The sequence below is a fragment of the Faecalibacterium prausnitzii genome (genome assembly GCF_019967995.1).
GTDB classification, from domain to species: Bacteria; Bacillota; Clostridia; order Oscillospirales; family Ruminococcaceae; genus Faecalibacterium; species Faecalibacterium prausnitzii_E.
Window position 1 is genome coordinate 2,284,248 of record NZ_CP065377.1, and the last position, 57,385, is coordinate 2,341,632.

Consider the following 57,385-nt stretch of genomic DNA (forward strand, 5'->3'; position numbering starts at 1 on the left):
CCTGCGCCGCCGCGCTGGATGCCGGGGCCATCACCCGGCATTCCAGTTTCTACTGCGGCGAGTCCATCTCGGTGGCCGGGACGCGGTTCCACTGCGCCAACCACAAGCGCCACGGGGCCCAGACCGTGACCCAGGCGCTCGAAAACTCCTGCAACCAGAGCTTCATCCAGATCGGTGCCCGGCTGGGCAGGGAGGCTTTCTGCAACTACTTCGCCGCCTTCGGCCTCCGGGAGCCCACCGGCATCGACCTGCCCGCAGAGCCAAAGAAGAGCCTGTACTACACCGCCGACCGGATGGGCCCGGTGGAGCTGGCCTCCTGTGCCTTCGGGCAGAGCAGCAAGATCTCCTACCTCGAAATGGCAGCGGCCGTCTGCGCCGTAGTCAACGGCGGGAAGCTGATGCGGCCCTACGTGGTCTCCGACATCCTCGCGCCGGATGGGAGCCTCATTGAGCACATCGGCCCCGCCTGCACCCGGCAGGTGCTCAAAGCCGAGACCAGCGCCGTCATGCGGGAGATGATGGAGGCCGTCGTTCTCTACGGCGGCGGACGGAACGCACAGATCGCGGGCTACCGGGTGGGCGGCAAGAGCGGCACCAGCCAGAAGCTGGACAGCGCCGACGAAAAAGCCCGCATCGCCAGCTTTGTGGCCGTGGCCCCCATCGACGACCCGCAGTTCCTCTGCCTCGTCTGCCTTGATGAACCCCACAGCTGGACCACCGCCGGCGGCAGCCTCTCGGCCCCCGTCTGCGCCGAGGTGCTGGAACAGACTCTCGTTTACAAGGGCATCCCCCGCGCCGCCGTACCGGATGCAGCTGCCTCCGAGCCCACCGCCGCCGACCTCCCCGCCGACGGCGACAGCTTCGATGGTGCCTAACAAAAAAGACCGCCGAAGCGGTCTGAAGGTTCGTGGTTAATTTTGCTGCGGCTGCTCGCGGAACCGGATCTCACCGGTGGCCGCATCCATGGACTCGACGATGGCGAGGCTCTCCAGCTGGATGCCCTTGCTGCGGATCAGCTCGCCGCCCTGCTGGAAGCCCTTCTCGACGGCGATGCCAATGCCCTCGACGGTGGCCCCGGCCTCATTGGCCAGTTCCAGCAGGCCCATCAGGGCGCAGCCGTTGGCCAGGAAATCGTCGATGATGAGGACATGGTCTTCCGGGGTGAGGAACTTTTTGGAGACGATGACGTTATAGATCTTTTTGTGGGTGAAGGACTGGATCCGGGTCTCGTAATTGTTGTAGTCCAGATTGATGCTCATGGACTTTTTGGCAAAGACCACCGGCACATTGAACTCGCTGGCAACCACTGCTGCAATGCCGATGCCGCTGGCTTCAATGGTCAGCACTTTGTTGATGGGCTTGCCTGCAAACAGGCGCTTCCACTCTTTTGCCATCTCGCGGAACAGCGGGATGTCCATCTGGTGGTTGATGAAGCTGTCCACCTTCAGCACGTTGCCCTCGCGCACGATGCCGTCCTTGCGAATCCGATCTTCCAGCAGTTTCATTTCAGTCTCTTCCTCCAAGCTTTTGATACAGCATTTCGATTTCACCTAGTATACCGGATTCCACTACCGGATTTCAAGGTCTTTTGGGCAATTTCTCTCTTGTTTTCTCCAAAAATTCGAGTATACTGAAGGTAATCCTCGGAATACGAGGCCGAGGAGCTGCGGAGGTTGTGGAGAGCCTCCCGCACTGTGGGATACGAAGGACAAGAAGGAGCAATACCATATGAAAACAGGATTGGTCTTGGAAGGCGGCGCGATGCGGGGTATGTTCACCGCAGGCGTTCTGGATGTGCTGATGGAACATGACATCACGGCAGACGGTGCCATCGGCGTGTCGGCCGGTGCCGTGTTCGGCTGCAATTACAAGTCGCATCAGATCGGCCGCGCCATCCGCTACAACACCCAGTACTGCAACGACCGGCGCTATGCCAGCTTCAAGAATCTGCTGCGCACCGGCAATCTGTACAGCGAACAGTTCTGCTATCACGATGTCCCCGAAAAGCTGGACCCGTTTGACGAAACGACCTTTGCGGCCTCGCCCATGGATTTTTTCGTCGTCTGCACGGACGTGAAGACCGGCGAACCCATTTACCACAAATGCCGCACGGGTGACGCCGAGGATGTCCGCTGGATGGAGGCATCGGCTTCCATGCCGCTGGCCGCCAGGATCGTCCAGATCGGCCACTACGGCCTGCTGGACGGCGGCGTCGCCGACTCCATCCCCATCCGCTTTTTTGAGTCCATCGGCTACAAGCGCAATCTCATCATCCTGACCCAGCCCAAGGGCTTCGTCAAGAAGAAGAACCCCCTGCTGCCCGCCATCCGGGCGCGGTATCTGCGCTATCCGGCCTTTGTGGAGGCCGTGGCCGACCGCCACGAGCGCTACAACGAGACGCTGAGCTACATTTCCATGCTGGAACAGGCCGGTGCCGATTACGTCATCCGCCCGCCCATCCCGCTGGAGATCGGCGCCATGGAGCGTGACCCCGATCAGCTCCGCCGCGTCTACGAGACCGGCCGCGCCGTGGCACAGATCCAGATCGACAAGATCAAAGCCTTCCTCGACGCCGCCAAGGCGGAACCGGAAGCCTGACAGACAGCAAGCCCCGCCCTGCATCGCACACATTTCCCGTGCGGCGCAGGGCGGGGCTTTGTTCGTGATCGGCGGGCATTGTGGTCAAACGACCCTGGCAAATGACCTTTCACCCAGGCATCTGTCACATGGTAAAGTCGGAAAAGATGTTTACTATGGACAATCCCATTGGTTCTGGTTCAATCCTCTCCTATCCAAAGGAACGCCTATCGAAGTAACCATTGACCCCCAAAAACCAGAAAGAAGCATTGTTGCCTCCTGGGAAATTTAAGAAAAACGGTGACGTTCCGCATTGCGGAAAGTCACCGTTTTCTCTTATGCTGTGCAGTGATCGTTCACTACACGGATGGATAAGAAGGAGAACTTAAATTTCATACCATCTGATTTCATTGGCATCCAGATGCAGGTCAAAGCTGTTGCCATCCGTCGTATAAACTGTGGTATCCTGCGGCTCGTACGTGTTGTTCACCACGCAGTACTTGCCGTTTTTGACGTAGGCGTGCACCTCCACGTTGTAGTTGGAGCTGAACCATGTATGCAGTTCCTCCTCGCTGTGGGCACTCCACAGGATAGCGCGGTAAAGGGTGCGGCTGTTGGCAAAACTGTAAGGCACACCGCTGATGTACACGGCACGACCCTTGCCGAAATCATGCGCCGCCATCTGCACTTCCTTATTCCGCTGCACCAGCACTTCCGTGCCTTCCAGGGCATAAATGTTCTTCTTTCCCTCACCGAAGTCGATGGTCTGGTCAGCATCCTGCAAGATGAAATGATTCGGATGCTCTTCCCAGTTGTACTTGTCGTAGTTGAGGGTGAAGCCGTTTTCTTCCTCTACGCCCAGCACGCTGGCAAGCTGGAGAATGTGGCCCTGATACGGGTGACCGGACGGTTCTCCAACGCCAATGAAGCCGCCGCCGTTCCAGACGAACCGGCGAATGGCGGCGGAGATCTCCGGGTCTTCCCACCAGATACCGCCAGTGTGGGCGGTGTCGGCATCGCCTACATTGATGATGACATCCACCGTTTCCAGCAGCTTCGGATCATTCTTGATATCCTCAAAGCTGATAAATTTCACATCAAACGGTGCGCCGGACAGCATTTCGATCACGCCCGAATAGCTGTAATTCTGCTTGTAGTAGAGGGCATGATGCACCATGTGACAGCCCCATGCCCGCATTTTACCCCAGCAGTTCAGCACAGCCACCCGTTTGACACAGTAAGGCGTAGTGCCCTTGATATTCTCATACAGTTCGCGGAACTCGTTGCAGACGCTCTCCACGTAGTCCACGAACTCCGGGAACTGCAATGCCAGCTTCAGATAGCCGCCATAGCCGATGCGGTCGATGGGCTTGCGCAGGATAGCGCGGCGGGCTGTGACCCAGTTCTCCTTGGCTTCCCGCACCGGGTCGCCGCCCTCGTGGAAGGTGTCGGGGAAGAAGTACGGCAGGAAACGGCCCTCGGTGTACTTCACGCCCTCAATGTCAGAGATCAGGCGCAGCGTGGAGCCGTTGCCCACGCTGCCCACCACGGCATCCAGCCCGATGGTCTTGAACTCCGGCATGAAAGGCTCGGTGCCGATCCAGTGATCGCCCAGGAACATCATGGCCTCGCACCCGCACGCGTGGGTGATGTCCACCATCTCTTTGGCCAGCTTTGCGACTTCCCGCCGCTGGAACGCCTGAAAATCACGGTATTCCCTGCTGGGTACGCGATACTGGTTGTTGTAGTAGCCCTGGTCGATGATATACTCCGGGCGGAACTTGTAACCCACTTCCTGCTCAAACTGATTGAGGATATAGGGGCTGACGGAAGCAGAATAGCCATACCAGTCCACGAATTTTTCCCGCTTGAGTTCATCGAAGATCAGGGTGAACTGATGGAAGAACGTGGTATAGCGGATGACGTTCACATACGGATGCTCTGCAATGAATTTCCGCAGACGCTCCATGGAATATTTGTGGGTTTTCGGCTGGCGCACATCAAACGTGATCTGATGCTCGAAATTCGTCCAGCCGTTGGTGGTGGCATTGTACATATGCACCGGGTCCCAGATGAGATAGGCAAGGAAGCTCACGGTATACTCATGGAACGGCACCGCCTGCACGGTCACGCTGCCATCCGCATAGCTCCATTGTTCTGGCGGCACAGGCTGACCCGTGGAGCGATCCATGACCTCCCACCAGCGGGTGATGTCATCGTGATCGTTCACTTTCATCAGCTCCGGGCTGATGCCTTTCATCAGAGGGATGGTCACGGTGTCGCCGGGGGCGGTGTAAAAGCCGGTCATGATGTAGCACTGCTGCACCTCGTCCGGGTTTGCTTTGGCCCATGCGTTATCCTTGCGCGTGGTATAATAGGTGGAATAGATCTTTGCATCGGCGTTTTTCAGTTCCTGCGGGAAATCCGTACCATCGCAGTCACGGATGGCATCCGCGCCCCACTTTTTCAGAATCTCCAGCGTTTCGGGCACCACATCCAGGTCAGTCGGAATGGTAACGCGCCCGGTCTTGCACTTATCTTCCATAGTTTTCCTCTCTTATCCTCAATCCTGATAGGTTGCGTTGTAAATGGCCAGTACCGCCAGCAGCAGTGCCACGCCCACAAGCATGATGCCAAGCCCTGCCAGCTGTCCAGTCATTTTCCAGCCTGCCACCACCAATGCAACGGACAGCACAAACAGCACGATCATCAGCACGATGCGCAGGGCAGGATGCGTTTTCCAGAATGTTTTCATGTTTTGTCACCTTATCCTTTCAAGCCGCCCACCGTCATGCCCTGCGTCAGCTGCTTCTGCACACAGATGTACAAAATCAGAGTGGGCAGCATCACCAGCACAAGACCTGCGTACATGGTGCCGTACTGCGCAGCACTCTGCTGAGCCTGCATCAGATTCAGCAGACCCACCGGCAAAGTACGGGGTGCGTTGGTGGAACTCATCAGGGTCATGGAGATGATGTACTCATTCCAGAAAGACAGGAAGTTGAACAGAATAATGGTGATGATAGACGGCTTCGCCATTGGGAAAATGATACGGGTCATTGTAGAGAAATAGCTGGCACCGTCGATGTAGGCTGCTTCTTCAAAGTCGTGGGGCAAAGTGGCAAAATAGCCCGACAGCAGATAGATGGTAAAGGGCAGCGCCGTAGCTGCATACACGACCGCCAGAACGAACAGGTTGTTCAGCAAAAAGCCGCTGCCGATATGGTTTTTCAGCCACACATCACCATCACGCAGCATCAGGAAGATGGGAACTACGATATAGTTGACATTGATGAACAGACCTGCCATAAACAGCGTGTTCAACAGCTTGCACCCCTTGAACCGGAAACGGGACAGGCAGTAAGCTGCCGGCAGCGCAATCACCAGCAGCAGCACCAGAGCCAGTGCTGTGACCAGAACGGAGTTGAGCATATATTCGCCCATTTTGGCTCCATTCCACGCATTGACGAAGTTCTGCCAGTAGAATCCGGCAGGCAGTGCCCACGGATTTCCGTAGAACTCCGAGTTCTGCTTGATGGATGCCATAAACACCCATGCCACCGGCACAATGATCGTCACAGCCAGCAGGATCAGCACAAAATAGATAAAAAATTTGTACAGCCCCTCCGCCGAACGGGAGGATTTTTCTTCCGTTTTCTTCATAGTTTTCCTCCTTAAAATTCCAGCGGTTCACGGCTGGTAGCACGATTGACACAGGCAGACAAGGCGAACGAGAACAGGAAGATAACCACACCGATTGCCATGCTGTAACCGTACAGACCTGCATCTTTCTGGCTGTACATATAGTTCAGAGCCACATCCGAGGCACCGTTCGGCCCGCCGCTGGTCATCGCCTTGACGAACAGGAACGCCATATTGATGGTGGAAATGATAAAGAAGGTCAGGGTGGTACGGATGTTCGTCCAGACCAGCGGAATCGTGATCTGGAAGAACTGGGTCAGACGGCCCGCTCCGTCCAGATTGGCACTCTCGTACAAGCTGGCAGGCACCGAGGACATGGAAGCCATATACATCACCATATAGTAGCCCACAGCCTGCCAGACCATTGCAATGATGATGGACGGAATGACCAGCTTTTCGCCTTTCCAGAGGATAGGGTCAGTCATATCCCGGAACAGCCCGATGATGCTGTTCAGCATGCCGTTTTCCGGCTTATAGATGGCAGAGAAGATACCGGAGATGACGACCACAGACAGGATGTTGGGGATGTAGAAAATGATGCGGAAAAAGTTCTGGCCCTTGATTTTTTCGCGGGTCAGGATGGCTGCAAACACCAGCGCAAACGCAAAGGTGATGATGGTAACGACCACCACCAGCAGGATCATGTTCTGCATGGAGCGGATGAACTGGGTGTCCTTCAGCAGATGCTGAAAGTTTTTCAGCCCGACAAAGGTTTCGTTTGGCGAGTAGGCTCCACGCTCATACAGGCTCATGCGGAACACATTGAGGGTCGGCAAGATCATAAAAATAAAAAACAGGATGGTGGCCGGTGCCACACAGAGGAACACGAACCGTTTGCGGCTTTTGTCAGATTTCATAGACAAACCGTTCCTTTCTACTGGAATCCAGAAACCCAAAAAAGCGGAGGCGGTCAAAACCGCCTCCGCTGGGCAGGGCCTTGGAAGCTGTTTTCGGATGCAGCTTCGTTCTTACTCGATGATGTTGGCGCGCATCTGGTCGCTGGCGGACTTGATGCCGTCGATCCACTGCTGCTCGGTCATGCTGCCGGACACCAGAGAGTTGACGGGGTCAAAGAACACGGTGCGGACTTCTACACCGGGGATAGCGGTGAAGGAAGCAAAGTTGCCCATAGCTGCCTTTGCGCCGTTGTCGTAGATGGAGTAGAACATCTTGTTGTCGCCTTCCAGACTGTCGGCGATGCCCAGCACAGGCTGGATCGCGCCGCTTTCGGCAAACAGCTTGCAGGCTTCGTCGCTGTACAGGTAAGCCACGAACTGCTTGGCGGCATCCTGATGCTCGGCACCGGCGGGGATCCATGCCTGCTCGAACCAGGTGTAGCTGTAGCTGTCGCCGCCGGCCTTGACAGCGGGCAGAGCGGTCATGCCCCACTCAAAGCCGTCTGCACGGGGAGCCTCGGCCATCTCGCCCACGATCCAGGTGCCGTTGGGCATGAACAGGGCCTTGTTGTCCAGCACCAGCTGCTGGTTCTGGGTAAAGTCCTGATCGTTGGCCTGTGCGGGGGTGATGGGGTTGGTGTAGGAAGCCAGCTTGGTCACGATGTCAAAGCAGGTCTGCGCTTCGGGGGTGTCCCAGATGCCTTCTTCATAATGGGTCGCCTTGTTGAAGAAGTCGGGGCCGCCTGCTGCATACATCAGCGCATAGAAGAACGCATCAAAGTAGCCGGTGGTGGGGTAAGTGAACAGGTAGGTGCCCTCAGCGGCAGCCTTGTCGCCCAGTGCCCACATCTCGTCCCAGGTCTTGGGCACATCCCAGCCTTTTTCTTTCAGGAACCCGGCGTTGTAGAACAGGCCGCAGGGGCTGTAGAACATGGGAGCCAGATAGGTTTTGCCGTCGCCGTAGGGGTTGGTCAGGGAGGTGTCGGTAAAGCCACCGGCGATCTTCTCACTGACTTTCTTGCTCTCGCCGGGAACCGTCATGCTCAGCACATCGGTGATGTCAGCGATCAGATTGCCCTTGATGAACTGCTCGGTCAGAGCAGCTTCACGGCCGGTGGCCAGATGGACCACGTCGGGGTAGTCGCCGCCCTGCATGGAGGGGCCGATAACGTCCTCCAGCTTTTTGTCGGTGGTCAGGTCCACCTTGATGCCGGTCTGGGCGGTAAAGGCCTCGGTGACCTTTTTCCACATCTCAGCGCCATAGCCGGTCTCGATGGCAGCAACCTTGATGGTGACGTCCGCAGCCACTGCGGAAGAAGCAGCGGCAGAAGATGCCGTGCTGGACGCGGTGGAGCTGGCAGCACCACCACAGGCAGCCAGGCTCAGTGCAGCGGCACCCACGCCAGCCGCTTTCAGGAAATTGCGACGAGAAATGCGTTTCATAATGTATCCTCCATCATAAAGATTCCGTTCAAAACCACAACCGGGACAAACAGGTTTTGTCCGAGGGGGTCGTGTGATTTATTGATTTCAATATAGAGGTTTTCACCCTTTGCAACAAGATGTTTGTTGTTTCGTTTTTTATAAATCTTGCTTTTTAGAATTTTCTTTCAGCAAAAGCACTAAATTCGTCCCGTCTGTTTTGGTACATTCTTCCCGTTTGTAACCGGTTTGACATATTTTTATTCTTTAACGGCATCAAAAATATTTATCCTGTCCAAAATCAGGGCTTGCATTTTTTCTTCTTTGCCCCTATAATGAGAAAAACGCACGATTCAACGCATCGGTTTTTGCGATTATATTTTTAGCTTCTTGTTTTTATTTTTATGTTTATTGCGTTTCGCTGTAAAGGAGCCTGTTATGAGCACCGAACGCTTTGATATCCGTCATGCTCCCGCTCCCCGTGAGTCCTTTCGCTTGCTGTACATCAGCAAAAGCAAATTCGGCGGCGACTGGAACAGCACGGCTCACACCCATTCCTGCACGGAGCTGTTCTACTGCCTGAGCGGAGAAGGACAGTTCTACCTGAGCGGGCAGCTGTCCCCGGTCAAGCCGGATGATATGGTCATCGTCAATCCACAGGTGGAGCACACAGAATTGAGTCTGAACGCTTCACCGCTTGAATATATCGTTCTGGGTGTGGCTGGCATTGAGATCTTATTCGGCAAGGCTGATTCTTCTTATGCTATCTTCAACTGCCGTGAAAACCGGGAACGGATGGTCACTCTGCTGCATATGCTGCTTGCCGAAGCCGACCGCAGTCTGGATGGCTGCGAAACCGTCTGTCAGGACTTGCTGGAGGTGCTGCTGATCTGGCTGGTACGTTGCACAACGCTCTCTTTGCAGGTGGAAGAAACGCCACGGTCTGACAACCGGGAGTGCGTAGAGATCAAGCGATATCTGGACAGCAACTTCCGGGAGGACATCTCGCTTGACCGTCTGGCAGAGATCGCACACATCAATAAGTATTATCTGGCCCACACCTTTCAAAAGGAGTACGGCATCTCTCCCATCACCTATCTGAATTGCCGCCGCATTGAGGAAAGCAAATATATGCTGGGCAATACAGGTTACAGCTTGGCTCAGATCAGCGAACTGATGGGCTTTTCGTCCCCCAGTTATTTTTCCCAGTGCTTCCGCAAAGCGGAGGGGCTGACTCCCAACGAATACCGCCGTCAGGTACGGCAGGGACAACGCCCTGCCCCGGCAAAACGGCATGAAAGATAAAAAGAAACGAGGAACTTCAAATGAAACCTGTCACCGAACCCATTCTCTGCGCCGCTGCATCCGCCTTTGATTTTGGTGGGCCGATGGTCTGCGATCCACACCACTATGGTGAGGGCCACATCAATGACACCTTTGTGGTCTGGCGGGCAGATCATACCAAACGCTTTATCTTACAGCGCATCAACACCGATACCTTCACCGATCCCGCAGGACTGATGGAAAACATCTGTGGCGTGACCCAGCATTTACGGACAAAGATTCAGGCAGAGGGCGGCGACCCTGGCCGGGAATGCCTGAATGTCATTCCCACTCTGTCCGGCGCAGCGTACTCTATTGATTCTGAAGGCAATGCCTGGAGAGCCTATGATTTTGTAGAGAATACCGTCTGTCTGCAACAGGTCGGCTGTGAGGCAGACTTCCGCACTGTGGCAGAAACACTGGGCAAGTTCCAGAACCAGCTGGCCGATTATCCTGCTTCTACCCTCCACGAAACCATTGCGCGTTTTCACGATACGCCCAACCGTTACGCAAACTTTGAAAAAGCCCTTGCCGCCGATGCACTGGGTCGAGCCAAAACCATTGCGCCGGAGATTGCATTTATCCATGCACGGGAAAAGGACTGCCACGTTCTGCTGGATCAGCTGGCCGCTGGTGAGATCCCGCTGCGTGTCACCCATAATGATACCAAAATCAACAATGTTCTGCTCGATGAAGCCACTGGCAAAGGCATCTGTGTCATTGACCTCGACACCGTGATGCCGGGGCTTTCGGCTTATGATTTCGGTGATTCCATCCGCACCGGTGCCAACGACTGCGCCGAGGATGAACCCGACCAGAGCAAAGTCCACTTTGACCTGCATCTGTACGAAGTGTTCGCCAAAGGGTATCTCTCCACTGCCGGGGCATCCATGAGCATGGCAGAAAAAAAGAGCCTTGCATGGGGTGCAAGGCTCATGACGCTGGAATGCGGCATCCGCTTTCTGACTGACTATCTGGAGGGCGACCATTATTTCCATATTGCTCGCCCGGATCACAACCTCGACCGCGCCCGCACCCAGTTCACGCTGGTGCGGCAGATGGAAGAGGTTTTCGATCAGATGCTGGAAATCGTCTGCCCGAACAATCACTGATTTCGCAATCTCCTCCATTCGGATACAGCAAGAAGCATGGACGTTCTCCTTTTCGGGGGGCGTCCATGCTTCTTTTTACAGCTTATCCCTACACACCCATCAAATCGTCCTTTGAGGACGCTGGTAGCGTCGAGGACATGATGCTCTGCAGCAAATTACCGTGCCATAACCTCACACTTTCCGTGGGCGAGCCGGACAACGCCGCTGCGCTTCGCAAACGCGGTCCCACCCCAAACCCTGCTAAGATTGTTTACGGCAAACTGGAAGTTGTCTGTTATAAAATATCAGCAACAAATTCCTCTATCAAACGATTCACCTGTTCGGGTTTGTCTGTATTGGAATTGTGTCCTGCTCCTTCTATCCACATCAAAGGAATTTTCGTATTGCGATGCCATACTTTGTTGTACCGTATACACGAACCAGCGTGATCTTTTGTGCCGCATATCAATAAAGCCGGGCACTTGATCTCATACGGCAGATCCTTCTCCATAGCCGCTGCCAAAATACGATAACCATGTCCGGCAATTTGTGCATAGCGCTTCTGGTTTCCGTCATAGGTTAACATCATTTCACGCATGAGGTTTCTACCGTAATCAGACGTAGCAACACCTTCCGACCCCGATTTCAGGAGCCATTTCCACGGGTAATGAGCATATACCGGCTCCATCCGTTTCAAAAGCCAAATTTCAACTGCCGTCACATAGCTTCGTTGCAGCGGTGCAGAGTCAATGGAGACAAATCCTGTCATTTTGTCTGGGTAAAGCTGCGCATAAGCCTGTCCCACATATCCACCCATAGACTGCCCGACAATAACAGGCTTTGTAAGTCCTTCTTGGTTTAAGATACCGTTCAGCCATTTTGCCTTATCGAACAGATCAAAATCAAATCGAAACGGCCATGAGGAACCATGTGCCGGCGCATCCCAGACGATAGCATTATACCTGTTCTCAAAATACTGAATCTGCTTATCAAACAATCGATGATCCGCAGTCAATCCCGGCAGAAAAACAAGCGTAATTGCATCCGGGTTTGACGCATTCACCCAATAGTGAATCGTTCCGCAACGGGTCTGATATGTCCGTTCCTCCATTGAGCTTCCCTCCCATAACTTCCGATTTAGATGCTTCCTCGGTCTAGCCGGGTACTCGTAACCAATCCTGACCGGCAGTTACCGTGTTGGTTCTCAAAAACTGTTTTACGAACACCCAGCATCAGGGCGCACCCTGTTTTTGTTTTTCCCTTAATCTTCTAACCCATGGCTCCCAGTTGCGTTTTTCAAATATTCCTCTGGATCACCGTTCAGAATCAAATCTGCATAGCCTAGCGGGTCATTGTAGATGAGGTAGTCCAGTTCTGCCCGCTGTGTCATGGTCACATCCAGCGCATCCTCGACCCCGGTGCAGTCAATGGAGATCATTCTCCCATCCCGGAGCAGCAGCTCCACGCAGCCGGTGTCCATGTTAAAGTGACAGGCCTTTGCATCGTACTTCATAATCTCGTCCTCCTGAAATCATTATCTGGTTTGTGTCGGTCAATCTATGATTTCGGATTTCATCTTCCACGGACACCTGCGTGGAACTTGTCGGGGCAAGGCCCCTCCATCTGCTAACGCAGACCGTTCCGTCGCTTAAAAGCCCCACTGGGGCTTTCATTGCTTCGCAAACGCTAATTTTCCGAAGAAAACAAATAATCCGAACCCATCTCCTATCGGAAACAAGTTCGGATCATTTTTGTTTGGTCCGAGTGGCGAGAATCGAACTCACGGCCTCTTGAACCCCATTGTGCTTCTCTCGAAAACACAATGTACAATCCGATACTGCCTAGACTCAGTATCGTTAAATTTCAAATGCATTATACCATTCTGTTTCATTGGATGTCAAGACGTTTCATTCCTTTTGTGGTCAAATTGTGGTCAAACGACCCCGACAAATGACCTTTCTCCCCCAGCTAAGTTACATCGCGCAATTTCGATTTTCACCAATCGAAGTTGCGCTTTTTGTTTGCACGAATTATCTATAAGGAGGATTTGTCAACCATGTCAATGAATCATCGTTGTTTTTTCATCCTTGACAGAATTGTATGACCCTTGACTACTTTTATGGACAGGCCGGAGAACTCTTTTCGTTCTTCCGCATTCCAAAGGCTCTTTTTCAGGAGCAGCAGTTTCAAGATCTGTCAACCGATGCAAAAACTCTGTACGGCATCCTGCTTGACCGTATGAGCCTTTCTGTTAAAAATGAATGGTTTGACAAAAAAGGTCGAGTGTTCATCATCTTCACGATTGAGGATGTCAAGCGGACTTTGCGTTGCGCAGACAACAAAGCGACCAGACTACTCCGGGAACTTGAAAAATTTGGTTTGATTGAACGAAAACGTCGAGGGCAAGGAAAGCCATGTTTGGTGTATGTGAAAAACTTTTCGGCAGAATCTTCAAAGGAGAGTGTCAAGAATCGTGATAATGACGATTCTTGTGGCTCTAAAATCGCTTGTCAAGACCCGGTAAAATCACGAGGTATTAAGAAGAAAGAGAATAAAACAGAGATGAATAATACGAATCTTATCCTTTCCGACGAATCGGAGAAGATGAAGAATCGCGAACTGCTCGAAGAATATTTTTCATGCTCTTTGGAGATGGACCTTCTTCTCCGGCTTTACCCGGATGATGAAGATACCATCTATCAAATCGTGGATTTACTGGTAGACACCTGTGCCACCAAACGCAAGATGCTGCACATCGCCGGGGACGATAAGCCCGCCGAGGTGGTACGCAGCCGTTTTATGAAGCTGAACGCCGACCATGTCCGCTTTGTGCTGAAGTGCCTTGCAGAGAACAGCAGCCCGATCCGTAATATGAAACAATATCTGCTTGCTTCTCTGTACAACGCACCCACCACGATGCAGCTTTTCTACCAGAACCAAACCAACCACGACTTAGCGATGCGGAGGTGATGAAAATTTCAAAGAAAGCAACCACGATTGCCATCGTCAACCAGAAAGGCGGCACCGGCAAGACCACCACCTGTGAAAATCTGGGCATCGGGCTGGCGATGGAAGGCAAAAAAGTCCTGTTGGTGGACACTGACCCACAGGGCAGCCTGACCATTAGCATGGGCTGGCAGCAGCCGGACGAACTGCCCACCACCCTTTCTACCCTGATGGCAAAAGCTATGAACGACCAGCCCATTCCGCCCGGTGACGGCATCCTACACCATGCAGAGGGCGTTGACCTGATTCCTGCCAACATCGAACTGGCAGGGCTGGAAGTTGCCCTCGTGAACAGCATGAACCGGGAAAAGATGCTCAAACAGGTGTTGGAGGGGGCAAAGCGGGAGTATGATTATATCCTGCTGGACTGTATGCCCTCGCTGGGGATGCTCACCATCAACGCACTGGCGGCGGCAGACGCTGCCCTGATTCCGGTGCAGGCGCAGTACCTTTCCGCAAAGGGTCTGGAACAGCTTTTGCAGACTGTCCAAAAGGTACGGCGGCAGATCAACCCGAAATTGAAAATTGAGGGCATCCTGCTGACTATGACCGACAGCCGCACCAACTACGGAAAGCAGATCAGCAACCTGATTCGGCAGGCATACGGAAAGCATCTGAAGGTTTTTGAGCAGACTATTCCACGGTCGGTCCGTGCGGCTGAAACCAGTGCGGCAGGCAAGAGCATTTTCCAGCATGACCCCAAAGGCAAGGTGGCAGAAGCCTATCAATCTCTTGCAAAGGAGGTGCTGGCGGATGCCGATCGACAGCGGAAACTTAGCTCTGAAAGGGCTAGATGACCTGTTTTCCACCGAGGAAAATCGACAGGAGGAGCAACGGGAACAGGTGCAGCAAATTCCCATCGACGAGCTGCACCCCTTCACCAACCACCCCTTCAAGGTGTTGGACGATGAAGCCATGACCCGGACAGTAGAGAGCATTGCACAGTACGGTGTGCTGGCTCCGCTCATCGCCCGCCCCAGACCAGAGGGCGGCTATGAGATCATCTCCGGGCATCGCCGGAAACACGCCGCAGAGCTTGCCCATCTGGACACCGTGCCAGTCATTGTGCGCAATATGAAGGATGATGCCGCCACGATATTGATGGTCGATTCCAATTTGCAGAGAGAACACATCCTACCGAGTGAGCGGGCATTTGCGTACAAGATGAAGCTGGATGCGATAAAAAATCAAGGTGCTAGGTCAGATTTAACTTCCCGACAAGTTGTCGGGAAGTTGGAAGCCGCTGATGAAGTCGGAAAAGCCACTGATGAAAGCGGCAGACAAGTCCAGCGTTTCATTCGGCTCACCAATCTTGTCCCTGAACTACTGGACATGGTGGACGAAAAGAAAATCTCTTTTAACCCTGCGGTCGAATTGTCTTATCTTGATGCAAAACAGCAGCAAGATTTTTTAGAAGCAATGGATGCTTCCCAGAATGCGCCCTCTCTTTCGCAAGCCATACGGATAAAGAAGCTGGCGCAGAAAAGCGAGTTCAGTTATGATGCTGTCTACGACATTATGAACGAGGAAAAGAAAAGCGAACTGGACACTGTGACCATCAAAAACGAAACCCTGCGGAAATACTTTCCGCGCAGTTACACGCCCCGGCAGATGGAAAGCATCATCATCAAGTTGCTCGACCAGTGGCAGCTGAAAAAACAGCAGGCAAAAGAGAAGAAGCAGGAAGAAGCGCGTTGAGCGCAGACTGAACTAAGAGACCCGATTCGGGTCTTTTTTGTTTGCAAAAATTTGGAGGTAACGCCTATGAACAACACGATTCCTTTTCACTCCGCAACTCACGCCCCGCAGATCACGGTGGATGTGAACATCCTGACCATGCTGAAGCAGGCGGCATCCTGTTTGACCGAGGCAGCAGGCAAGGATGTGTACCTTGCCGCCATCGGTCCCGACATGGAGCTAACCATTATCATGGAGGAGGATGCCCCTTCCGTTCTGCCTTGTTTTGACGAGGACGATGCCCTGATTTCCGTGAAGGGTGCGCCGCTGTTTATCAGCTACAATCCGGCGCAGGTCCTCAAGCTGGCAGGCAAGCGGTACCTGACCGGCCCGGTCATCTTCTACCGCACCGATGGGCATAGCACCATCGTATCCCTGACGGTGGAGGATATTTACCGCTTTCAGACCTATCTGGAAAGCCACAGCACCACCCTGATGGCAGATGGGCAGAAGCTGACCTGCATCTGTATCGACTGAGGTGCGCCATGCTGAACTTTTTTATCGGTTTCGCATTTTTTGAAGCAGGTGCCTTTTTCGGCTTTTTCGTGGCGGCTCTGCTGAATGCTGCCCGTGCCGGGCAGGAGGATTAAAATCACCCTGCTGCACGGGAGGTGATGGCAGTGCAGGAAGAAATCGAACAGAAGTCATTCAACATTATGATCTCGACCACAAAGCTGTCTGCCCGGACCGTCCTGCGGGCGGTCAAGGCGGCGTTTCGGCTGTACCAGTCCAAAGCATCCCAAGGCAAGCAGAGTGTTCGCACCCTGTTGCGGCAAAACCGGGGCGTGTCCAGCGTGGAGATCAGCAAGACCGGTATCCGCGGCTTGGAACGCTATGCCAAAAAGTACGGCATCGACTATGCCATCCGCAAGGACACCTCCGAGGTGCCGCCCCGGTATCTGGTCTTTTTCAAAGCCCCGGACGCAGAAGCCTTCAACTCGGCGTTCAAAGAGTATTCGGCATCTTTGCTCAACAAGGACAAACGCCCCTCGGTGCTGGCACGATTGCATGAACTGGTGCAGGCGGCGGCAGAACTCCCCGGCAAAGTCCGGCACAAGGAACAGGAGCGCGGCCTATGACCACGAAAAAGCTCACAAAATGGCTGGCACTGTATCTGCCTTATATTTTGCTGGGGCTTGTGGCAACCAACTTCGGTGAAGCGTGGCGGCTTGCCGAGGGCAAGGAACTGGGCGATAAGATCATGTCCATGATGGGCACCATCCCGGTGGCATTTGCAAACCCTCTGCCCAGCCTGTATCCGCTGGATTTGCTGGTAGGTTTGTGCTGCGGCGCAGGGTTACGGCTGGCGGTTTATCTGCGTGGCAAAAATGCCAAGAAGTACCGCCACGGCATGGAATACGGCTCTGCCCGGTGGGGCACTCCGAAAGATATTGAGCCGTTCATGGCTCCCAAGTTTGCCGACAACATCATCCTGACCAAAACAGAACGGTTGATGATGAGCAACCGTCCGCCGGATCCCAAGAATGCCCGGAACAAAAATGTGCTGGTGGTGGGCGGCTCCGGCAGCGGCAAGACTCGGTTTTGGCTCAAGCCCAACCTTTTACAATGTCACAGTTCCTATGTGGTTACTGACCCGAAAGGTAGTATCGTGGTCGAGTGTGGGAACGCACTTCTGAAAAACGGCTACAAGGTCAGGATTCTGAACACCATCAACTTCAAAAAGTCGATGCACTACAACCCCTTCGCCTATGTCCACAGCGAAAAGGATATTCTGAAACTGGTCACGACCCTGATGACCAACACCAAGGGTGAAGGGTCCGGCGGGGACCCATTTTGGGAGAAATCGGAGCGTCTTTTGCTTACTGCCCTGATCGCTTATCTGCATTATGAAGCCCCGGTGGAGGAGCAGAATTTTGCAACACTGTTGGAAATGCTCAACACCATGCAGGTGCTGGAGGACGACGAGGAATACCAGAATCCGGTGGACTTGCTGTTTGAGGAACTGGGCAAGAAAAAGCCCAATTCCTTCGCAGTGCGCCAGTACAAGCTCTACAAATTAGCTGCCGGCAAAACGGCAAAATCCATCCTCATTTCCTGCGGTGCCCGGCTTGCGCCCTTCGATATCCAAGAGCTGCGTAACCTTACCATGTACGATGAGCTGGCGTTAGATACGCTGGGCGATAAGAAAACGGCGTTGTTCCTCATCATGTCGGACACGGATTCCACCTTTAACTTTCTCATCAGCATGGTTTACACCCAGCTTTTCAATCTGCTCTGTGACAAGGCAGACGATGTGTACGGCGGAAAGCTGCCCATCCATGTACGCTGTCTGATCGACGAGTGTGCCAACATCGGGCAGATTCCCAATCTGGAAAAGCTGGTGGCGACCATTCGCAGCCGTGAGATCTCCGCTTGCCTTGTTTTGCAGGCGAGAAGTCAGTTGAAAGCCATCTACAAGGACAATGCGGACACCATCATCGGCAATATGGACAGTCAGATTTTTCTCGGCGGCTCCGAACCCACCACCCTAAAAGACCTGTCTGAAATGCTGGGAAAAGAAACGATTGATGCGTTCAACACCTCGGACACCCGTGGAAACAGCCCCAGCTACGGCACTACCTTCCAAAAGATGGGGCACGAATTGTTGAGCCGGGACGAGCTGGCGGTGCTGGACGGCGGCAAGTGTATTTTGCAGCTGCGAGGTGTGCGCCCCTTTCTTTCGGACAAGTACGACCTGACCCAGCACCCCAACTACAAGCTGACCTCCGACTACGACCCCAAAAACACCTTCGATATTGAAAAATATCTGAACCGCAAAGAAAAGATCCACCCCGGTGATGAGTTCATCGTGGTGGACGCTGATTCGCTCCCGTCTGCCTGACCCGGTAGGCGGTTTTATTTTACTCGGACCAGAGAGGTACACCAGCAAATCCACTTCTGCCGCAGTTCGTGGCTCAAAAATGTACGATTTCAGGTGTGTACGGACGGTCTACAATTTTTTCAAAATAAAGGAGAAACGATTATGGAATTCTTTAACTCTGCTATCGAAGTTCTTCAGACTCTGGTTGTCGCTCTGGGTGCCGGTCTCGGCGTTTGGGGTGCTATCAATCTGCTGGAAGGTTACGGCAACGATAACCCCGGCTCCAAGTCTCAGGGCATGAAGCAGCTCATGGCTGGCGGCGGCGTTGCTCTGGTGGGCATCACCCTGATTCCTCTGCTGTCCGGTCTTTTCGGCTAAGAGCCGCAGGCGGGGTTTCCCGCCTGTACATACGCAATCGCTCTATCTTAGCTGTGGATAACAGCCCTTATTATAATAGGAAGCGAATTGCAGACGAACATCCACCCATCAGTGAAAGGCGGTGTCTTATGCAGTTTTTGACCCACATTATTTTTCTCCTGAACCTTCTCAAGACCCTCATCAACCACTTCAGCTAAGGACGGTGACTGCTGAATGGAAACCGTTCTCAAAGCCATTGCCGACTGGATCAAAGGCATCCTGACGGCAGGCATTATGTCAAATCTCAGCGGGCTATTCGATGATGTGAACACGCAGGTCGGCAATATCGCCCAGCAGGTGGGCACCAAGCCCTCCAGCTTTGAGCCGAGAGTGTTCGCCATGATCGAAGCCCTCTCCCGGAACGTGGTGCTGCCCATTGCAGGCATCATCCTGACCTTCATCGCCTGTTATGAGTTGATCGAAATGATCACCCAGCACAACAACATGGCGCAGTTTGAGCCTGCCCTCATCATGCGCTGGATCTTTAAGACCGCTATTTCAGTCTGGCTCATCAGCAATACTTTCGACATCGTGATGGCAGTGTTCGACATCACCCAGAAGGTAGTGTCCGATTCCAGCGGCATCATTGCCGGAAATACCCGTGTCAACGACATTGGTTTGTCCATGCTGCAATCCAGCCTGATGCAGATGGATGTCGGCCCCCTGTTCGGGCTGTTTTTGCAGTCCTTCTTCATCGGCATTACCATGCGCATCCTGTCCATCGTGATTTTCGTCATCGTCTACGGAAGAATGATTGAAATTTACTGCATGGTGAGCCTTGCGCCCATCCCCATGGCGACCTTCGGCAACCACGAGCAGAGCCACATGGGGCAGAACTATCTGAAATGCCTGTTTGCACTGGGTTTTCAGGGCTTTCTCATCCTCATCTGCGTGGCGATTTACGCCGTGCTGATACAGTCGGTAGCGATTTCCGGGGATGCCATCAACTCCATTTGGAGCATTGTGGGCTACACCGTTCTGCTCTGTTTCAGCCTGTTCAAGACCAGCTCGGTGACGAAATCCGTCCTCGGAGCGCACTAAAGGAGGTGTTTGATTGGCTGCGTATATTTCCGTTCCCCGCGATTTGACCAAGGTCAAATCCAAAGTGGCGTTCAACCTGACCAAACGGCAGCTTGTCTGCTTTGGCACAGCGGCTCTCATTGGAGTGCCGCTGTTTTTTGTTCTCCGGGATTCCGGCGGCAACACTGCTGCCACCCTCGGTATGATGGCGGTGATGCTGCCGGCGTTCTTCCTTGGGATGTACGAAAAGAACGGCCAGCCTTTGGAAAAGCTGCTGTCGTACTATGTGCAGTCCCGGTTTGTCCGCCCGAAGATCCGCCCCTACAAGACTAACAATTACTATGCGATTTTGATGAAGGGAGGCATGACCCATGATCCCGTTTTGGAAAAAGACCGGTAAGCACAGCAAGCCGCAGTCTGCGCAGAAGCGCAGGCAGAACGCAAAGCCTGCTATGCCCCGAACCGCCCAGCAGTCCATCCCCATGCAGCGGATGTTTGAGGATGGCACCTGCAGGGTGAAGCCCAACTATTACACTCGTACCATCCAGTATCAGGACATCAACTACCAGCTTGCCCAGCAGGAGGACAAGACCGCCATTTTCGAGGAATGGTGCAGTTTTCTGAATTTTTTCGATTCCAGCATCAAATTTGAGCTGTCCTTTGTGAACATGGCAACCGACAGCACCGAGTTTGAAAAGAGCATCCGCATCCCGTTCCAGAAGGACGGCTTTGACGATGTGCGTGCGGAGTACAGCCAGATGCTGCGCCAGCAGCTTGCCAAGGGCAATAATGGTCTGACCAAGACCAAATTCATCACCTTTGGTGTGGAGGGCGAAAGCATGGCGCAGGTCAAGCCCCGGCTCGACCACATCCAGAATGACCTGCTGAATAATTTTCATCGGCTGGGTGTGCAGGCAAAGCCCCTGAACGGTGCCCAGCGGCTGAAACTCATGCACGATATGTTCAACATGGACGGTGCAAGCAAGTTTCACTTTGACTGGAAAGACCTTGTGAAAAGCGGGCTTTCCGTGAAGGATGCCATTGCGCCTACCGCCTTTGCGTTCAAGAACAGCCGCTCCTTCCAGATGGGAGGTATCTTTTGCGCCGCCAGCTTTCTGAGCATCACGGCATCCGACATCAGCGACCAGCTTTTGAAGGATTTTCTGGATATGGATTCTTCCCAGATCGTTACGATGCACATCCAGTCTGTTGACCAGAACAAAGCCATCAAGACGGTGAAGCGCACCATCACGGAACTGGACCGCAGCAAGATTGAGGAGCAGAAAAAAGCAATCCGTGCCGGATATGATATCGACATCATTCCGTCCGATTTGGCGACCTACGGCAGAGATGCCAAAGCCCTGCTGAAAGAATTGCAGAGCCAGAACGAGCGGATGTTCCTCGTCACTTTTTTGGTGCTGAACACCGGCAGGACTGAACAGGAACTGGAAAACAATGTTTTTCAGGCATCCAGTATTGCACAGAAGCACAACTGCAACCTGTGCAGACTGGACTACCAACAGGAGCAGGGATTGATGAGCAGCCTGCCGCTGGCTGACTGCCAGATCGAAATCCAGCGGGGACTGACTACCAGCAGCACGGCAATCTTCATTCCGTTCACCACACAGGAACTGTACCAGTCCGGCAAAGAAAGCCTGTATTACGGCCTGAACGCCCTGTCCAACAACCTTATCATGGTGGACCGGAAGAAGCTGAAGAACCCAAACGGCCTGATCCTCGGCACTCCGGGAAGCGGCAAAAGTTTCTCGGCAAAGCGTGAAATCGCAAACGCTTTTTTGGTGACGGACGATGATATTATTGTGAACGATCCAGAGGGAGAGTATTCTCCTCTGGTGAATCGGCTGAAAGGTCAGGTCATCAAAATTTCGCCCAACAGTACCCAGTTCATCAATCCCATGGACATCAATGCCAACTACTCCGAGGAAGATAATCCCCTATCCCTGAAAGCTGACTTTATTCTTTCTTTGTGTGAACTGGTGGTGGGCGGCAAAGAAGGGCTGCTGCCGGTGGAGAAAACCGTCATCGACCGCTGTGTGCATCTGATCTACCGCAAATATTTTGCGAACCCCTGCCCGGAGAATATGCCCATCCTTGAGGACTTGTACAACGCCCTGCTTCAGCAGGACGAGAAGGAAGCCCACCACGTTGCCACCGCACTGGAAATCTATGTGAAAGGCTCCCTGAATCTGTTCAACCACCGCACCAATGCGAACGTCAATAACCGCATCGTCTGCTATGACATCAAGGAGCTGGGCAAGCAGATGAAAAAGCTGGGAATGCTCATTGTGCAGGATCAGGTGTGGGGGCGTGTCACGGCAAACCGCAGCAGCGGCAAGTCCACCCGGTATTATATGGACGAGATGCACCTTTTGCTGAAAGAGGAGCAGACCGCTGCCTATTCCGTGGAGATCTGGAAGCGTTTCCGCAAGTGGGGCGGTATTCCCACAGGGCTGACCCAGAACGTGAAAGACCTGCTTTCTTCCCGTGAGGTTGAGAATATTTTCGAGAACAGCGACATGATCATCATGTTGAATCAGGCTGCGGGAGACCGCCAGATTCTCGCAAAGCAGCTCAACATCAGCCCTCATCAGCTTTCCTATGTGACCCACTCCGGCGAGGGCGAAGGGCTGCTGTTTTTCGGTAATGTCATTCTGCCGTTTGTGGACCGTTTCCCCACCGATCTGGAACTCTACCGCATTATGACCACCAAGTTGGGTGAAGTCTCGGAGGGCGCGCAGAAATGAGTGAACCGAAGCTGAACATCAAAGAGGAAACGTCCGCCAAAAAGACCCGTTCACCCCCGAAAAAAGCCAAGGTGGAGCAGTCGGTGCCCAGAAAGAAAAAGCTGAAAACCGATGCGGAAAAGACCGCTGAAAAAGCCCAGCATCTGCGGTTTGGCAAGGCGGAACTGACCCCGGACGAGCTGAGCCGGTTGAGCAAGGCGCAGAAGCGGGAGATGTACGCCGCCCATGCCGCCCGGTCTGCGGTGCACAGGGAGGTTGACCAGTACGAGGATGACAATGTGGGCACGCAGGCGTTGAGCGAGGGCGAAAAAGCGGCAGGAAATATCCGGGATATTTCAAAAAGCCGCTATGCCCGGAAGCTCAAGAAGAAAGCCAAGATGCAGGGCAAGAAAGGCTCCAAAGCCGCTAAATCTTCCGCATCGGAGCCGACTGCGGCACAAGATGCAGGCGCATCCGGCACCGGCGAGGGCGGCTCCAACTGGCTTTCACGCTGGAAACAGCGGCAAGAAATCCACAAAAGCTACTATGCCGCCGCCCGTTCGGGCACGGCGGCGCAGACCGCAGGCGGCAAAGCGGCATCCAACGGTGCATCTGCCGCCCGGTCCAGCATGGAACAGGCGGTAGAAAAGGGCAAAACTGCCGTCAGCACTGCCGTGAAAGGGCTGGCGAATGCCGCCAAGAGCAACGCACACGTTCTGGTGATCGTGGGCGTTTTTCTTTTGCTCATCCTCATGGTGATGTCGGGCTTTTCCTCCTGCGGCATCCTCTTTTCGGGCGGTACACAGGTATCCGGGCAGACCATGTACTCTGCCGAGGACCGGGACATCCGGGGCGCAGAACAGGACTACAAGAAGCTGGAAAAGGAGCTGGATAAAAAGATCAAGCGCACTCCCACCGACCACCCCGGCTATAACGAGTACCAGTACCACCTCGACCCCATCGAGCACGACCCGTGGCAGCTCACTTCGTATTTGACCACCTTGTATGACGATTATACCCGCAGCGAGGTACAGGGCAAATTGAAGGAGACCTTCAAAAAGCAGTATAAGCTGACCACATGGGTGGAGGTGCAGATACGGTATAAGACCGTCTGGGTCATCAGCCCGGCAGGAATCCCGGTTCCCACGCAGGTGCCCTACGAGTACCGCATCTTCCACACCAAATTGGTGAACAAAGGACTGGAAGTCGTTATCCGGGAAGAATTGAATGCCGACCAATGGAAACGGTACGAGATCTTTCAGGACACGCTGGGTGGTCGGCCTTATCTGTTCAATGGCGGTCTGCCGTCCGGTGGTTCCGATGGCTCCGGTACACCGGGCATCAACTATCAGGTTCCGGCAGAAGCCCTGACGGATGAGGAATTTGCCGCCATCTACAAGGAAGCCCAAAAGTATGTGGGCACGACCTATGTGTGGGGCGGCTCCACCCCGGAAACCGGGTTCGATTGCAGCGGCTATGTCTGCTGGGTCTACAACCAGAACGGCTATGATGTGGGGCGCACCACCGCCAACGGCCTGTGGAACAAGAGCCAGCACATTTCCGAAGCCGAAGCAAAGCCTGGCGACCTTGTTTTCTTCGATGGAACGTATGATACGCCGGGGAAAAGTCACGTTGGAATCTACCTCGGCAACGGCATGATGGTCAGTGCCGGAGACCCAATCAAGTACGCAAACATTCACTCGTCCTACTGGGAGAAGCATCTCGCCGGATTCGGACGGCTTTCAAAATGATTGGAGGAGTTACTATGAGCGAAAAATCGGATAAGCTGCGGGCAATGCTGGAAAAAGAGAAGGAGCGCCGCATCAAGCTGAACAACCGCATCGAGATTCTGGAACGACGCATTCAGGAGGAGGATTCCGCCGAGGTCAACGAGATGGTGCGGACTGCAAAGGTCACGCCGGAACAGCTTGCTGCCCTGCTGCGGCAGTCGGCAACCACCACCCCGACCCCGGCTGCGCTGTCTGCCGTGGGCGCAACTTTTGAGAAGGAGGTTGATGCAGATGAAGATTAAGAAACTGGGCGCACTGCTGGTATCGGCGGTACTGTGCGCTGGCATGGCGGCTCCTGCCTTTGCCTTCGAGGGCGAAGCCGCCCCTGTGGAACAGCCTGTTTTGCCGGAGGTGATGGAAGATGTTGTTACCATCACGGATGAAACCTCCGGCGCACTGACCCCGGAGGGCAATCTGACACTGGTGGACGATTACCACACCAATTATTCGGATGGTTCCGGGCAGCAGTTCATCACGCTGGTATCGAAATCGGGTGCGACATTTTATCTGGTAATCGACCGGAACAGTAAAGGCGCACAAACCGTACACTTTATGAACCTTGTGGACGAAGCCGACCTGCTGGCACTGATGGAGGAAGAAGATGCGGATGCTTATACCGCCGAAAAGGAAGCGGCGGCGCAGGCGGAACAGGACAGGCTGAAAGCCGAGGAAGAAGCCAAGAAAGCCGCAGAAGAAGCGGCGGCATCCGGTACGGAACAGACTGGTGGCAACAAAGTTACGAAGTATGCCGCCACATTCTTAGGCGTTCTGGCTCTGGTCGGTCTGGCTGCTGGCGGCGGCATTTACACCTTTATGAAGCAGAAGCAGAAAAAGCAGGCTGAAAAAGAAGCTCTTGACCCCGATGCAAACTACACCGAGGACAAGGGCGATTTTGAGATTCCGACCGATGTGCCGGACGAGGACGAAACCCCGGACGAGCAGGACACTGAACCCATCTGATTTCAAGGCGGCGTTTTGCCGCCCTACATATTGCAATCCGAAACAGAATGGAGGGATTCTTATCGCAAAATTGATCGTGGCGGAAAAACCGTCCGTTGCCATGTCCTACGCCAAAGTCCTCGGTGCCACCAGCCGTCAGGATGGCTACCTTGAGGGCAACGGCTGTCTCGTCAGCTGGTGCGTGGGTCATCTGGTAGAGCTGGCACCGCCCAATGTCTACGATGCCAAATACGTCAAGTGGAGCATCGCAGATTTGCCTATATTACCGCAAAAGTGGCAGTATCTGGTGTCTGCCAGCACCAAAAAGCAGTTTGGCATTCTGCAAAAACTGATGCACCGCCCGGATGTGGACAGCGTGATCTGTGCTACGGACGCAGGGCGCGAGGGAGAACTGATCTTCCGCTTGGTGTATCGGCAAGCAGGCTGCAAAAAGCCCTTTTCCCGCCTGTGGCTGTCCAGCATGGAGGAAAACGCCATCCGGGAAGGCTTTGCAAGTCTGAAACCGTCAACTGAATATGATGCACTGTATCAGGCTGCACTCTGCCGGGAACGCGCCGACTGGATGGTCGGCATCAATGCGTCCCGGCTTTTTTCGTGCCTGTACGGACAACCGCTGGCGGTGGGGCGTGTTATGACCCCGGTGCTTGCCATGACGGTGGTGCGGGAAGCCGCCATTGTCGCCTTTGTGCCGGAGAAATTCTACACGGTAGATTTGGAACTGACCAGCGGCTGCACGGCATCCAGCCGCCGCATTCCTGAAAAATCCGTTGCTGAAAACCTGTTGAAAGCCTGCCGAAAGGAGATGGTAGCAACGATCCAGCGCATCACCCGCAAGGAAAAGTTCGAGAATCCACCGCCGCTGTACGATTTGACCACCCTTCAGCGAGACGCCAACCGCTTGCTGGGGTACAGCGCACAGCAGACGCTGGACTATGTGCAGAGCCTGTATGAGAAGAAACTTACCACTTATCCTAGAACTGATAGCTGCTATATCACCGACGATGACGAGGAAATGCTGGAGGAACTGACCGAGGAACTGGAAGGTTTTCTCGACATTACCCCGGAAGATGTGGACGAGGCGGTGCCCCGGACACGGCGCACCGTCAACCGGGAAAAAGTCACCGACCACCACGCCATCTTGCCCACCCGCAGTATGCTGCAAGCCGATTTGGAAGCACTGCCCAAGGGCGAGCAGAACGTCCTGAAGCTCATCATCGCCCGGACGCTGATGGCGGTGAGCAAGCCCTTCCGGTATCTGGAAACCCTGCTGACCACCGAGTGCGCCGGGGAGGAATTTACCGCCAAAGGCAAGGAGATTCTGGAGGAAGGCTGGAAAGCAGTGGAGCGCAAGGTGCTGGCAGACATCCTGAACCGGAAGCAAGAACTCACCGCCCTGCCCAATGCAGCGGAAAACGAGTGCGGCATCCTCAACGCCGAACTGAAAGAGGGGCAGACCTCGCCGCCGAAGCATTTTACCGAGGACCTTCTACTTCATGCGATGGAAACCGCTAGTGCAGACAGTATGCCGGAGGGTGTGGAACGTCAGGGCATCGGCACCCCGGCAACCAGAGCCGCCACCATCGAGAAGCTGGTGCAGAAGGGCTTTCTGGAACGGAAGGGAAGCAAAAAGACCAAGGTGCTGCTGCCCACGGATAAGGGCAAAGCCCTTATCACCGTGATGCCCGAAGAAATCCAATCCCCGGAAATGACCGCCGATTGGGAAACAAAGCTGCTGCAAATCGAGCGTGGCGAAATGGAGCCGGGTGAATTTATGACCGAGATCAATACGATGATTACCGAACTGGTAAAGAACACGGAAATGAAAAAAGGAGTGAATGCGCTTATGAAAAACAAGATTATTGGTGTCTGCCCGAATTGCGGTGCAAATGTTGTAGAGCGTGAAAAAGGCTGGTTCTGTGAATCCAACCCTTGCCGTTTCGTGCTGTGGAAGGACAATGCGTTCTTTAAGCGTCTGGGCAAGCGTTTGGATGGCCGAATGGCGGACAAGCTGCTGCGGGATGGCCGTGTCCGGCTGAAGGACTGCAAGAGCGCCAAGGGCAAGACCTACAACGCCACCGTGCTGCTGTCCTGTGAAGCGGATGGCCGCAGCAAGTTTTCGCTGGAATTTGAGGGTGGGTGCTGATGGAGCAGATAAAAGAAGCGGTCTACCTTATCAACGATGAACGCTATCTGCATCTCCGGGAAAACAGTGCAGGGGTCGGCTTTGCCACTTATAACAAGGTAACTGGCGAGCCGCTGGAAAGTGGGCAGATTTCGGAAAAGAATCTGCCGCCAGATGGACAAAACACCATTCCTGCCGCCCGGAACTGGTATCTGTTTGAACTTTCGGACGATGACCGTAAGGCCATCCAACAGGAAAGCGTAAAGATCCTTGAAAACATCCCGCAGGCGGGCATTGGCAGGCGGCGCATCTGGGAGCCGGAAATGCTGCCGAAGGATATTCGTCTCATCAACAGCCACTATGATGACCTCTATCGCATTCCAGATGGCGGCGTGATTCAGGTGGATTACCCGGATGGGCGCAGTTTTACGGCACGGGTGGAACATCTGGATGATTACCACTTTGACATGGGCGGTTTGGGCAATGTGTTCCACATCTGCCAGTTTGCCGAGGTCATGGAACGGAATCATGCCGACTTCTACCCGGAGATTCAGACACAGGACGAGCAGACGGCGTGGGAACTGGGCGGCAAAGGCTACCTTGCAATCCAGTCCTGTGAGGATGGATGGGACTACACCCTCTACCACAGCGATTATTCTGTGATGGACGGTGGGCAGCTGGATGCCCCGGAACTGACCATTCAGGAAGCCCGTGAGCAGATTCTGGAAGCACACCACATGGAAAAGGGGCGGCGGCTGTTGCAGGACTACGATGCCGTCATGGATAAGGTTGCGGAAGCCGAGGAACTGGGTGCAGACCATCGCCCTTCCACACTGGAAAAGCTGGCAGAACTGGCAAGTGATGCGTCTGCGCCAAAATCCTCTGCACGTTCTGCACCGGAACTGTGAGGTGGATGATGCAGCAAAAATGGAACCAGAATTTTGACGGTGAACCCATGACAGACATCCCGCAGAAGTTTCTGAACGCAGGGTGCGATGTTTATATGGTGATGCAGCTGCGGCATGACGAAAAAATCCTCGATGAAAGATTTGCTTCCATGCGGGAACTGCATCGTCGGGGCAAAACGCCAGACCCGGAGCATTACGAGGTCACCTACTATGCTGATCTGCCCGCCATGTGGCAGGATGTGCCGAACAACGAGGTTTTGGAAGAACTATTTCAGATGTTCAACCTCTCCCGTCCGCAGGATTTTGAGGGGCACAGCCTGTCGGTCAGCGATGTGATCGCACTTAAACGCAATGGCGAGGTGTCTGTGCATTATGTGGACAGCATCGGCTTCAAAGATTTACAGGGGTTTCTGGACAAGCAGCCGGAGCGCCCTTCTGTTTTGCAAACTCTCAAGGAGAAGTGCGATGCCCCGGAGTGCAATCCCACCTTCTGTCGGAAAGTGAGGGATGCCCATGAACTTTGACCATGAAGAACTCATGCTGATGATGCTTTACAACACCGGCACCCGACTGGGGCTTATCCACGAACTGCGGCTCATGCAGTGCTACCTGATGCCCGATGAGACCGCCCTGCGGGAGTTGTCGGAAGGTGTTATCGAGAAGCTGAAACTGCTGACCGATGCCGAGTTTGCCGAACTGAAATTTCCGCTCGACTGAATTTTGCCGCCTGCGGGCGGCGTACATAGGCTCTTTTACAATGGGATTCGGTGTGGTATACTGAACTCGACAAATCGTATATACCCTGTACACAAAAATTTCACTTGTGATCTGGCAGGATATCGGCTACACTTTACACATTCCAATCTGATAGGAAGGATAAGAAAGAATATGAGAAAGAAATGGATTTTTATCGGAGCGGCATTTGCACTTGCAATGACCCTAACCGGATGCAGAGATAATGCGGCAGCCAGTATTCCGCAGCAAAGCAGCCAGGAGCAGACACAGATGATCCCTATGGAGGAGGCACAGGAAGCGGCGTTAAAAGCAGCGGATATTGTAGCGGCAGATGCAGACATTTCAGCCACGACCTTAAGTGAGGTGGCGGGAGTGGCCTGCTATAAGGTGGAATTTACTTCCGGAGAGTATGCCTACGCCTACACGATCAATGCAGAGACAGGAGCTGTCATGGAAATGAGCAGCCAAGAACAGAATGCGCAGACTTCCGGGACACAGACGGAGACGGCAGACCCCGCTGCCCCTGCTCCGGCACAGAATGCAACAGGTACCGGAACCGTGGATGAAGCAGCAGCACAGAAGATCGCACTGGAGCATGCCGGAGTGAAGGCAGCGGATGCAACGATCACCAAGTCAAAGCTTGACTATGAAGACGGACGTCAGGTATATGACATTGAATGGTATGCAGGCGGTGCAAAGTATGACTATGAGATTGCGACAGACACCGGAGAGATCATCAGCTCCGCATATGAAGAAAAAACGATGGGAGCAGACAGCAAGAACGTTACGGTCAGTGAGGCAGATGCAAAGAAAACAGCCCTTGACCGTGTAAGCGGAGCAACGGACAAGGATCTCTACGAATGGAAGCTTGATTATGATGACGGACGTCCGGAATACGAAGGAAAGATCATCTACGGTGGAACGGAATACGAATTCACGATTGATGCAGCGACCGGATCCGTAATGGAGTGGGATGCTGAGAAGGTCCGTTAAGACAGACAGGAGAAGTAGTTGTGTACAAAGATTATCAATGACCAGTTAACAGATTTATTTTATAACTTTATCGAGATGGAAGACCGTATTGCGGCCAAGGACCGGTATGCAGACTTAAACAGCTCGGATATGCGGTTTTTGTCCGCCGTAGGAAAAGGTGTTTTAGGGGATGATTGCCTTATTGATTGTTCCCAAATTCCTATGATTTATTGTAATTATGATACACAAGATGTTGTAGATATAACACTTGATGATTTACAGGTGGGGGACGAAATCATTTTGGCTATTCGGGGTTCGGAAATAGAAAATCTTCAAAAGGAAGATGACAATAAAGCAAAAATAACAGTTGAACAATTACAATTAGGTACACAGAGAATTAAATAATTCCCAGTTTGTCGATGATTGTCAACTGAGATAATGTCATAGGGCATTGTTCCGAAATTTTTTCATAACCCGCAAAAAGTGGGCTTGATAGAATACTTCCATTCATGCTATAAACTACCATAGATTCCATAAGCGAGTGACCTGAAAAGGCCGCTCGCTTTTTTGTTTACAACGAGATTGAAGGGAGGAACGCTATGCCAAGCAAAACCGAAGAATATCTCGCCCTTGCCCAGCGCACAGCCAACGGCTTGACCCGGTACTGGGAAAGCTGGACGGACTATCTGACCACCGCATCCCGGCTGTACAAGTACCCCTTTGCCGACCAGCTCATGATCTACGCCCAGCGCCCGGATGCCACCGCCTGTGCCGACTTTGACATCTGGAACAACCGGATGAACCGCTATGTGCGCCGGGGTTCCAAGGGCATCGCTCTGCTGGACGAATCCAGCGGATTTCCCCGGCTGCACTACGTCTTTGACGTAAGCGACACCGGGGTTCGGCGCAATTCCCGTGACCCGGAGGTGTGGCAGCTCAACGATGACCTGTTCCAGCCGGTATCGGAAATGCTGGCGCAGGAATACGGCATTCACCATGAACGGCTCAGCCAGCAGATTGCGGACATTGCCGGAAAGCTGGCAGAATCCTACTGGGACAACAACAGCACAGACATCCTCGCCATCGTTGACGGTTCGTTCCTGATGGATTATGATGATGCCGGACAGGAACTCCAGTTCAAGAGTGCCGCCGCAATCAGCATCATGTACACCATTTTGGAACGGTGCGGTTTTGAACCAGAGGGTTATTTTGACCGGGACGATTTTCAGGCAATTTACGATTTTTCGACCCCGGATGCTGTCTATGCACTGGGTACGGCGGTCAGCGATTGCAGCCGTGATGTGCTGCGGAATATCGAGCGTACCGTCAAAACCACCATCCGTCGCCGCAATGTAGAAAGGAGCCAGCATGAATATGAAGAACAGGAACGTGACCTACTCGACCATCGGGGATTACCAGCTCCCGAACCTGACCCTCAGCCAGCCGAAGATCCCGTTGGGCAAGTACGGCAGGATGCGCCGGAACTATCTGAAGCAGCATCACCCGGTGCTGTACAACTCGATGCTCCTGAACGGAACGCTGTACCCGCATCTGATGGAGCTGGAGCAGACGGCAGAGAGCCGGATGCAGCAGATGATGGCCGAACTGCTGAAGCAGAACCCGGCCCCGGACAAAGCGCAGAACCAACTGATGTGGGTGCAGCACATGAACAGTCTGAAAGCGCAGGCAGAGGAACTGGTGATGACGGAGCTGATCTACAGCTAAGTTTTCTGGATGCGAACATCCCTACGGAAGCCCAGCAAATCGAGAAGATCGACCAAGCGGAGAGCGAAAAAACGCCCTCCGCTTTTGTTTTGTCGCAGGCTGAAATTGAGAACGAGCTGCGGCGGCATGGATCAGGGTTTGCAGGCGGCAAACAGCGCATTATGGCGCTGTACCAGACCCAGCCTGACCGCAAACTCCGTGCCAAAGCACTGGCAAAGGAGTACGGCATCGGTGGGCACTCCCACGATTATCTGGATGGCAGCAGCGGCTTTGTGAACCATGATGGAAAGGGTCTGGAATTTGACCGTTATCCCGACCATCAGAAAATCACCCTGAAATGGGCACAGGTGGAAAAGTATATCGACCTGATGATCCAGTCCGACCGTTACCTGACGGACAAGGAAAAGGAGCATTATTCGCCGCCTGCGCCGGTCAGCGCAAAGCCGGATGGTGCCCTGACCCATGCCAAAAACCTGATCCGGGAGTTTTGTCAGGAGGAGTACGACTCCGAGCCGGACTTTTCCGACCTGTCCAAGATCGGCATTGCCTACACCCACGCCACCGATGAGGATATTCCCATTCAAGTTAATGTGGATTTGGTGGGATACCGGGTGGAACGGTATCTGGGCGAGGTGCTGATCGACGAACGGCAGTACGAAAGTCTGGAGGAGCTGACCGAAACCGAGCTGGAGGCTCTGGATTTCTCGGAATTGGTCAGTGTCACGGATGAAGAACTGGAACACTACCACAGTAAGGTGGAGGAACGCCCGGCACTGCTGCCGCTGGATGCTGCCACCGAGTACAACGCCCTGAAGGAGCAGCACCCGGATGCGCTGGTAGGCTTTGAGCAGAATGGGCAGTTTGAGTTTTACGGCGAGGATGCCCGGAAGGTCTGCGAACTTGTAGGTGGAAAGTTGCTGGAAAAGGAAACGGAATTGGGTACCGTCCCTGTCACCGGCTTCCCTAGCGACCAGTGGGCGCACCGTGCCAAACAACTGTGGCAGTACGGCGAGAATGTTTATCTTGCTGGGCTGAACGAGGACGGCACCCACCACCAGACCAAGTATCTGCGCCGGGAAGATTATCTGCCGCTGGGAGCCACCGTCCACATGGAAGGACGCGCTTTCCGGGTGGATAACGTCAACTTCGATAAGGGCAGTGTGTCCCTGCAGGATGTAGCACTGGCAGAGATGCGGATGCCAATTTTCCGGGAGGAACCGCTGGCTCTTGTCCGGGAGTTGTACGAGCAGGAACAGGATGTGATGGAACACCCCCTGCCCGATTATAAGGTCGGTGACAATGTTATCGTTGACCTTCCTACCCGAACCATTGAAGGGAAAATTGGCTATGTTGGCGAAACCGATGTGCGCATCGACACCAGTGCGCACGGGCAGTCTTGGGACAATGAGGTTATTAACAAGCAGCAGTTTGAGCAGGGGCTGCGACAGAGTGCGACTGCTCAGCGTGTGGATAAAATGCTGGCGCAGGCAGAAGCCATCGCCAAGGAATCCGAAGTGCCTGAATACGAACGTTTCTCTGTCCGAAAAGTCGTTGACGGTAAAATGCCGCTTTTTGCTATCTGGGATGATCTTTATGATGACTACTATGAAACCAATCACGCCGTTCCACAGTTTTCTGACGAGAAGCAGGCAGAATCTTATCTGGAAAATCTGAAAAAAGAAGTTGCAGACAGAGAAGCCGCCGAGTGGCTCAAAGTCGAACACGCAAAATTTTTAGCAGACAAGGACGAGCCGGAGCCGTCTGACGAAGAACTGGATGAACTGCCGATCTCAACGGTCATTGACGGCGAAGTGCAGACTTTCCCGGATGCCGCAGCTTTGGATAAAGCCGTCAACGCAGAACCTGAGTCTGAACCTGTCGGAAATTTCCACATCACGGACGACCATCTGGGCGAGGGCGGCGCAAAGCAGAAATATGCCCGGAACATTGAAGCCATCCGCACCCTGTTCAAGCTGGAGGAGGAGCACCGTGGTGCCACCGCCGAGGAGCAGCAGGTGCTTTCCCGGTATGTGGGCTGGGGCGGCTTGTCGGATGCCTTTGACCCCGGCAAAGATAGTTGGGCGAAGGAATATGCGGAGCTGAAAGGGCTGCTCTCCGAGGATGAGTACGCTGCTGCCCGTTCCAGCACCCTGAACGCCCACTATACCAGCCCTACCGTCATCCGTAGTATCTACGATGCCGTGGAGCGCATGGGTTTCCACAGCGGTAACATTCTGGAACCTAGTATGGGCGTGGGCAACTTCTTTGGAATGCTGCCGGACACCATGGCAGACAGCCGGCTGTACGGCGTGGAACTGGATTCTATCACCGGGCGCATCGCCCAAAAGCTGTACCCGCAGGCTGACATTACTGTTGCCGGCTTTGAAACCACCGACCGCCGTGATTTCTACGATCTGGCGGTGGGCAACGTGCCTTTTGGTCAGTATAAGGTCAACGACAAAGCGTACAACAAGCTGGGATTTTCCATCCACAATTATTTCTTTGCGAAAGCCATCGACCAAGTGCGTCCGGGCGGTGTGGTGGCGTTCGTCACCAGCCGCTACACCATGGACAGCAAGGACAGCACCGCCCGCAAGCATATTGCGGAACGTGCCGATCTGCTGGGTGCAATCCGTCTGCCGAATAATGCGTTCCGTGCCAATGCTGGTACCGATGTTGTCAGCGACATTATCTTTTTGCAGAAGCGTGACCGCCCTGCGGATATTGAGCCGGACTGGGTGCAGCTTGGCAAGACTGAGGACGGCTTTGCCATCAACCAGTATTTCGTAGACCACCCGGAGATGGTTCTGGGTGAATTGACCACCGAAAGCACCCAGTACGGACGGGAGGAACTGACCGTTGCACCCCTTGAGGGCACCAGCCTTGCCGACCAGCTTGCAGAAGCGGTACAGCATATTGAGGGGCAATACGCCGAAGTTGAGGTGGAAACACCAGATATTGCGGATGCCGAAAATGAGAAGCACATTCTCCCGGCTGACCCGGAGGTCAAAAACTTCTCCTATACCGTAGTGGACGGCGAAGTTTTCTACCGGGAAAATTCCGTGATGACGCAGGTAGAACTGTCCGACACCGCCAAGGGGCGTGTCACCGGCATGGTGGAACTGCGCCAGATCGTCAACGACCTGATCGACCAGCAGTTGAACGACTACCCGGACGAGGACATCAAGGCAACGCAGGAGCGTTTGAACGCCGCCTACGATGCCTTTACCGCCAAATATGGCTTGCTGAACGACCGCAGAAATGGGCGGCTGTTTGAGCAGGATTCCTCCTACTATCTGCTTTGTTCGCTGGAAAATCTGGACGAGCAGGGGCAGCTTAAATCCAAGGCGGCGATGTTCACGAAACGGACGATTCGCCCGGAGCGCACCGTCACCAGCGTGGACACCCCCAGCGAAGCGTTGGCGGTATCTATTGGTGAGCATGGCAAAGTGGATTTGCCCTATATGGCAGAACTGCTGGGCACACCCGGTGACTATGGGCGCATTACCACTGAATTGTCTGGTGTGATTTTCAAGGACCCTGCCGCCGACCCCACCGACCCGGAAGCGGGCTGGCAGATGGCAGATGAGTACCTGTCCGGCGATGTCCGGGCAAAGCTGCGGATGGCGCAGTTTGCGGCAGAGACCAACCCGGAATTTGCCGTCAATGTCACCGCATTGGAAAAGGCGCAGCCCAGAGAACTGGAAGCCTCTGAAATTGATGTGCGCTTGGGTGCAACGTGGCTGGACCCGGACATTATCCAGAAGTTTATGACCGAGACGTTCCAGATTCCCTACTATCTGCGGCGAGCCGTGAACGTGCGGTATTCGCCCTACACTGCCGAATGGCGTGTGGAGGGTAAAACAGCAACCGGGCGGAGTGACATTATTTCCTCCGAGACCTACGGCACCAGCAGAGCCAACGCCTATAAGATTCTGGAAGAAACCCTGAACCTGAAAGATGTCCGCATCTACGACACCATCGAGGATGCCGAGGGCAAGCCCAAGCGTGTGCTGAACAAGCGGGAGACCATGCTGGCGCAGCAGAAACAGCAGGTCATCAAGGACGCTTTCGCCAACTGGGTCTGGCAGGACCCCCAGCGGCGCATTGCGCTGGTCCGGCAGTACAATGAGCTATTCAATAGTACCCGCCCTCGTGAATACGATGGCAGCCATATTCATTTTGTGGGTATGAACCCGGAAATCAGCTTGAGAGAACACCAGCGTAATGCAATAGCACACGTTTTGTACGGTGGCAATACTTTGTTGGCACACGAAGTGGGTGCCGGCAAGACTTTTGAAATGGCTGCATCGGCAATGGAGGCGAAAAGGCTGGGCTTATGTCAAAAATCACTTTTTGTCGTGCCCAACCATCTGACAGAGCAGTGGGCAAGCGAGTTTCTGAACCTTTATCCCAATGCGAAACTGCTGGTGGCACGGCGCAAGGATTTTGAGACTGCCAACCGCAAAAAATTCTGCGCCCGTATCGCCACTGGCGACTACGATGCCGTCATCATCGGCCATTCGCAGTTTGAGCGCATCCCGCTGTCCTTTGAGCGGCAGGAACGTATCATTCAGGAGCAAATTTATGAAACGCTTGCCGCCATCAATGAGCTGAAAGTCCACGCAGGCGAGAATTTCTCCATCAAGCAGATGGAAAAGACCCGGAAAACGCTGGAAACCAAGCTGGAAAAACTGCGCTCCGATGAGCGAAAGGACGATGTGATCACCTTTGAGCAACTGGGCGTTGACAGGCTCTTTGTGGACGAAAGCCATTTTTACAAGAACCTCTTTTTGACCACAAAAATGCGAAATGTCGCTGGATTATCCACCAGCGAAGCGCAAAAATCCAGCGATATGTTCGGCAAGTGCCGCTATCTGGACGAGATTACCGGCGGGCGGGGCGTGGTGTTCGCTACCGGCACCCCCGTGAGCAATTCCATGACCGAGTTGTACACGGTCATGCGGTATCTGCAATACAGCACCCTCCAGCAGAAAAAGCTGACCCACTTCGACTGCTGGGCATCCACCTTTGGTGAGACCACCACCGCCATCGAATTAGCCCCCGAAGGTACAGGGTATCGGGCAAGGACGAGATTTGCCAAGTTCTTTAACCTGCCGGAGCTGATGTCCATGTTCAAGGAGGTTGCGGACATCAAAACTTCCGACCAGCTTCACCTGCCTGTGCCGGAAGCAAAGTTTGAGACCGTGGTGGCAAAGCCGTCCGAAATTCAAAAGGAAATGGTGCAGGAACTGAGCAAACGTGCTGCAGAAATCCACTCCGGTGCAGTGGATGCCTCCGTGGACAATATGCTCTGCGTCACAAACGACGGCAGAAAAATCGGCTTGGACGTTCGCTTGATGAACCCCATGCTGCCGGACGACCCCAACAGTAAGTTGAACGTCTGTGTGCAGAACGTGCTGAAAATCTGGGAAGATGGCAAAGACCAGAAGCTGACACAGCTTTTGTTCTGCGACCTCTCCACTCCGAAAAACGACGGCAACTTTAACGTGTACGATGATATTCGCAAAAAGCTGGTCGCTGCCGGTGTGCCGGAAAACGAGATCGAGTTTATCCACAACGCCGACACCGAAGCCAAAAAGGCTGCATTATTCTCCAAAGTACGCTCCGGCGATGTGCGCGTCCTGCTGGGCAGCACGGCAAAAATGGGCGCAGGAACCAATGTGCAGCAGCGTCTTGTGGCAGTGCATCATCTGGATGTCGGCTGGAAACCCAGTGATATGACCCAGCGCAATGGTCGCATCATCCGGCAGGGCAACATGAACAAGGAAGTCAAGGTGTTCAACTACGTCACCGAAGGCACATTTGATTCGTACCTCTTTCAGACCCTTGAGAATAAACAGCGGTTTATCAGCCAAATTATGACTTCCAAATCCCCGGTGCGCTCCTGCGATGATGTGGACGAACAGGCATTGTCGTATGCGGAGATCAAGGCGTTGTGTGCCGGAAATCCTCTTATCAAGGAGAAGATGGACTTGGACGTTCAGGTCGCCAAGCTGAAGGTGCTGAAAGCCGACCACCAGAGTCAGAAATTCCGCCTGCAAGACAAGCTGCTGACCAAATTCCCGGCTGACATTCGGGAAACGAACGCCTATATTGCTGGGGTGAAAGCGGACGCACAGCTTGCCGCCGCCCATCCGCAGGTGCAAGAGGGTTTCTGCGGCATGACCATCAAGGGCGTGACCTACGATGAGAAAAAGACCGCCGGTGAGCGTCTGGTGCTTGCTTGTTCTGAACTGCCAAACGCCGAAGAAAAAGTCATCGGCAGCTACCGGGGTTTTGAACTGTCCCTGCGTTTCGACACCTACCGCAGTGAGTATCAGGCTATTTTGAAGGGGCAGCGAAAGTACACGGTGCCCTTGGGCACCGACCCGCTGGGCAACATTATCCGTCTGGATAATTCGTTGAACAACTTCCCGGAGCGCATTAACTCTGCTGAGAATGAACTAGCCACTCTGCATCAACAGCAGGCAGCGGCGCAAATTGAGGTGGAAAAGCCCTTCCCACAGGAGGAAGAACTGGCCGAAAAGTCCGCACGGCTTGCAGAGCTGAACGCTCAGTTGGATGTGGACGAAAAGAGCCACGAGCCGGAACAGGACGAGGAAGAACAGGAGGATACCCCGCGCCGCCCCTCGGTGCTGGCAGCACTGGAAGAAAAATCGGACAAGCCGGAGCCGGTGAAGCCCTTCCGCAGTTATTACGACAAGGATGGTGATGCCCGGTGAGGGAAAAACGGGATGAAACCATCATCCTGCGCTTGAGCAAAACAGAAAAGAGCCGTATCTATGAAAAAATGCTCAGCATGGGCATCCGAAGCCTGAGTGCCTATATCCGCAAGATGGCACTGGACGGCTATTGCCTGCACCTTGACTTGAAAGACCTGCAACGCATGGCATATCTCTTGCAGATGTGCAGCAACAACCTGAATCAGTACGCCAAAGCCGCCAATGAAAATGGTCGGGTCTATGCCGCCGACATGGAGGACCTGCAGCAGCGGCTGGATGAACTGATTGAGATTGGTCGGCAGATCCTTTCCCGGCTGGCTGATCTCTAAATTTCTCCCCGCAGTTGGAGGGCTGCGGGGGTACATAGGCGGCAACACCATTGACAGGCTCATGCTCTATCCATATACTGAAAGCAGAAAGGCGGTGTCAATATGAAATTCGTAGCAAGAGTTCTCCTATTTCCTGTGGTTCTCCTGAGTGCATTTCTGGTACTGATGCTGAAATGGACGCTGAACCTGTCGGCGTTTGTGCTGGCACTGCCCATGCTGTATATTTTCGGCTGCGGTCTCTATACTCTCTATTGTCAGGAGTGGCTGCAGTTTTTGATCTTGCTGGTGGCAGAGTTTGGCTGCTTTGCGCTGATCTTCATGGGGGCTTTGATCGTGGACGCGGCGGAGCGTTTTAATGGCTGGGTTGCCGGATTGTGAGGGATTGGATGGACACAGATGCTATGACCGACTATTATTGGGAAAATCTGAAAGATATTCTGCAACGACAACTTGCAGACGATGATGAATATCATGCACTGATCCAGAAAAAGATTGCCGCAGAGATTGCGTTGAAAGCTCTTATCGGCGAAGAAGCATGGAGCCTCTATCTGGAATTGGATGCAATCAGCAACGAATTGGAAAGTGTTCGGCAGGAAGCCATGTATCTGGCAGGTGCTGCCGATCACGAGAAATTATCCAAATGATCTTGATGCCGCCGATGTGCGGCATTTTTTGTAGGAGGTGATGGCACTGGCAGCAACACGGTTGATTGCGCTGCACAAAAACAAAGGCATGACCGTTGCGGCCTGCCTGAAAAATCGCACGGACTATATCGAAAACCCAGACAAGACCGAGCAGGGACAGTATGTCAGCAGCTATGCCTGCAGCACCCTGACGGCAGATGAAGAGTTTATGCTTACCAAGCGGCAGTACGACCTTGTGAACGGACGCAGGCAGAAAAGCGATGTAATTGCTTATCAGATACGGCAGTCCTTCCGACCCGGTGAGATCAGCGCAGAGGAGGCTAACAAGGTGGGCTACGAACTGGCTATGCGCTTTACCAAGGGCAAGCACGCCTTTGTAGTGGCAACGCACACGGATCGGCAGCACATCCACAACCATGTGATCTTCAACTCCACAGCATTGAATGGCAGCAGGAAGTTCCGGGATTTTTTCTTTTCGGCGTTGGCAGTGCAGCGGTTGAGTGACCTGATTTGCTTAGAGCATCAGCTGTCCGTCATTGAAAAGAAGCCCTATCGGGAGCGTCAAAAGCGCATTGTCTACCCGCCGAAAGAGAGCAATCGTGACCGCCTGTGCGGAATCATCGACACCATCCTTGCAGAAAAGCCGGGAGATTACGAAACTTTTCTGCAAAAGCTGGCGCGGCAGGGATATGAAGTGAAACGTGGCAAGTACACGTCGGTGAAGGGCAAGGGGCAGAAACGTTTTATCCGGTTCCGTACACTGGGCACCGGCTATGGCGAGGATGAGATCAAGGCGGTGCTGGAGGGCAAGGTGAAACACCAACCGTACCAGAAGAAGCTGCCCAAAGAGCAGCCCTTCCAGTTGCTGGTGGATATTCAGGGGAAAATGGCAGAGGGCAAAAGTGTCGGCTACAAAAAGTGGGCAACCAAGTTCAACCTGAAAGAGATGTCCAAAACCCTGCTGTTCTTGCAGGAGCAGAAAATCGGTAGCGCAGAGGAACTGCGGGAACATGCGACGGCGGCAACGGAACGTTATCATGCTATGGGGGATTCCATCAAAGCGGCAGAAGCGAGGTTGACCGAAATCGCCGTGCTGAAAACTCACATCATCAACTATGCCAAGACCCGTGATGTGTACGCTGCTTATCGGAAAGCCGGGTACAGCAAAACCTTTCTGGAAGCCCACCGGGAGGAGATTACTCTGCACAAGGCGGCGAAAGCGGCGTTTGATGAATCCCATTTGAAAACGCTCCCAAAGGTCAAGGAGTTGGATGCGGAGTTTGCAGAACTACTGACCCAAAAGAAAGCAGCCTACCCGGACTACCGCAAGGCACGGAACGAGATGCAAGAACTGGTTCGGGCACAGAAAAACGTGGAGCGATTTTTTGCGGAAGAAAAAACAGTACAGGAGAACGAGCAAGTTCGATAAGAAAAGATTGCCGGGAGTTGACCGTAAGAGGTCTGCTTCCGGCAATCTTTTTTCCGTTAGTTCAATCTTTAACGGAATTGTTCATCTCTTTCGATTGTGTATGTTCATGCGTTTAACAGGTATCCTATGGAGTGTAAAGAACACGATAGGATGAGGTTGCGCTATGAAAGAGCTTTTTGGACAGAGACTGCGGGAGCAGCGGATAAAGCATGGGTTGACGCTGGAACAACTTGCGGAAAAATCCGAGCTTTCCTCCAACTATATCGGCATGGTAGAGCGTGGCTTAAAGGAACCCGGCCTTGCCACCATTGTTAAACTTCTGAACGCTCTGAATATTTCCGCAGACACATTGTTGTGTGATCTGGTTCCAAGTGCATCTCATGTGACCGATGATGAAATCAGCAAGCGGCTTGAAGGACTGACCCCTATGCAGAAGAAAGTGGCACTTGACCTTCTGGACACCTATATCACCAATCTGCCTTACCTCACCAAAGAAGAATAATCCTGCGGCAACTCTGGCGCACCAGCTTAATTTTGGCTGGTGCGCTTTTCTTTTGCAATTCTTTAGGCTATAATATTTCTTATAGGATGTATTCATTCCCAAAGAATTGATTTCGAGGTGAACAAGATGCGAGAACCGCGATACAGTATCCTTTCCGACATCAACGATGGAATCGACCGTGCCAAGCAAGGCAAGCTGGCTCTGTACTGGCAGCGGAACATTGAACACGAATACCGCTGCAAAAAAGTGACCCCGGCAGAGCAGCAAGCCTACACCGACTTGCAGGACATTCTTGCTGCCGTTCCGCAGTGGAGCGATGAGGAAGAACTGCGCTCCGGCATGGAGGGTATCGGTGGCCGCGTCTGGTTCTGTTACTTCTGGGAAGAACACGATTCGATGGTGCAGCTTACTGAAGATTGTAGCGGCAAGTTTACGGTTGCTTACGTTCTGGATTCGGATGTCACCCCAGAGGTGCGAAAGGCGGCTGCACAGCACGCACAACAGCAGCTTGCTGAATGTATGCAGGAGTGGGATGTTCCGCTTATGAAATCGGCTATTCCAGAAAAAGATAAATACGAATATTTAGATGAAGCGGCATCCCATCTGATGCAAGTCCTCAATGACCCGGAGAGCATCACCGGGTAAAAAGCGTTCCGCAGGAATGCGCAGCCTGCATCGGAACGGTGCAGAGTGAAAGGGTTTGGGGTGTCCCCAACAAGCATTTTGCAGCGCAAAATAGGCATTTGTATAGACGAATGCACTGCTTGCCACAACAATGCGTTCCTTTTGGGTCGCAGTCCGAATGAAAAGCTGAACACAGTACAGCCCCGAAGTTTTCAAAAAAGTCATGGAGCAGGTCGAGAACTTTGAGGAGAACAATTAAATCTTCCATAAAGCAGAAATACGGCTATATTCAGGCTTCACACTGAAATATAGCCGTATATTTTTTGTATCGCTAATAGTTGTTGTATTTGCTCTTGAAAACAGCGCAAAGATTTATTATAATAAGATAAATGGTTGTATCTTGTGCAAAGGAGCTGTGAAAAATGAATCAGAACTACCGCCGCAAAACAGAAAAGGTTTATGTGAAAGTGACTTCTGATTTTGATGCAACCGGCTATATGCAGCCCCGGCAGATTATATGGGGCGATGGTCGGACGTACCCCATTGAGCAGGTGCGGGACTTCCGCCCAGCATCTACCATTGCCGACCTGCCGGGGGACTGTTATACTGTAATCATTAAAGGACAAGAGCGGCATTTGTTTTTTGAACGTGCGGACCGAACGTTTCCCAGCCGCTTCGGGCGGTGGTTTGTGGAGGTCTGATAAGCACACGGAAAGGACAGGACGATGGACGGCAAAAAGCGCACCTATCTCGCAATCGACCTCAAGAGTTTCTACGCTTCGGTGGAATGCGTTGACCGCCATCTTGATCCGCTGACTACCAATCTGGTGGTAGCAGATGCTACCCGGACAGAAAAGACCATCTGCCTTGCGGTATCGCCCTCCTTAAAGGCATATAAAATACCCGGCAGAGCGCGGCTGTTTGAAGCCGTCCAGCGAGTGAAAGAGGTCAACGCCCAGCGGCTACAAACTGCTATCCGGCAGAAAAAGACGGTCCGGGGAGAGGATGGCAAGTACCACTTTACCAGCACCTCTTTCGATGCCAACGCCCTGAACGCAGACCCTGCACTGGGGTTGAGTTACATTGTTGCGCCGCCCCGAATGCAGCGGTATCTGGACGTTTCCACCCAAATCTACAAGACCTACCTAAAATATGTGTCCCCGGCGGATATCTACCCCTACTCCATCGATGAAGTTTTTATTGATGTGACAGGCTACCTGCCCTATTACCACATGAGCGCCCACGAGCTTGCCATGACCATGGTGCGGGAGGTGCTGTACAACACCGGCATCACCGCAACGGCAGGCATCGGCACCAACCTCTACCTTGCAAAGCTGGCCATGGACATTGTGGCAAAACACATCCCGGCGGACAAGAATGGTGTTCGCATTGCAGAGCTGGACGAGCAGTCCTATCGGTATCTGCTGTGGAACCACAGACCGCTGACGGATTTCTGGATGACTGGTCCCGGTACCGTCAAACGGCTGGAAGCCCACGGCATTTATACGATGGGGGACTTGGCACGGTTTTCAATCCATGGGGAAGATCGTCTGTATGAGATTTTTGGCGTGGATACGGAAATTCTCATTGACCACGCATGGGGCTATGAGCCCTGCGGTATGGCCGAGATTAAAAGCTACAAGCCCAGCACCAACAGCATCAGCGAGGGGCAGGTGCTGACCTGCCCCTATCCCAACGACAAGGCCAAACTCATCGTCCGGGAGATGGCGGAGATTCTGATGTTCCGGCTCACCGAAAAGAAACTGGTGACGGAATCCATCACCTTGGAGATCGGCTACGACCGGGAGAACGTGGACAAGGGCGGCTACCGTGGTCTGACCCAGACCGACCGCTACGGCAGAATCATCCCCAAAGCGGCACACGGCACTATCCGGTTTGATGCGCCCACCAATCTAGGCAGCGCCCTCATCAACGAAAGCGCAAAGCTGTTTGAGCGCATCACCGACCCGGCGCTGACGGTGCGGCGCATCACCCTCAACGCCAACAAGGTCACCCCGGACGAGGGTATCTATCAGGTGGACTTTTTCACCGACACCAAGAAGCTGGAAAAGGAGAAAAAACTCCAGCAAGCCATGCTGGGCATCAAGAACAAGTACGGCAAAAACGCCGTGCTGAAAGCCAGCAGCTACGAGGAAGGTGCCACCATGCGCCAGCGCAACGCGCAGATTGGCGGGCACAGCGCGGGAGGTTCGGATGGAAAACTACAAAAATAGCAAGATCGGACAAGAGACTGCCCAAAAGTATGGGGACATCATAGAGATGGAACGCCCCCAGACCGAAGAATCCCTTCGCAAGCATCCCCGCATGACCTTGCAGAACCGGGCGAAGATCTTCTCTCCCTTTGCAGCACTGCGGGGTTATGATGAGCAGCTTGCCGCAGAAAAGCAGCGCACCGAGCGCGTGACCAAGCGCATTCTGACCGAGGAAGAAATGTCGGCTTTGTCCGATCGGCTGATGCAGGTCACCAAGGGCATGACCATCACGGTGCGGTACTTCAAGGAAGACACCGCCCACCCGGAGGTTCCAGCAGTGGGTAACTACATCACACTGACCGGAAAAGCAGACCGCATCGACCCGGTGTTCCGCACCTTGCAAGTGGGCGACACCGTGGTGCCCTTTGAGGATTTGGTGGAGGTCAGCGGGGAGAGCATCATGGAGATTGACCAATATCTCGGCATTACAGAGGATTAAGCACAAAAAAGGCCACCAGTCGGAAAAACGGCTGGTGGTCTTGCTTACTTATGATGCATCGTCGGCAGCTGCTTGACTTTGTTTCCGATTTTTTTTGCGTTCCAGTGAGAACACCATGTCTGGAGTGCGCTCAAAAAATCCTATGTCACGCCGCCAGCTTATGCCGCATTTGCAGTGGAACAGCCCAATGAACTGCTACTTCATTTTACGTCCGCAGTTCGGACAAATTCGTTTACTGGTTCCCATAATAGTTTACTGGAGCTTGGCGATAATTTCATCGGCAGACATACCGCTGGCAAGCAGCTTTTTCAATACAGATTCTGCTTCAGCTTTCTTAGATTCTTCAGCGGCCTTTTTTTCGGCTGCAACCTTTTTTGCCTCTGCTTTAGAAAGATCCTTTGTTGCAACCTTCAACGCAGATTTTTTACTTTTCAGCTGGTCTTTCAGTGCGCTGATGTTATCAGACAGTGCAACAATCTCGGTTTCAATTTGCTCCTTGGCAGCGGTCTTTTCAGCAATAATAGCTGCATAGTCAATCTTTGCTTTCTTGGTACGCACTGCATTCTTGCTTCCTTTTTGTCTAGGCATAGTTGTCCCTCCATCTAGTATTGGAATTTAGCTAATATAAGTATATTCTTTCCGTCTCGAAATGCAATACTCTCTTAAACAATAAGAGCGGAGCCTTTTGCAAGGTTCCGCTCTTATTGCTGCTGTGATGCAGTGACAAGATGAAGGAATATTTATCTTTCAAAACCACCGATGGGCTATCGCTGTGAGGGTTTAGCAGCAATCCCATCAGACAGGCTTTGGAAGAAGCAAATGGGGATGGGAGAAATGCACCGTCATAGGTTGATAGCTACCCCAAGGATCACGAACAGGATTGAAAGACAAATACAACTTACCCCATTTCTTCGCTTGGTAAAAGCGTCCAAAGAACACTTCGCATGTTGTTTTGCCCGTTCCAACTGGGATGCCCCCGCATAAGCAGAGAATCCGGCACAAATCAAAAGCATCAAACCGATCCAGATCATCATAAGCATTTCTCCAATCAAAACCTTACCATTCCACGCCCAGAGTGCGCAGGCTCTCGGCAAGGGCAGGAACATCCATGTTGAACACGATGCCTGCCATGTTTTCGTAGAGTGCGCCCTCCACGTTGATGGGTGTATCGTCAATAAAGACGCATTCCTCCGGGCGAAGGTCAAACTTATGCAGGAAGGTGCGGTAGATCTGGGGGTCTGGCTTCAGTAGCTTGACTTCTGCGGAGATCAGGGCACCGTCCATCAGCTTGCTGGCTTCTGCCCGTGCCCAGTAGATAGGCTGACGGGTGGCAGCGTTGGAAAGTAGGTAGAGACGGTAGCCCTTTGCTTTCAGTGCCTGCAAAAGCTCCAGCATTCCCTCCACCGGCACGATGGGGTCGTCCCACTTTTCGATCAGCCCACGGGCTGCATCATGCAGATACTCCGGCAGGCGGGGCAGGATGCGCTGCTCTGCGATCTCCTCGTCGATGACACCCCGGTCCAGCATGGTCCACTCCACCGAGCGGAACACCTCGTTGCGGATCAGCTTGCGGTCCTCGCCGGTGAGGGAATAGCGGTTCATAAACAGCTCCGGGTCAAACCGAACCAGAACGTTTCCCATATCAAAAACAATATTTTTTATCACGAATATACCCTTCCTGTTTTGCCAGTTGGTTTATGACTGCCACCTTATTTCACAGTTCATACAACGACCTTCTATTTATCTTTCAAATGTTGTATGTAATGTTATAGAGTAGCTTTCATTGGGAGCGATGCAAGCCGCTGCCGCATGTTCATTCCACTCGGAGGTGTCAGTCTCTGCAGCTGGGAGACTCTGCCACGGCTCAATGCAGATAAATCGCATAGGTTTCGTAGGTGCACTCCAAAGTAGCGTATACGGATATTCCGAAATATCGCAGATGATTTTTCGCTCAGAATTCTTTTCATATATTCCAATCGTTTTGGAACGGAGTCCGGCGAGACAGAAACTATCATTATCAAACAGCGTATCCGTCAGTGGAATCGCCTGCGTATTTTTCCATTGATAAAAACTTTTTCCAGAGAGCAGACCATGAGGAAGACAATCCAAAATGATTGGGCTTTCCTCTTGCTCAAACCGAATCTCATAATCCGTAGTTGTGTGGTTTTCATCAAACGGAATATTAAATCCCGGATGAAAGCCAATTCCACACCGCATATTCTCGTCGCCGCAGTTTTTCACATGGACTTCATGGTGGAGCGTATGCCCGTCAAGAGTGAAAACACTTGTGAATTCAAAATCAAACGGAAATCGCAGAGTTTTCGTTTCTTCGTCTGCTCGGAACATCAGTTGAGCAGAAATTCCGTTATTCTGCTTTAAGATATGCTCCAGATCACGAATAAAACCATGCTGTCCACCGCTATAGTGCTTCCCGTTATGAATCAATTCACCATTGGCAAGTCGTCCAGCCCACGGAAACAATACTGGAGAATGACGATCCCAAATAGCAGGGTCAGCCTGCCAGATAAGCTCTTCACCTTTGCTATTTTTTACACTGACAACCTCTGCACCATGCGTATCAATTGTCACGGTCAGAAATTCATTGCTGATGGTCGTTTGCATAAACTGCCTCCATTATTCTGTAACAATGTCCGTATCCGATATGAGCTGCTCGTCACAAGAATTTGCGACAATGGGACGTTCAAATCCTTCAATCGTGTTTCCGCTGATAGTACAATTGTCCAAAAGATACAGGTCTATTGCTTTTCCACCATTCACACCTTTCAGTGTGTTGTCCTTGATGGTAACATTTTTGATATGCTTCGGAGATTTATTGTTTGTGGTAATCTCCAAAACGGTCGCCTTCGGATCACTGACATCAAATGTATTGCCTTCGATGGTAAAGTCTGTTGTGCTTTCTGCACCCGTTGGGTCGATGAACGAACCATAGGTATCAGCCAAAATTCCGTAGCGGTCGATCTGCTCCGAATCCGAAGTAATGGTGAAGATATTGTTACGGATGGTAATGCGGTCATAGGCCATGAAATGAATGGCAGTATAAGCGGCATTATCAAATGTGCAGTCCTCAATTACGATATCAGAGCATTTCACCCCTGCCTGCTGAGAGTGTGTTCCGATGGCCGCCATATAGTGCGGCGTGTTTTCACTGCCACCAAAATAACAGTTGCGAATCGTGACATTCGTAGAGGGAGCTTTGTTCTGCACTAGCGTATAGGGATAACCCTTTACCGTACCGGGTTCGATTTGAAGAAGCTCGCGCGTTTTGTCGCCGCTTCCACGGAAGGACTGGCCTTCAAAACGGCAGTTTTCAATCAGAACATTGTCCGAGCCAGCAACCTGAATCACGTGTCCGTTGTAGCAATCCCGGAAAGTAATATTGCGGATCGTGATATTGCTTCCGTAACCGATGCCAAGAGCGTTGATGGACTCCGCATTGGGAAGATTTTTTGGCGTTCCGGATTCATCCAGCTGACCGTTCATATCCCAGATGCCACCTTCGATGATGATATTGCTGTTGCCTTCAGCCTTGTTGTGCTTATAAGGGTGGTTGTAGGCCATCATGGGATTCTTGTCCTGACTGCAGTTTAGCAGAATTGCATTATCGCTCAGTTTGAATGTCATATTTTCTTTGAACACGATTCGACCTGCCAGCGGATATGTTCCGTCCTGCAAAAACAGCACGCCATCATCAGGCAGTTCATCAATTGCCTTTTGAAGCACTTCGGTGACATCGGATATCGTGTTCAAATCTATTTTATACTTTTTCACAAAGTCCACTTCTTTGCTCTGGCTACATGCACTAAAAAGGATGCAGTTCAGCAACAGAAATACTAAAACAAAAAGCTTTTTCGTCTTGAGCATAAAAATACCTCTCTACAAATTGGAAGCGTCTTCGTTAAAAGCAAGGCATCACGATAGGCGTTTATAGTTCTTCGATAAATTTTAAATGCGGAATATGCCGGAGCGTATCTATCATACTGTCATGAGGACGATGTTCAAGGCTGCGAACGGTGACAACAAACGCAACACTGTTGATCGAATTGGTTCCGAGATAGTCCGGCTCCATCTGCAAGTTGCTCATGGTCAAACCGGCATCACGCATAAACTCGATAAACTCGCCCATATACTCACGATTTTCAAGCTCGACGTAGATGTCAATGACACTCGTATGCTTCCGTGTAAAGTAGTCCATGTTCTGCATGAGCGACAACACAATGAAAATCAGGATGCCGCCTGCAATGGCAACTTCGTAAAAACCGATGCCAATAGCCAGACCGATGCAGGCTGCTGCCCACAAGCCGGCAGCAGTTGTGATGCCTCGAACCTGGTTGCGTCCAGTTTTCATAATCGAGCCAGCACCAATAAAGCCGATGCCCGAAAGGACCTGCGCACCCATACGAACCGGATCGCCCGTGTTCATACACTGGGAAACATATTGATTCGTCATCATCACAACGGTTGACCCCAGACAGACGAGGATATAGGTGCGAAGTCCCGCAGGTCTGCTTTTCCGTCCGCGCTCTAAGCCCAAAACTCCGCCAATGACGATAGACAGAAAAAGTCTGAAGAAAATCGTTCCGTATGTTATTTCGCGTATTGTATGAAGATTCATCAGGGTTCACCTAGCTTTTAACTATATTTTTCCCAAATTTTACATGATGGGTAAAAAGAAATGTGTTCTGCCTTACCTAATCATTGGCAGAACACATTCTTTTCAGTATTACACGCTTGTGACGACTTGGAAACCAGCTTCTTTTATCTGGCTCATAAAATCGCCACCAAAGTGCATACAGTAGACCCGATTTCTCATTTCAGGCGGAATGTACTCACATAGCCGTTTCAGAGAACAATGCGACGGACTTTCCTTCGTCAAAAATGTGCAATCGTGATAAATAACCTGAATTTTTCCCTGCTTGAACTGCTGAAGGATATCGTCTGAAAGTTCCGAAGCATCTGCACTGAAATAGATGGTTTCGTCCTCATCGCGAATCAGAAAACCGCAGCACTTCATATCAGAAGCATGCTTGACGGGAACAGCCTCCACATGCAGACCATCCTCAAAAATTTGGGTGTAATCTGTCGTGAAATCGTACATATCAGCAGGAACACCCATGAGCTTCAAGATTTCAACTACGGTATCATCTTGTGCGATGACTGTGATACGTTTTTGGAGAACGGACAAACAGTAGGAGGCAAATGAGCCAAGGCTACCAATGTGATCTGCGTGCAGATGGGTGATGAAAACTGTGATCTTGTCACAAGTCCGAATCTCATCACGCGCCTCCATTTTCCGAAATGTGCTTTCGCCGCAGTCAATCATAAAGAGATGATTGTTTTTCACAAAGAATGCCGCATTACTGCCCAACCGAGGATAATATGCAGCGCCAGTGCCAGTAAAATGAAGTTCCATTGGTTTGGAATCTCCTCTCCTCGAAATAATTAGCCTTTGTTGCCGCCAGCGGTGACGCCAGAAATAATCTTGTCCGACAGGAACGCGTAGATAACGACCGTCGGGACAAAGACGATGACAACAGACGCAAACATTCCAGCCCAGTCACCGGAGTTCATCATGGAAGTAACGGTCTGATACAGGCCGACACCGATGGGGCGCAGATTGGATTTATTTGCGAAAATCAAAGCCATGAAGTATTCGTTCCACTTACCGATAAAGTTAAAGATAGACACGGTAACAATAGCAGGCTGCGCCAAAGGGAACATAATTTTCCAGAAGCACTGGATCGGGCCGCAGCCGTCGATAGCGGCAGCTTCCTCGAACGAGGTGCTGATTCCCTTGAAGAAGGTCAGCAGGAAGAAAGTCGTATATGGAACAGAGCACGCCGTGTACAGGAATATCAGAGTAAAGTGAGTGCCAGACAGCTTCAGCGCACTAACGACAGAAAACAGCGGCATGACGATCATAATATTAGGGATTGCCAGACCGATGATGATAAGAGCCTGAATCAAACCAGCACCACGGAACTTAAAACGAGACATGCAGTATGCAGCCGGTGCACAAACCACAATGATCAAAATACACGACGGAACGGTGTAAATGACAGAGTTCAGCAGGTTCAAAGCCGCTTTATTCGTAAAAAGTGCCTTAGTGTAGTTTTCAAAATGCAGTCCGCTCGCAAGCAGGCTACCCGTGAAGATTTCCTTTGTAGTAGACAGAGATGCAAGGATAATCCAGCCAATCATGCAGAAGATAAAGGCCGTCCACAAAGTGACGATGATATAGCCCGGAAGACGCGGAAGTTCTTTCTTCAACTTAAAAGGATTCGCTTCCATTTTTTCTTTTTTTGCTTTTGCCATTGTCTGTTTTCCTCCTTACAGTTCGTAGCCATCGTCTTTGATACTCTTACGAGAAATCGTAGAAACTGCGACGACAACAATGGTCATAATGCAGGCCGCTGCTGCTGCAACACCCGTGTTCATGCTGTCTGCACTAATCTCACTGCCGAACAGGGTTTGGTAGGTATACATCATCGGAGTATAGGTGCTTACACCGCCGAAAACCTGTGCCAAAGCGAAGAAGCCCATCGTTTTGGTAGTCCACAGCACCAGAGAAGTGCCAAGAACGCCCTTAATCAGCGGGAGGGTGATGTGGAAGAATTTGTCAAAAATATTTGCACCCTCAATAGTGGCGGCTTCATAGTAATCGGGAGAGATTTTTTCAATAGCTGCAATGTACATCAGCATGAAGTAGCCCACATTGCTGAATACATAAGCGATGCACATTGAGAGGAACATGTGGTCTGTACCAAGCCACTGGAAGTTCGCCATGGACTCCCAGCCAAGGGCAGTGAAAAAGGAGTGGAACAGGCCAAATTTTGCATTGTAAACATACAGCAACCACATATAACCAACGGCGACTGCTGCAATAACGTTGGGCATATAGATAATAGCACGGAAAAACTTCTGACCGCGAAGACCACTTGTCAGGATGATTGCCAGAGCGATTGCAAGCCCAAGGCAAGCAATACCGCAGTACAGCCAGATCTTACCGATATTTATGACCGATGTGATGAACAGCGGCGTATGGAACAGCTTAATGTAATTGTCCAGTCCTGCCCAAGACCATGTTGAAACAGCGCTTGTAACGCTCTTCACGCTGAAAAAGCTCATAATAGCGGTTCGGGAGACAGGATAAATAAAAATCAAGCAGAACAGCAGCATGGCTGGTCCCATAAAATACAAGATAGACGCTTTTGTTTGTTTCATCGTTATTTTCCCTTCATTATGCAAAAGGGCAGGAAAGCCGTAAACCTCCTACCCTTTTGTAAAAACAATTGATTTAGAATGCGCTTGCCATCTTGATGAACTCGTCTGCGGAGATCGAGCCGCCCATCAGCTTCAGGCAGGCATCTGCAATGATCTGCTTGCTGTCGCTGTTGGTGATGATAGCAGTCTGAGAAGGATAACGGGAGGTGTAGCTGTTCAGGACGACCTGAGCATCGGCCAGGTTTTCGGGCCAGACATGATCAACGTTCATAGGGATGGCGTTTGCCTGATTGGTAAACTCCTGATCCCACTCGCTGGTCGTCAGATAAACGATGAATTCGACTGCTGCCTGTGTTGCAGCATCATCGCAATCCTTATTGACTGCGATCGCATAGGTGGAGTAGCAACCACCCTCCGTGCCTTCGACACCGTTAGGAACTTCCGGGAAAGCAAATGCGCCCCACTTGAAGTCATCGGGAGTAGTTTCAGCAACTTCGTTCGGCAGCCAAGTGCCGTTGATGTACATTGCAACGTTCTCGCTGATAACCATATCCTGCTGTGCTGCGGGATAGACGTTTGACTCAATGTTGGGATCAAAGTAGCCCTTTGCTGCCATGTTAGCGATTGCCTCGGCGGTGTCCTTGACACCCTGCTCACTTGCCCACTGACTGCTATCCTTTGCCAGTTCCATCACGCGATCGTTACCGAGACGGCGAGACATATAATAGCCAACCCAGCTGGTGCAGTAGTTCGAGTCAGTCGTTACAGGAATATGCCCAGCAGCCTTGACCTTCTCGCAAGCATCCATCAGCTCTTCCCAAGTCTGAGGATACTCGGTAACACCGCACTCTTCCAGCAGACCCTTGTTGCAGAAGATCATGAATGCCTGCGGAATGTAAGGAATGCACATGGTCTTACCATCGAACAGGGAACCAGCCAGAGAGATCATGCTGGGAATGACGACATCTTTGTATGCCTTGCCGTTGGTGGTGTCGTAGGTCTTATCAATGTAAGAAGAGAGGTCTTTAATGTTCTCGCTCCACAGCTTCTGAACATTGTCAATGTTTGCATCCATCAGATCGATCTGGGTGCCTGCTTCAATTGCGGAAACGACGAGGTTGCGGTTATCACGGCCGTTGAAGGTAAAATTGATTTTCACGTTCGGATGCAGCTGAGTGAAAGCGTCAGCTGCCTGCTTCAGAACCAATGCCTGATTCTCCGTCTCACTCCAGCTAGACCAGTACTCAATCGTACCGGACAGCGTATCACCTGCCGCATTTGCAGCAGTGGAAGATGCAGCTACACTCGAAGAGGAAGAACTGCTGCCACCACATGCGGCCAGACCCATTGCGGCAGCACCTGCTCCGGCAACCTTGAGGAAATTACGACGAGAAATCTTATTCATGATAAACTCTCCTTCTAATTATCTCTGGCAAAAATACTTTGTGCAGCGTCCCCACTGCATTTCACTGTAACTGTAGTTTACACAAAAACTTGAAACGTGTCAATTGTCATTTCAGCAAAATATATGTAAAATACTTGTGCATAGTAACAAATTTCAGTGATTCTACTTGGATTTTACATATCCTATATTGACACGTTTCAAATTATAGTGTATTCTTGTTCAAACTTTATTCATCTTTCTCTTTTATACGTGCAAGGAGGCACCTCCTATAATGATTACGCAGAATCAGCTTTCTCTTATCCTTTTAATCATTTTCGCCGGAATCATCTTTTTCTGTTTACAGTAAGCTTTTCACACATTTCTCCTTTAAGATAGCATAAGGCCGGGATCGAACTAGCGATCCCGGCCTTATGCATTATTTCGGAGCTGTGATTTCCGAAGGAGAATAGCATCAATATTTCTGAATAATACGCATCATATCAGCGAAAGCAGCCTCCATCCCTTTAACAAGGGTGAACTGCGTGCGTGCTCGATCAAGGTTCTGTGCAGGGCGACTAATACGGAAATAGTGGTCTCCCTCAAGATAATCGGTAAGGAATCGCATTCCACATTCCAGCGTCATCAGCTTTGCGCCCCAGACCAGACTGCTCTTTTCCTGCTCGGACATAGTTGCTCCAGCGGTCGAGAGGAAGCCTTTTGCAAACACCTCAAACAAGTGCAGGTCAAAGTGAACCTTGTTCTGATCGGGTTCATCCTCGGCGCAGTCGTTTGCGCCAAAACGGATGGAGTCGCCAAAGTCATATGCAGCCAAACCGGGCATTACGGTGTCCAGATCAATAACGCAAACACCCTTTTTACTCGTTTTGTCGATGAGGACATTGTTGAGCTTGGTATCATTGTGAGTAACGCGAAGCGGAATCTCATTTTTGCTCAGCATATCGACCAGAACATGGCAGTCAGCCTCACGAGAGCGAACAAATGCGATTTCATCTGCAACATCTTTCGCACGTCCCATTGCATCCTCTGCGACAGCTTTCTCAAAATTCTGGTAGCGCGTAGGAGTATCGTGGAATTTGACAATGGTTTCATGCAGCGTAGCAGCTGGAAATGCGGCCAGCTGATTCTGGAACGTGCCGAAAGTTTCCGCTACAGTGTAAAAATCATTTTCGTTTTCGACTTTTTGCAGACAGACAGTATCCTCGACGAAGATATAAGCTCGCCATGTGCCGCCATCGCTGTCAGTATAGAAAGGTTTTCCATCTTTGGTCGGAATAACGTTCAGCGTCTCACGCTCCGGGTCGCCGCCATTCTCCAGAATGACCTTGCGCAGGAAGCTGGTAACGTTGCAGACGTTTTCCATCAATTCTTTCGGGTTCTTGAATGTGTCAGTATTGATGCGCTGCATAATGTAGCGCTTGCATTTGTCGCTTGCCCAAACGACAAATGTATCATTGATATGGCCTTCGCCATAGCGAGAAATTTCACCCGTTGTACGGTCGAAGGCAAATGCATCAGCTGCTTCTCGCAGGATATTTTCTGTGATAGCGTTCACTTTTTTTCCTCCCATAGATTCATCGGATAGATCCCGGCTTCAATTTTATTCTTGATGGCATTGACGACCGTGGGTTTGTCCTCACGATAGGTCACGCCATACCACTTGTCCGCACTGTGAAGAATGGTGACGGTCGCTTTTTTCTCGTCGATCAGCTCACTGACGACAAGCGGCAGAAAATACTCGCATTTCAACGGATTTTTCGGGAGATTCTCGGTCAGCCAATCCGCAAAGCGATTCTCGGCTTCCTGCAAAAAGCTCTTGGTAAAACCCCAGAGGTTCATGCTAACAGGCGTGTTTCCGCCGATTTCCGTCCAAGATGCACCGCCATCCTCGGAATAGCAGATCTTCTCATCGTGCGTTTCAATACGGGTGCGTTCGGTAACGCTTTGAAGTGTGCCGTCCGGATTTGCAACGCAGACGCCACGTGCGACACTGCCATTTTCCGAGACCGTATTTTTCAGCAGATAGCTCACCATGCAGTAGTCATAAACTTCCCTATCCTGATGGGTGGACAGGTAGTCGTACATCACCTGAAACGCTTCCGGCCCATAATAGTCGTCGGCATTGATGACCGCAAACGGCCCATCAATCAGGTCCTTTGCGGCAAGGACTGCATGGCAAGTTCCCCACGGCTTCTCCCGGTTTTCGGGAACTGAAAAGCCTGCAGGTAGATTGTCCAACTGCTGGAACGCATACTTGACATCCATGACTTTGGAAATGCGGTCACCAATTGCGGCATGGAAGGCTTCTTCAATTTCATGCTTGATAACAAAAATGACGGTCCGGAAACCTGCACGATATGCGTCATAGAGTGAATAGTCAATGATGACTTCCCCATTCGGGCCGACGGGGTCGATCTGCTTCATTCCTCCATATCGGCTGCCCATACCTGCAGCCATGACAACTAATACTGGTCTGTTCATTTTTCAAATCTCCCTTTGTTTTTACGACTGTCTATCGAGATCAAAAACACGTGATGCAAGGAAGGAATCTCCGGCTACTGGTTTTCAAAAGCGAAGTCTCATCGGTTCACACCGCTGTCTTTCAGATATTGGCAGCACTGATAGGTCCAGTCCGACTGGATGATGTCGAAGCCATGCTCGACCAGCCAGCCCCAGCCCAGAGCCGGGTCTTTCATCATGGAAACATCGTCGGTGTGTCCGGCAGAAAGAGGAACTTTATAATTGTAAAGGACGGCATTTCCCCACAGAGTACGTCCTTTTTTGTGCATTGCCTCAATGTACTCCGGCTGGATCACCGGGGCATTTTCAGTCGAGAACACAAGTTCTGCGCCCATGTAGTTGATGTTCATGGACTCGATCATCTCGCTGGCCGTGTCGTTCTCCATGTAGATGGGCATGAACATGTAATCCGGGGCAACCTCTTCGACGGTCTTTAAAACTTCTTTGGTAGGTGCATTTTTGAGCAAGATCTGTTCCTTCATGCCATGACGCTCGACCTGCTTGATAACGTCCGGGATAAATGCGCCGCAACGGTCCAGATTCAGGATGCAGCGATTTTTCATGTGTTCCAGCACTTCATCAAACGTGTTCAGACCATGTTCCGTCTCGTTAAAATCTACATTGATGAGTCGCAGCTTGCGGATTTCCTCTGCGGTCATCCGGGTCAAGTCAATGTGACGGTCGAGTTGAAACGGCTCCTTTCCGGTGTGGAAGATGAAAATTTCTCCGTCAAGACTTTTGAATAAGTCCATTTCCAGAATAGCTGCACCGCCGTTCAGTGCGATATCAAAGGCCGGGATCGTGTTGCAAGGGATGTTCACGCCAGCAACACCCCGATGTGCTGCTACCTGAACGCGATCACGATTATAAAGATGTAACGTATTATTCATGGCGATAACCTCCTTGTTTTTAGTATGGCACACATTTTGAAACGTGTCAATACAACAAAACATAGAAGTTCTCCCTTGAATATTGTGAAAAAGTTCAATAGTTTTTTGCGAAATGCTCCATTATACTGTAAATATAGAGAAGGTGTCCAATTAGGAGGAAAATCACATTATGCCTACTATTAAAGATATCGCTAAAGAAGCGGGCGTTGCACAAGGCACCGTTTCAAATGTGCTGAACGGACGTGGTAACGTCAGCAGCGATAAAATAATTCTGGTTGAACAAGCATGTGCGAAACTGGGCTATACCATGAATCAACGAGCCAAAACACTCCGACAGGGCTCATCGAAGCTGCTGGCAGCAATCATACCCAATGCGC

At 52.1% G+C, this 57,385-nt stretch carries 57 protein-coding genes (2 of these 57 only partly in view); 35 read left to right on the forward strand and 22 right to left on the reverse strand.

Annotation, left to right across the window (positions count from 1 at the left end; translation table 11 throughout):
- Window positions 1-875, forward strand: the final stretch of a protein-coding gene (locus I5P96_RS11165) for a peptidoglycan D,D-transpeptidase FtsI family protein (RefSeq protein ID WP_223382139.1). The gene continues 991 nt to the left of window position 1, outside the view; the window shows 875 of its 1,866 coding nt (coding positions 992-1,866); its start codon lies beyond the left edge, outside the window; its stop codon occupies window positions 873-875.
- Between the two features lie 36 nt (window positions 876-911).
- Here the strand turns inward: I5P96_RS11165 and I5P96_RS11170 are convergent, their stop codons facing one another.
- A complete protein-coding gene (locus I5P96_RS11170; RefSeq protein ID WP_097793532.1) occupies window positions 912-1,505 on the reverse strand; it encodes a xanthine phosphoribosyltransferase in 594 nt (197 codons plus the stop codon).
- A gap of 223 nt (window positions 1,506-1,728) precedes the next feature.
- Here I5P96_RS11170 and I5P96_RS11175 point away from each other — a divergent pair, with 223 nt between their 5' ends.
- Window positions 1,729-2,598: a patatin family protein gene (locus tag I5P96_RS11175; protein WP_223382141.1), complete on the forward strand. Its 870-nt coding sequence runs from the start codon at window positions 1,729-1,731 to the stop codon at window positions 2,596-2,598.
- A 364-nt stretch (window positions 2,599-2,962) separates the two neighbouring features.
- Here the strand turns inward: I5P96_RS11175 and gnpA are convergent, their stop codons facing one another.
- The 5 genes from gnpA to I5P96_RS11200 form a co-directional block, all read right to left on the reverse strand.
- Window positions 2,963-5,122 (reverse strand): 1,3-beta-galactosyl-N-acetylhexosamine phosphorylase, encoded by a 2,160-nt coding sequence (gene gnpA, locus I5P96_RS11180; RefSeq protein ID WP_223382143.1) that lies wholly within the window; start codon window positions 5,120-5,122, stop codon window positions 2,963-2,965.
- Between the two features lie 18 nt (window positions 5,123-5,140).
- Window positions 5,141-5,332, reverse strand: coding sequence for a DUF6903 family protein (locus I5P96_RS11185; RefSeq protein WP_223382145.1), 192 nt, complete (start codon window positions 5,330-5,332; stop codon window positions 5,141-5,143).
- Between the two features lie 11 nt (window positions 5,333-5,343).
- A complete protein-coding gene (locus I5P96_RS11190) occupies window positions 5,344-6,240 on the reverse strand; it encodes a carbohydrate ABC transporter permease (RefSeq protein ID WP_118551417.1) in 897 nt (298 codons plus the stop codon).
- An 11-nt stretch (window positions 6,241-6,251) separates the two neighbouring features.
- Window positions 6,252-7,136: a carbohydrate ABC transporter permease gene (locus tag I5P96_RS11195; RefSeq protein ID WP_118551415.1), complete on the reverse strand. Its 885-nt coding sequence runs from the start codon at window positions 7,134-7,136 to the stop codon at window positions 6,252-6,254.
- Window positions 7,137-7,247: 111 nt separating this feature from the next.
- Complete coding sequence (locus tag I5P96_RS11200; RefSeq protein ID WP_223382147.1) at window positions 7,248-8,618, reverse strand: carbohydrate ABC transporter substrate-binding protein; 1,371 nt, start codon at window positions 8,616-8,618, stop codon at window positions 7,248-7,250.
- 417 nt (window positions 8,619-9,035) lie between these two features.
- Between I5P96_RS11200 and I5P96_RS11205 the strand changes: the two genes are divergently transcribed.
- Together I5P96_RS11205 and I5P96_RS11210 are read left to right on the forward strand one after the other, a co-directional pair.
- On the forward strand, window positions 9,036-9,902 hold the full coding sequence (locus I5P96_RS11205; RefSeq protein WP_223382148.1) for a helix-turn-helix domain-containing protein: 867 nt from the start codon (window positions 9,036-9,038) through the stop codon (window positions 9,900-9,902).
- 20 nt (window positions 9,903-9,922) lie between these two features.
- A complete protein-coding gene (locus tag I5P96_RS11210; RefSeq protein WP_223382150.1) occupies window positions 9,923-11,032 on the forward strand; it encodes a phosphotransferase enzyme family protein in 1,110 nt (369 codons plus the stop codon).
- 274 nt (window positions 11,033-11,306) lie between these two features.
- Here the strand turns inward: I5P96_RS11210 and I5P96_RS11215 are convergent, their stop codons facing one another.
- The gene (locus I5P96_RS11215; protein WP_223382152.1) at window positions 11,307-12,122 is read right to left on the reverse strand and encodes an alpha/beta fold hydrolase; all 816 of its coding nucleotides are present in this window, start codon (window positions 12,120-12,122) and stop codon (window positions 11,307-11,309) included.
- Between the two features lie 150 nt (window positions 12,123-12,272).
- Window positions 12,273-12,524 (reverse strand): DUF6061 family protein, encoded by a 252-nt coding sequence (locus tag I5P96_RS11220; RefSeq protein WP_223382154.1) that lies wholly within the window; start codon window positions 12,522-12,524, stop codon window positions 12,273-12,275.
- Window positions 12,525-13,111: 587 nt separating this feature from the next.
- Here I5P96_RS11220 and I5P96_RS11225 point away from each other — a divergent pair.
- The 19 genes from I5P96_RS11225 (at window position 13,112) to I5P96_RS11315 (ending at window position 30,648) form a co-directional block, all read left to right on the forward strand.
- Window positions 13,112-13,981 carry a DUF6017 domain-containing protein gene (locus I5P96_RS11225; protein WP_223382156.1) on the forward strand — a complete coding sequence of 290 codons (870 nt, stop codon included), beginning with the start codon at window positions 13,112-13,114 and terminating at the stop codon, window positions 13,979-13,981.
- On the forward strand, window positions 13,981-14,814 hold the full coding sequence (locus I5P96_RS11230) for a ParA family protein (protein WP_117529516.1): 834 nt from the start codon (window positions 13,981-13,983) through the stop codon (window positions 14,812-14,814). Before I5P96_RS11225 ends, I5P96_RS11230 begins: the two co-directional genes overlap by 1 nt.
- Entirely contained in the window at window positions 14,771-15,715 is a 945-nt protein-coding gene (locus I5P96_RS11235) for a ParB/RepB/Spo0J family partition protein (protein ID WP_117529517.1), read from the forward strand. The genes I5P96_RS11230 and I5P96_RS11235 overlap by 44 nt, the downstream gene beginning before the upstream one ends.
- 66 nt (window positions 15,716-15,781) lie before the next feature.
- Window positions 15,782-16,231 (forward strand): hypothetical protein, encoded by a 450-nt coding sequence (locus I5P96_RS11240; RefSeq protein WP_055186934.1) that lies wholly within the window; start codon window positions 15,782-15,784, stop codon window positions 16,229-16,231.
- Between the two features lie 143 nt (window positions 16,232-16,374).
- The gene (locus I5P96_RS11245; protein WP_371292838.1) at window positions 16,375-16,833 is read left to right on the forward strand and encodes a PcfB family protein; all 459 of its coding nucleotides are present in this window, start codon (window positions 16,375-16,377) and stop codon (window positions 16,831-16,833) included.
- Window positions 16,830-18,596: a VirD4-like conjugal transfer protein, CD1115 family gene (locus tag I5P96_RS11250; RefSeq protein ID WP_223382158.1), complete on the forward strand. Its 1,767-nt coding sequence runs from the start codon at window positions 16,830-16,832 to the stop codon at window positions 18,594-18,596. Before I5P96_RS11245 ends, I5P96_RS11250 begins: the two co-directional genes overlap by 4 nt.
- A gap of 141 nt (window positions 18,597-18,737) precedes the next feature.
- On the forward strand, window positions 18,738-18,953 hold the full coding sequence (locus tag I5P96_RS11255) for a Maff2 family mobile element protein (RefSeq protein WP_055186938.1): 216 nt from the start codon (window positions 18,738-18,740) through the stop codon (window positions 18,951-18,953).
- A 213-nt stretch (window positions 18,954-19,166) separates the two neighbouring features.
- Window positions 19,167-20,033: a VirB6/TrbL-like conjugal transfer protein, CD1112 family gene (locus I5P96_RS11260; RefSeq protein WP_117530282.1), complete on the forward strand. Its 867-nt coding sequence runs from the start codon at window positions 19,167-19,169 to the stop codon at window positions 20,031-20,033.
- 13 nt (window positions 20,034-20,046) lie between these two features.
- On the forward strand, window positions 20,047-20,412 hold the full coding sequence (locus tag I5P96_RS11265; RefSeq protein ID WP_117506352.1) for a PrgI family protein: 366 nt from the start codon (window positions 20,047-20,049) through the stop codon (window positions 20,410-20,412).
- Window positions 20,384-22,777: a VirB4-like conjugal transfer ATPase, CD1110 family gene (locus I5P96_RS11270; protein ID WP_411703326.1), complete on the forward strand. Its 2,394-nt coding sequence runs from the start codon at window positions 20,384-20,386 to the stop codon at window positions 22,775-22,777. Before I5P96_RS11265 ends, I5P96_RS11270 begins: the two co-directional genes overlap by 29 nt.
- Complete coding sequence (locus tag I5P96_RS11275; protein ID WP_223382160.1) at window positions 22,774-24,507, forward strand: C40 family peptidase; 1,734 nt, start codon at window positions 22,774-22,776, stop codon at window positions 24,505-24,507. Before I5P96_RS11270 ends, I5P96_RS11275 begins: the two co-directional genes overlap by 4 nt.
- A gap of 14 nt (window positions 24,508-24,521) precedes the next feature.
- Window positions 24,522-24,788: a DUF4315 family protein gene (locus I5P96_RS11280; RefSeq protein ID WP_223382162.1), complete on the forward strand. Its 267-nt coding sequence runs from the start codon at window positions 24,522-24,524 to the stop codon at window positions 24,786-24,788.
- Window positions 24,772-25,506 (forward strand): DUF4366 domain-containing protein, encoded by a 735-nt coding sequence (locus I5P96_RS11285; protein ID WP_223382164.1) that lies wholly within the window; start codon window positions 24,772-24,774, stop codon window positions 25,504-25,506. Before I5P96_RS11280 ends, I5P96_RS11285 begins: the two co-directional genes overlap by 17 nt.
- A 100-nt stretch (window positions 25,507-25,606) precedes the next feature.
- Entirely contained in the window at window positions 25,607-27,649 is a 2,043-nt protein-coding gene (locus I5P96_RS11290; RefSeq protein WP_411703520.1) for a DNA topoisomerase 3, read from the forward strand.
- The gene (locus I5P96_RS11295) at window positions 27,649-28,536 is read left to right on the forward strand and encodes an LPD16 domain-containing protein (RefSeq protein ID WP_223382166.1); all 888 of its coding nucleotides are present in this window, start codon (window positions 27,649-27,651) and stop codon (window positions 28,534-28,536) included. The genes I5P96_RS11290 and I5P96_RS11295 overlap by 1 nt, the downstream gene beginning before the upstream one ends.
- An 8-nt stretch (window positions 28,537-28,544) precedes the next feature.
- Window positions 28,545-29,060 carry a YodL domain-containing protein gene (locus I5P96_RS11300; RefSeq protein WP_317850517.1) on the forward strand — a complete coding sequence of 172 codons (516 nt, stop codon included), beginning with the start codon at window positions 28,545-28,547 and terminating at the stop codon, window positions 29,058-29,060.
- Window positions 29,050-29,253: a transposon-transfer assisting family protein gene (locus I5P96_RS11305; RefSeq protein WP_223382171.1), complete on the forward strand. Its 204-nt coding sequence runs from the start codon at window positions 29,050-29,052 to the stop codon at window positions 29,251-29,253. The genes I5P96_RS11300 and I5P96_RS11305 overlap by 11 nt, the downstream gene beginning before the upstream one ends.
- Before the next feature lie 171 nt (window positions 29,254-29,424).
- Window positions 29,425-30,264 (forward strand): PepSY domain-containing protein, encoded by an 840-nt coding sequence (locus I5P96_RS11310; protein ID WP_223382173.1) that lies wholly within the window; start codon window positions 29,425-29,427, stop codon window positions 30,262-30,264.
- A gap of 18 nt (window positions 30,265-30,282) precedes the next feature.
- Window positions 30,283-30,648 (forward strand): hypothetical protein, encoded by a 366-nt coding sequence (locus I5P96_RS11315; RefSeq protein WP_223382175.1) that lies wholly within the window; start codon window positions 30,283-30,285, stop codon window positions 30,646-30,648.
- Between the two features lie 107 nt (window positions 30,649-30,755).
- Here I5P96_RS11315 and I5P96_RS11320 read toward each other — a convergent pair whose 3' ends face one another.
- On the reverse strand, window positions 30,756-31,613 hold the full coding sequence (locus I5P96_RS11320) for a hypothetical protein (RefSeq protein ID WP_223382177.1): 858 nt from the start codon (window positions 31,611-31,613) through the stop codon (window positions 30,756-30,758).
- Here I5P96_RS11320 and I5P96_RS11325 point away from each other — a divergent pair.
- From I5P96_RS11325 to I5P96_RS11375, 11 genes are all read left to right on the forward strand, one after another.
- Entirely contained in the window at window positions 31,612-31,968 is a 357-nt protein-coding gene (locus tag I5P96_RS11325) for a TnpV protein (RefSeq protein WP_223382179.1), read from the forward strand. The genes I5P96_RS11320 and I5P96_RS11325 overlap by 2 nt on opposite strands.
- A gap of 161 nt (window positions 31,969-32,129) precedes the next feature.
- Window positions 32,130-38,714, forward strand: a complete 6,585-nt coding sequence (locus tag I5P96_RS11330) for a DEAD/DEAH box helicase family protein (protein WP_411703521.1) — start codon at window positions 32,130-32,132, stop codon at window positions 38,712-38,714.
- Entirely contained in the window at window positions 38,711-39,043 is a 333-nt protein-coding gene (locus tag I5P96_RS11335) for a plasmid mobilization protein (RefSeq protein WP_117930529.1), read from the forward strand. Before I5P96_RS11330 ends, I5P96_RS11335 begins: the two co-directional genes overlap by 4 nt.
- A gap of 102 nt (window positions 39,044-39,145) precedes the next feature.
- Window positions 39,146-39,421 carry a hypothetical protein gene (locus tag I5P96_RS11340; RefSeq protein ID WP_055191361.1) on the forward strand — a complete coding sequence of 92 codons (276 nt, stop codon included), beginning with the start codon at window positions 39,146-39,148 and terminating at the stop codon, window positions 39,419-39,421.
- 23 nt (window positions 39,422-39,444) lie between these two features.
- Window positions 39,445-39,687, forward strand: coding sequence for a hypothetical protein (locus tag I5P96_RS11345; RefSeq protein WP_147350029.1), 243 nt, complete (start codon window positions 39,445-39,447; stop codon window positions 39,685-39,687).
- Between the two features lie 46 nt (window positions 39,688-39,733).
- Window positions 39,734-41,116, forward strand: a complete 1,383-nt coding sequence (locus I5P96_RS11350; RefSeq protein WP_117930530.1) for a relaxase/mobilization nuclease domain-containing protein — start codon at window positions 39,734-39,736, stop codon at window positions 41,114-41,116.
- Between the two features lie 163 nt (window positions 41,117-41,279).
- On the forward strand, window positions 41,280-41,618 hold the full coding sequence (locus I5P96_RS11355; protein ID WP_117930527.1) for a helix-turn-helix domain-containing protein: 339 nt from the start codon (window positions 41,280-41,282) through the stop codon (window positions 41,616-41,618).
- 117 nt (window positions 41,619-41,735) lie between these two features.
- Window positions 41,736-42,263: a hypothetical protein gene (locus tag I5P96_RS11360; RefSeq protein ID WP_128117804.1), complete on the forward strand. Its 528-nt coding sequence runs from the start codon at window positions 41,736-41,738 to the stop codon at window positions 42,261-42,263.
- A 401-nt stretch (window positions 42,264-42,664) separates the two neighbouring features.
- Window positions 42,665-42,943, forward strand: coding sequence for a hypothetical protein (locus tag I5P96_RS11365; protein WP_223382181.1), 279 nt, complete (start codon window positions 42,665-42,667; stop codon window positions 42,941-42,943).
- Window positions 42,944-42,967: 24 nt separating this feature from the next.
- Window positions 42,968-44,476 (forward strand): DNA methylase, encoded by a 1,509-nt coding sequence (locus tag I5P96_RS11370; RefSeq protein WP_223382183.1) that lies wholly within the window; start codon window positions 42,968-42,970, stop codon window positions 44,474-44,476.
- Window positions 44,457-44,954, forward strand: coding sequence for a hypothetical protein (locus I5P96_RS11375; RefSeq protein WP_223382185.1), 498 nt, complete (start codon window positions 44,457-44,459; stop codon window positions 44,952-44,954). The genes I5P96_RS11370 and I5P96_RS11375 overlap by 20 nt, the downstream gene beginning before the upstream one ends.
- 252 nt (window positions 44,955-45,206) lie before the next feature.
- Here I5P96_RS11375 and I5P96_RS11380 read toward each other — a convergent pair whose 3' ends face one another.
- The 13 genes from I5P96_RS11380 to I5P96_RS11440 all read right to left on the reverse strand — a co-directional run bounded on the left by I5P96_RS11380 (window position 45,207) and on the right by I5P96_RS11440 (window position 57,008).
- On the reverse strand, window positions 45,207-45,542 hold the full coding sequence (locus I5P96_RS11380) for a hypothetical protein (RefSeq protein ID WP_223382187.1): 336 nt from the start codon (window positions 45,540-45,542) through the stop codon (window positions 45,207-45,209).
- A gap of 254 nt (window positions 45,543-45,796) precedes the next feature.
- Window positions 45,797-45,988 (reverse strand): hypothetical protein, encoded by a 192-nt coding sequence (locus I5P96_RS11385; RefSeq protein ID WP_223382188.1) that lies wholly within the window; start codon window positions 45,986-45,988, stop codon window positions 45,797-45,799.
- Window positions 45,989-46,010: 22 nt separating this feature from the next.
- Window positions 46,011-46,619: an HAD family hydrolase gene (locus I5P96_RS11390; protein ID WP_223382190.1), complete on the reverse strand. Its 609-nt coding sequence runs from the start codon at window positions 46,617-46,619 to the stop codon at window positions 46,011-46,013.
- Window positions 46,620-46,694: 75 nt separating this feature from the next.
- A complete protein-coding gene (locus tag I5P96_RS11395) occupies window positions 46,695-47,576 on the reverse strand; it encodes an aldose 1-epimerase family protein (protein ID WP_117506104.1) in 882 nt (293 codons plus the stop codon).
- 12 nt (window positions 47,577-47,588) lie between these two features.
- On the reverse strand, window positions 47,589-48,836 hold the full coding sequence (locus I5P96_RS11400; protein WP_117506103.1) for a right-handed parallel beta-helix repeat-containing protein: 1,248 nt from the start codon (window positions 48,834-48,836) through the stop codon (window positions 47,589-47,591).
- Window positions 48,837-48,897: 61 nt separating this feature from the next.
- The gene (locus I5P96_RS11405) at window positions 48,898-49,587 is read right to left on the reverse strand and encodes an MgtC/SapB family protein (protein ID WP_055191398.1); all 690 of its coding nucleotides are present in this window, start codon (window positions 49,585-49,587) and stop codon (window positions 48,898-48,900) included.
- 108 nt (window positions 49,588-49,695) lie between these two features.
- Window positions 49,696-50,385 carry an MBL fold metallo-hydrolase gene (locus I5P96_RS11410; protein WP_117506102.1) on the reverse strand — a complete coding sequence of 230 codons (690 nt, stop codon included), beginning with the start codon at window positions 50,383-50,385 and terminating at the stop codon, window positions 49,696-49,698.
- A gap of 29 nt (window positions 50,386-50,414) precedes the next feature.
- Window positions 50,415-51,287, reverse strand: coding sequence for a carbohydrate ABC transporter permease (locus I5P96_RS11415; RefSeq protein ID WP_117506101.1), 873 nt, complete (start codon window positions 51,285-51,287; stop codon window positions 50,415-50,417).
- A gap of 15 nt (window positions 51,288-51,302) precedes the next feature.
- A complete protein-coding gene (locus I5P96_RS11420) occupies window positions 51,303-52,196 on the reverse strand; it encodes a carbohydrate ABC transporter permease (protein ID WP_117506114.1) in 894 nt (297 codons plus the stop codon).
- 73 nt (window positions 52,197-52,269) lie between these two features.
- Window positions 52,270-53,601, reverse strand: a complete 1,332-nt coding sequence (locus tag I5P96_RS11425; RefSeq protein ID WP_117506100.1) for an ABC transporter substrate-binding protein — start codon at window positions 53,599-53,601, stop codon at window positions 52,270-52,272.
- A gap of 451 nt (window positions 53,602-54,052) precedes the next feature.
- Complete coding sequence (locus tag I5P96_RS11430; RefSeq protein ID WP_223382192.1) at window positions 54,053-55,153, reverse strand: phosphotransferase enzyme family protein; 1,101 nt, start codon at window positions 55,151-55,153, stop codon at window positions 54,053-54,055.
- On the reverse strand, window positions 55,150-56,079 hold the full coding sequence (locus tag I5P96_RS11435) for a sugar phosphate nucleotidyltransferase (RefSeq protein WP_117506098.1): 930 nt from the start codon (window positions 56,077-56,079) through the stop codon (window positions 55,150-55,152). Before I5P96_RS11435 ends, I5P96_RS11430 begins: the two co-directional genes overlap by 4 nt.
- A gap of 98 nt (window positions 56,080-56,177) precedes the next feature.
- Window positions 56,178-57,008, reverse strand: coding sequence for a glycerophosphodiester phosphodiesterase family protein (locus I5P96_RS11440; RefSeq protein WP_055191411.1), 831 nt, complete (start codon window positions 57,006-57,008; stop codon window positions 56,178-56,180).
- 169 nt (window positions 57,009-57,177) lie between these two features.
- Between I5P96_RS11440 and I5P96_RS11445 the strand changes: the two genes are divergently transcribed.
- On the forward strand, window positions 57,178-57,385 hold the beginning of the coding sequence (locus I5P96_RS11445) for an extracellular solute-binding protein (RefSeq protein WP_117506097.1). It continues 1,979 nt past the right edge of the window; 208 of the gene's 2,187 nt are visible here — the first part of the coding sequence; its start codon is at window positions 57,178-57,180; its stop codon lies beyond the right edge, outside the window.

What these genes read in the sequence shown, in the direction of transcription:
- I5P96_RS11345 (WP_147350029.1), top strand. Translation starts at nt 39,445, where the DNA reads ATGACCGACTATTATTGGGAAAATCTGAAAGATATTCTGCAACGACAA.
- gnpA (WP_223382143.1), bottom strand. Translation starts at nt 5,122, where the DNA reads ATGGAAGATAAGTGCAAGACCGGGCGCGTTACCATTCCGACTGACCTG.
- I5P96_RS11185 (WP_223382145.1), bottom strand. Translation starts at nt 5,332, where the DNA reads ATGAAAACATTCTGGAAAACGCATCCTGCCCTGCGCATCGTGCTGATG.
- I5P96_RS11270 (WP_411703326.1), top strand. Translation starts at nt 20,384, where the DNA reads ATGATCCCGTTTTGGAAAAAGACCGGTAAGCACAGCAAGCCGCAGTCT.
- I5P96_RS11375 (WP_223382185.1), top strand. Translation starts at nt 44,457, where the DNA reads ATGGAAAACTACAAAAATAGCAAGATCGGACAAGAGACTGCCCAAAAG.
- I5P96_RS11290 (WP_411703520.1), top strand. Translation starts at nt 25,607, where the DNA reads ATGTCCTACGCCAAAGTCCTCGGTGCCACCAGCCGTCAGGATGGCTAC.
- I5P96_RS11230 (WP_117529516.1), top strand. Translation starts at nt 13,981, where the DNA reads ATGAAAATTTCAAAGAAAGCAACCACGATTGCCATCGTCAACCAGAAA.
- I5P96_RS11205 (WP_223382148.1), top strand. Translation starts at nt 9,036, where the DNA reads ATGAGCACCGAACGCTTTGATATCCGTCATGCTCCCGCTCCCCGTGAG.
- I5P96_RS11220 (WP_223382154.1), bottom strand. Translation starts at nt 12,524, where the DNA reads ATGAAGTACGATGCAAAGGCCTGTCACTTTAACATGGACACCGGCTGC.
- I5P96_RS11355 (WP_117930527.1), top strand. Translation starts at nt 41,280, where the DNA reads ATGAAAGAGCTTTTTGGACAGAGACTGCGGGAGCAGCGGATAAAGCAT.
- I5P96_RS11275 (WP_223382160.1), top strand. Translation starts at nt 22,774, where the DNA reads ATGAGTGAACCGAAGCTGAACATCAAAGAGGAAACGTCCGCCAAAAAG.
- I5P96_RS11400 (WP_117506103.1), bottom strand. Translation starts at nt 48,836, where the DNA reads ATGCTCAAGACGAAAAAGCTTTTTGTTTTAGTATTTCTGTTGCTGAAC.
- I5P96_RS11240 (WP_055186934.1), top strand. Translation starts at nt 15,782, where the DNA reads ATGAACAACACGATTCCTTTTCACTCCGCAACTCACGCCCCGCAGATC.
- I5P96_RS11325 (WP_223382179.1), top strand. Translation starts at nt 31,612, where the DNA reads ATGAATATGAAGAACAGGAACGTGACCTACTCGACCATCGGGGATTAC.
- I5P96_RS11425 (WP_117506100.1), bottom strand. Translation starts at nt 53,601, where the DNA reads ATGAATAAGATTTCTCGTCGTAATTTCCTCAAGGTTGCCGGAGCAGGT.
- I5P96_RS11215 (WP_223382152.1), bottom strand. Translation starts at nt 12,122, where the DNA reads ATGGAGGAACGGACATATCAGACCCGTTGCGGAACGATTCACTATTGG.
- I5P96_RS11340 (WP_055191361.1), top strand. Translation starts at nt 39,146, where the DNA reads ATGAAATTCGTAGCAAGAGTTCTCCTATTTCCTGTGGTTCTCCTGAGT.
- I5P96_RS11410 (WP_117506102.1), bottom strand. Translation starts at nt 50,385, where the DNA reads ATGGAACTTCATTTTACTGGCACTGGCGCTGCATATTATCCTCGGTTG.
- I5P96_RS11210 (WP_223382150.1), top strand. Translation starts at nt 9,923, where the DNA reads ATGAAACCTGTCACCGAACCCATTCTCTGCGCCGCTGCATCCGCCTTT.
- I5P96_RS11260 (WP_117530282.1), top strand. Translation starts at nt 19,167, where the DNA reads ATGGAAACCGTTCTCAAAGCCATTGCCGACTGGATCAAAGGCATCCTG.
- I5P96_RS11380 (WP_223382187.1), bottom strand. Translation starts at nt 45,542, where the DNA reads ATGCCTAGACAAAAAGGAAGCAAGAATGCAGTGCGTACCAAGAAAGCA.
- I5P96_RS11435 (WP_117506098.1), bottom strand. Translation starts at nt 56,079, where the DNA reads ATGAACAGACCAGTATTAGTTGTCATGGCTGCAGGTATGGGCAGCCGA.
- I5P96_RS11250 (WP_223382158.1), top strand. Translation starts at nt 16,830, where the DNA reads ATGACCACGAAAAAGCTCACAAAATGGCTGGCACTGTATCTGCCTTAT.
- I5P96_RS11330 (WP_411703521.1), top strand. Translation starts at nt 32,130, where the DNA reads ATGGCGCTGTACCAGACCCAGCCTGACCGCAAACTCCGTGCCAAAGCA.
- I5P96_RS11175 (WP_223382141.1), top strand. Translation starts at nt 1,729, where the DNA reads ATGAAAACAGGATTGGTCTTGGAAGGCGGCGCGATGCGGGGTATGTTC.
- I5P96_RS11235 (WP_117529517.1), top strand. Translation starts at nt 14,771, where the DNA reads ATGCCGATCGACAGCGGAAACTTAGCTCTGAAAGGGCTAGATGACCTG.
- I5P96_RS11190 (WP_118551417.1), bottom strand. Translation starts at nt 6,240, where the DNA reads ATGAAGAAAACGGAAGAAAAATCCTCCCGTTCGGCGGAGGGGCTGTAC.
- I5P96_RS11305 (WP_223382171.1), top strand. Translation starts at nt 29,050, where the DNA reads ATGAACTTTGACCATGAAGAACTCATGCTGATGATGCTTTACAACACC.
- I5P96_RS11200 (WP_223382147.1), bottom strand. Translation starts at nt 8,618, where the DNA reads ATGAAACGCATTTCTCGTCGCAATTTCCTGAAAGCGGCTGGCGTGGGT.
- I5P96_RS11395 (WP_117506104.1), bottom strand. Translation starts at nt 47,576, where the DNA reads ATGCAAACGACCATCAGCAATGAATTTCTGACCGTGACAATTGATACG.
- I5P96_RS11385 (WP_223382188.1), bottom strand. Translation starts at nt 45,988, where the DNA reads ATGATGATCTGGATCGGTTTGATGCTTTTGATTTGTGCCGGATTCTCT.
- I5P96_RS11300 (WP_317850517.1), top strand. Translation starts at nt 28,545, where the DNA reads ATGCAGCAAAAATGGAACCAGAATTTTGACGGTGAACCCATGACAGAC.
- I5P96_RS11225 (WP_223382156.1), top strand. Translation starts at nt 13,112, where the DNA reads ATGACCCTTGACTACTTTTATGGACAGGCCGGAGAACTCTTTTCGTTC.
- I5P96_RS11195 (WP_118551415.1), bottom strand. Translation starts at nt 7,136, where the DNA reads ATGAAATCTGACAAAAGCCGCAAACGGTTCGTGTTCCTCTGTGTGGCA.
- I5P96_RS11365 (WP_223382181.1), top strand. Translation starts at nt 42,665, where the DNA reads ATGAATCAGAACTACCGCCGCAAAACAGAAAAGGTTTATGTGAAAGTG.
- I5P96_RS11295 (WP_223382166.1), top strand. Translation starts at nt 27,649, where the DNA reads ATGGAGCAGATAAAAGAAGCGGTCTACCTTATCAACGATGAACGCTAT.
- I5P96_RS11370 (WP_223382183.1), top strand. Translation starts at nt 42,968, where the DNA reads ATGGACGGCAAAAAGCGCACCTATCTCGCAATCGACCTCAAGAGTTTC.
- I5P96_RS11170 (WP_097793532.1), bottom strand. Translation starts at nt 1,505, where the DNA reads ATGAAACTGCTGGAAGATCGGATTCGCAAGGACGGCATCGTGCGCGAG.
- I5P96_RS11310 (WP_223382173.1), top strand. Translation starts at nt 29,425, where the DNA reads ATGAGAAAGAAATGGATTTTTATCGGAGCGGCATTTGCACTTGCAATG.
- I5P96_RS11285 (WP_223382164.1), top strand. Translation starts at nt 24,772, where the DNA reads ATGCAGATGAAGATTAAGAAACTGGGCGCACTGCTGGTATCGGCGGTA.
- I5P96_RS11420 (WP_117506114.1), bottom strand. Translation starts at nt 52,196, where the DNA reads ATGAAACAAACAAAAGCGTCTATCTTGTATTTTATGGGACCAGCCATG.
- I5P96_RS11440 (WP_055191411.1), bottom strand. Translation starts at nt 57,008, where the DNA reads ATGAATAATACGTTACATCTTTATAATCGTGATCGCGTTCAGGTAGCA.
- I5P96_RS11255 (WP_055186938.1), top strand. Translation starts at nt 18,738, where the DNA reads ATGGAATTCTTTAACTCTGCTATCGAAGTTCTTCAGACTCTGGTTGTC.
- I5P96_RS11280 (WP_223382162.1), top strand. Translation starts at nt 24,522, where the DNA reads ATGAGCGAAAAATCGGATAAGCTGCGGGCAATGCTGGAAAAAGAGAAG.
- I5P96_RS11320 (WP_223382177.1), bottom strand. Translation starts at nt 31,613, where the DNA reads ATGCTGGCTCCTTTCTACATTGCGGCGACGGATGGTGGTTTTGACGGT.
- I5P96_RS11415 (WP_117506101.1), bottom strand. Translation starts at nt 51,287, where the DNA reads ATGGCAAAAGCAAAAAAAGAAAAAATGGAAGCGAATCCTTTTAAGTTG.
- I5P96_RS11405 (WP_055191398.1), bottom strand. Translation starts at nt 49,587, where the DNA reads ATGAATCTTCATACAATACGCGAAATAACATACGGAACGATTTTCTTC.